The sequence below is a fragment of the Rhodococcus sp. Ni2 genome, from assembly GCF_021352185.1.
Taxonomy (GTDB): domain Bacteria; phylum Actinomycetota; class Actinomycetes; order Mycobacteriales; family Mycobacteriaceae; genus Rhodococcus_F; species Rhodococcus_F qingshengii.
On sequence record NZ_WOXZ01000001.1, the window covers coordinates 2,106,187 to 2,163,857 of the forward strand.

Annotated in this window: 49 protein-coding genes and 1 pseudogene (1 of these 50 running past the window's edge); 24 read left to right on the forward strand and 26 right to left on the reverse strand. The window is 62.4% G+C overall.

What is annotated here, in order from left to right; translation table 11 throughout:
• Together GN300_RS10330 and GN300_RS10335 are read left to right on the forward strand one after the other, a co-directional pair.
• Positions 1 to 583 carry the 3' portion of a hypothetical protein gene (locus tag GN300_RS10330; protein WP_063315384.1) on the forward strand. It extends 185 nt beyond the left edge of the window, so only the last 583 of its 768 coding nucleotides appear in the window; its start codon lies off the left edge, out of view; the stop codon is at positions 581 to 583.
• A 277-nt stretch (positions 584 to 860) separates the two neighbouring features.
• Positions 861 to 2,159, forward strand: coding sequence for a hypothetical protein (locus GN300_RS10335; RefSeq protein WP_063315383.1), 1,299 nt, complete (start codon positions 861 to 863; stop codon positions 2,157 to 2,159).
• Positions 2,160 to 2,183: 24 nt separating this feature from the next.
• Here GN300_RS10335 and GN300_RS10340 read toward each other — a convergent pair whose 3' ends face one another.
• The 6 genes from GN300_RS10340 to GN300_RS10365 all read right to left on the reverse strand — a co-directional run bounded on the left by GN300_RS10340 (position 2,184) and on the right by GN300_RS10365 (position 9,280).
• Positions 2,184 to 4,373, reverse strand: a complete 2,190-nt coding sequence (locus tag GN300_RS10340) for a transglycosylase domain-containing protein (RefSeq protein ID WP_063315382.1) — start codon at positions 4,371 to 4,373, stop codon at positions 2,184 to 2,186.
• A 112-nt stretch (positions 4,374 to 4,485) separates the two neighbouring features.
• Positions 4,486 to 4,695 (reverse strand): hypothetical protein, encoded by a 210-nt coding sequence (locus GN300_RS10345; protein WP_019746112.1) that lies wholly within the window; start codon positions 4,693 to 4,695, stop codon positions 4,486 to 4,488.
• Positions 4,696 to 4,717: 22 nt separating this feature from the next.
• The gene (locus GN300_RS10350) at positions 4,718 to 5,554 is read right to left on the reverse strand and encodes a carbohydrate ABC transporter permease (RefSeq protein WP_063315381.1); all 837 of its coding nucleotides are present in this window, start codon (positions 5,552 to 5,554) and stop codon (positions 4,718 to 4,720) included.
• On the reverse strand, positions 5,551 to 6,726 hold the full coding sequence (locus tag GN300_RS10355) for a carbohydrate ABC transporter permease (protein WP_007735224.1): 1,176 nt from the start codon (positions 6,724 to 6,726) through the stop codon (positions 5,551 to 5,553). The genes GN300_RS10350 and GN300_RS10355 overlap by 4 nt, the downstream gene beginning before the upstream one ends.
• 20 nt (positions 6,727 to 6,746) lie before the next feature.
• Positions 6,747 to 8,036 carry an ABC transporter substrate-binding protein gene (locus tag GN300_RS10360; protein WP_007735225.1) on the reverse strand — a complete coding sequence of 430 codons (1,290 nt, stop codon included), beginning with the start codon at positions 8,034 to 8,036 and terminating at the stop codon, positions 6,747 to 6,749.
• Positions 8,037 to 8,206: 170 nt separating this feature from the next.
• Positions 8,207 to 9,280 carry an ABC transporter ATP-binding protein gene (locus GN300_RS10365; RefSeq protein WP_003946073.1) on the reverse strand — a complete coding sequence of 358 codons (1,074 nt, stop codon included), beginning with the start codon at positions 9,278 to 9,280 and terminating at the stop codon, positions 8,207 to 8,209.
• Between the two features lie 114 nt (positions 9,281 to 9,394).
• Here GN300_RS10365 and GN300_RS10370 point away from each other — a divergent pair, with 114 nt between their 5' ends.
• The 3 genes from GN300_RS10370 to GN300_RS10380 are packed head-to-tail and all read left to right on the forward strand — an operon-like array spanning position 9,395 to position 11,140.
• Positions 9,395 to 10,219: a DUF2786 domain-containing protein gene (locus GN300_RS10370; protein WP_030537724.1), complete on the forward strand. Its 825-nt coding sequence runs from the start codon at positions 9,395 to 9,397 to the stop codon at positions 10,217 to 10,219.
• Positions 10,216 to 10,713 carry a TIGR04338 family metallohydrolase gene (locus GN300_RS10375; protein ID WP_063315380.1) on the forward strand — a complete coding sequence of 166 codons (498 nt, stop codon included), beginning with the start codon at positions 10,216 to 10,218 and terminating at the stop codon, positions 10,711 to 10,713. The genes GN300_RS10370 and GN300_RS10375 overlap by 4 nt, the downstream gene beginning before the upstream one ends.
• Positions 10,714 to 10,771: 58 nt before the next feature.
• Positions 10,772 to 11,140 (forward strand): helix-turn-helix domain-containing protein, encoded by a 369-nt coding sequence (locus GN300_RS10380; RefSeq protein ID WP_003946041.1) that lies wholly within the window; start codon positions 10,772 to 10,774, stop codon positions 11,138 to 11,140.
• Here GN300_RS10380 and GN300_RS10385 read toward each other — a convergent pair whose 3' ends face one another.
• Positions 11,141 to 11,728 (reverse strand): ATP-dependent Clp protease proteolytic subunit, encoded by a 588-nt coding sequence (locus GN300_RS10385; RefSeq protein ID WP_003945993.1) that lies wholly within the window; start codon positions 11,726 to 11,728, stop codon positions 11,141 to 11,143. It lies immediately after the preceding gene.
• A 4-nt stretch (positions 11,729 to 11,732) separates the two neighbouring features.
• A complete protein-coding gene (locus GN300_RS10390; RefSeq protein ID WP_007735229.1) occupies positions 11,733 to 12,341 on the reverse strand; it encodes a ClpP family protease in 609 nt (202 codons plus the stop codon).
• 300 nt (positions 12,342 to 12,641) lie between these two features.
• On the opposite strand from GN300_RS10390, the gene GN300_RS10395 reads away from it, so the two are divergent.
• A complete protein-coding gene (locus GN300_RS10395) occupies positions 12,642 to 13,436 on the forward strand; it encodes an LLM class F420-dependent oxidoreductase (RefSeq protein WP_030537640.1) in 795 nt (264 codons plus the stop codon).
• Here GN300_RS10395 and GN300_RS10400 read toward each other — a convergent pair.
• Genes GN300_RS10400 through GN300_RS10410 form a run of 3 tightly spaced genes read right to left on the reverse strand, consistent with a single transcriptional unit; the run spans position 13,358 to position 17,669 of the window.
• Positions 13,358 to 14,587, reverse strand: coding sequence for a CaiB/BaiF CoA-transferase family protein (locus GN300_RS10400; RefSeq protein WP_063315379.1), 1,230 nt, complete (start codon positions 14,585 to 14,587; stop codon positions 13,358 to 13,360). The genes GN300_RS10395 and GN300_RS10400 overlap by 79 nt on opposite strands.
• The gene (locus GN300_RS10405) at positions 14,584 to 16,299 is read right to left on the reverse strand and encodes an acyl-CoA dehydrogenase family protein (protein ID WP_063315378.1); all 1,716 of its coding nucleotides are present in this window, start codon (positions 16,297 to 16,299) and stop codon (positions 14,584 to 14,586) included. The genes GN300_RS10400 and GN300_RS10405 overlap by 4 nt, the downstream gene beginning before the upstream one ends.
• Complete coding sequence (locus GN300_RS10410) at positions 16,299 to 17,669, reverse strand: MFS transporter (protein WP_063315377.1); 1,371 nt, start codon at positions 17,667 to 17,669, stop codon at positions 16,299 to 16,301. The genes GN300_RS10405 and GN300_RS10410 overlap by 1 nt, the downstream gene beginning before the upstream one ends.
• 146 nt (positions 17,670 to 17,815) lie before the next feature.
• Between GN300_RS10410 and GN300_RS10415 the strand changes: the two genes are divergently transcribed.
• Entirely contained in the window at positions 17,816 to 18,694 is an 879-nt protein-coding gene (locus GN300_RS10415; protein ID WP_003946037.1) for a LysR family transcriptional regulator, read from the forward strand.
• Here GN300_RS10415 and GN300_RS10420 read toward each other — a convergent pair.
• Genes GN300_RS10420 through GN300_RS10430 form a run of 3 tightly spaced genes read right to left on the reverse strand, consistent with a single transcriptional unit; the run spans position 18,691 to position 22,570 of the window.
• Positions 18,691 to 20,382: an acyl-CoA dehydrogenase family protein gene (locus tag GN300_RS10420; RefSeq protein WP_063315376.1), complete on the reverse strand. Its 1,692-nt coding sequence runs from the start codon at positions 20,380 to 20,382 to the stop codon at positions 18,691 to 18,693. The genes GN300_RS10415 and GN300_RS10420 overlap by 4 nt on opposite strands.
• A gap of 10 nt (positions 20,383 to 20,392) precedes the next feature.
• Positions 20,393 to 21,898, reverse strand: coding sequence for a class I adenylate-forming enzyme family protein (locus GN300_RS10425; protein ID WP_020971425.1), 1,506 nt, complete (start codon positions 21,896 to 21,898; stop codon positions 20,393 to 20,395).
• A 36-nt stretch (positions 21,899 to 21,934) separates the two neighbouring features.
• A complete protein-coding gene (locus GN300_RS10430; protein ID WP_030537647.1) occupies positions 21,935 to 22,570 on the reverse strand; it encodes a TetR/AcrR family transcriptional regulator C-terminal domain-containing protein in 636 nt (211 codons plus the stop codon).
• Between the two features lie 176 nt (positions 22,571 to 22,746).
• Between GN300_RS10430 and GN300_RS10435 the strand changes: the two genes are divergently transcribed.
• From GN300_RS10435 to GN300_RS10485, 11 genes are all read left to right on the forward strand, one after another.
• Positions 22,747 to 23,727 (forward strand): helix-turn-helix domain-containing protein, encoded by a 981-nt coding sequence (locus GN300_RS10435; RefSeq protein WP_047270147.1) that lies wholly within the window; start codon positions 22,747 to 22,749, stop codon positions 23,725 to 23,727.
• A gap of 204 nt (positions 23,728 to 23,931) precedes the next feature.
• Positions 23,932 to 24,993, forward strand: a complete 1,062-nt coding sequence (locus GN300_RS10440) for a phenylacetaldoxime dehydratase family protein (RefSeq protein WP_007735242.1) — start codon at positions 23,932 to 23,934, stop codon at positions 24,991 to 24,993.
• A gap of 115 nt (positions 24,994 to 25,108) precedes the next feature.
• Positions 25,109 to 25,477 (forward strand): helix-turn-helix transcriptional regulator, encoded by a 369-nt coding sequence (locus GN300_RS10445; protein ID WP_007735244.1) that lies wholly within the window; start codon positions 25,109 to 25,111, stop codon positions 25,475 to 25,477.
• 44 nt (positions 25,478 to 25,521) lie between these two features.
• Positions 25,522 to 26,928, forward strand: a complete 1,407-nt coding sequence (locus tag GN300_RS10450; protein WP_042450634.1) for a substrate-binding protein — start codon at positions 25,522 to 25,524, stop codon at positions 26,926 to 26,928.
• Positions 26,929 to 27,042: 114 nt separating this feature from the next.
• Positions 27,043 to 28,608 carry an amidase gene (locus tag GN300_RS10455; RefSeq protein ID WP_063315375.1) on the forward strand — a complete coding sequence of 522 codons (1,566 nt, stop codon included), beginning with the start codon at positions 27,043 to 27,045 and terminating at the stop codon, positions 28,606 to 28,608.
• A gap of 73 nt (positions 28,609 to 28,681) precedes the next feature.
• The gene (nthA, locus tag GN300_RS10460) at positions 28,682 to 29,305 is read left to right on the forward strand and encodes a nitrile hydratase subunit alpha (RefSeq protein ID WP_042450854.1); all 624 of its coding nucleotides are present in this window, start codon (positions 28,682 to 28,684) and stop codon (positions 29,303 to 29,305) included.
• 26 nt (positions 29,306 to 29,331) lie between these two features.
• A complete protein-coding gene (gene nthB / locus GN300_RS10465; RefSeq protein WP_042450645.1) occupies positions 29,332 to 29,970 on the forward strand; it encodes a nitrile hydratase subunit beta in 639 nt (212 codons plus the stop codon).
• 98 nt (positions 29,971 to 30,068) lie between these two features.
• Entirely contained in the window at positions 30,069 to 31,268 is a 1,200-nt protein-coding gene (gene zigA / locus GN300_RS10470; RefSeq protein ID WP_050655935.1) for a zinc metallochaperone GTPase ZigA, read from the forward strand.
• Positions 31,269 to 31,299: 31 nt separating this feature from the next.
• Positions 31,300 to 32,214, forward strand: coding sequence for an SMP-30/gluconolactonase/LRE family protein (locus tag GN300_RS10475; RefSeq protein WP_063315374.1), 915 nt, complete (start codon positions 31,300 to 31,302; stop codon positions 32,212 to 32,214).
• A gap of 150 nt (positions 32,215 to 32,364) precedes the next feature.
• Positions 32,365 to 34,182: an ABC transporter substrate-binding protein/permease gene (locus GN300_RS10480; RefSeq protein WP_003946057.1), complete on the forward strand. Its 1,818-nt coding sequence runs from the start codon at positions 32,365 to 32,367 to the stop codon at positions 34,180 to 34,182.
• A gap of 4 nt (positions 34,183 to 34,186) precedes the next feature.
• Complete coding sequence (locus GN300_RS10485; protein ID WP_003946070.1) at positions 34,187 to 34,933, forward strand: amino acid ABC transporter ATP-binding protein; 747 nt, start codon at positions 34,187 to 34,189, stop codon at positions 34,931 to 34,933.
• On the opposite strand, the gene GN300_RS10490 is transcribed toward GN300_RS10485, so the two are convergent.
• The 7 genes from GN300_RS10490 to GN300_RS10520 form a co-directional block, all read right to left on the reverse strand.
• On the reverse strand, positions 34,919 to 36,103 hold the full coding sequence (locus GN300_RS10490; protein WP_063315373.1) for an RNA polymerase sigma factor: 1,185 nt from the start codon (positions 36,101 to 36,103) through the stop codon (positions 34,919 to 34,921). The two genes, GN300_RS10485 and GN300_RS10490, sit on opposite strands and share 15 nt — an antisense overlap.
• An 8-nt stretch (positions 36,104 to 36,111) precedes the next feature.
• Positions 36,112 to 36,519, reverse strand: coding sequence for a YciI family protein (locus tag GN300_RS10495; RefSeq protein WP_003945999.1), 408 nt, complete (start codon positions 36,517 to 36,519; stop codon positions 36,112 to 36,114).
• 152 nt (positions 36,520 to 36,671) lie between these two features.
• Entirely contained in the window at positions 36,672 to 37,286 is a 615-nt protein-coding gene (locus GN300_RS10500) for a DNA-binding response regulator (RefSeq protein WP_063315372.1), read from the reverse strand.
• Complete coding sequence (locus GN300_RS10505; protein ID WP_037132536.1) at positions 37,283 to 38,425, reverse strand: sensor histidine kinase; 1,143 nt, start codon at positions 38,423 to 38,425, stop codon at positions 37,283 to 37,285. The genes GN300_RS10500 and GN300_RS10505 overlap by 4 nt, the downstream gene beginning before the upstream one ends.
• 21 nt (positions 38,426 to 38,446) lie before the next feature.
• Positions 38,447 to 39,238: an ABC transporter permease gene (locus GN300_RS10510; RefSeq protein WP_063315371.1), complete on the reverse strand. Its 792-nt coding sequence runs from the start codon at positions 39,236 to 39,238 to the stop codon at positions 38,447 to 38,449.
• On the reverse strand, positions 39,235 to 40,173 hold the full coding sequence (locus tag GN300_RS10515) for an ABC transporter ATP-binding protein (RefSeq protein WP_063315370.1): 939 nt from the start codon (positions 40,171 to 40,173) through the stop codon (positions 39,235 to 39,237). Before GN300_RS10515 ends, GN300_RS10510 begins: the two co-directional genes overlap by 4 nt.
• The gene (locus GN300_RS10520; protein WP_223304396.1) at positions 40,170 to 40,406 is read right to left on the reverse strand and encodes a hypothetical protein; all 237 of its coding nucleotides are present in this window, start codon (positions 40,404 to 40,406) and stop codon (positions 40,170 to 40,172) included. The genes GN300_RS10515 and GN300_RS10520 overlap by 4 nt, the downstream gene beginning before the upstream one ends.
• Before the next feature lie 234 nt (positions 40,407 to 40,640).
• On the opposite strand from GN300_RS10520, the gene GN300_RS10525 reads away from it, so the two are divergent.
• Positions 40,641 to 42,722 carry a PhoX family phosphatase gene (locus tag GN300_RS10525; RefSeq protein ID WP_063315369.1) on the forward strand — a complete coding sequence of 694 codons (2,082 nt, stop codon included), beginning with the start codon at positions 40,641 to 40,643 and terminating at the stop codon, positions 42,720 to 42,722.
• A gap of 79 nt (positions 42,723 to 42,801) precedes the next feature.
• On the opposite strand, the gene GN300_RS10530 is transcribed toward GN300_RS10525, so the two are convergent.
• The 3 genes from GN300_RS10530 to GN300_RS10540 form a co-directional block, all read right to left on the reverse strand.
• Positions 42,802 to 47,217: an isopeptide-forming domain-containing fimbrial protein gene (locus GN300_RS10530; protein WP_233405618.1), complete on the reverse strand. Its 4,416-nt coding sequence runs from the start codon at positions 47,215 to 47,217 to the stop codon at positions 42,802 to 42,804.
• 979 nt (positions 47,218 to 48,196) lie between these two features.
• Positions 48,197 to 48,892 carry a glycoside hydrolase family 25 protein gene (locus GN300_RS10535; protein WP_371714689.1) on the reverse strand — a complete coding sequence of 232 codons (696 nt, stop codon included), beginning with the start codon at positions 48,890 to 48,892 and terminating at the stop codon, positions 48,197 to 48,199.
• Positions 48,893 to 48,999: 107 nt separating this feature from the next.
• Positions 49,000 to 50,337: an amylo-alpha-1,6-glucosidase gene (locus GN300_RS10540; RefSeq protein WP_042449890.1), complete on the reverse strand. Its 1,338-nt coding sequence runs from the start codon at positions 50,335 to 50,337 to the stop codon at positions 49,000 to 49,002.
• 110 nt (positions 50,338 to 50,447) lie between these two features.
• Here GN300_RS10540 and GN300_RS10545 point away from each other — a divergent pair, with 110 nt between their 5' ends.
• The 3 genes and pseudogenes from GN300_RS10545 (at position 50,448) to GN300_RS10555 (ending at position 53,609) form a co-directional block, all read left to right on the forward strand.
• Positions 50,448 to 51,146, forward strand: a complete 699-nt coding sequence (locus GN300_RS10545) for a haloacid dehalogenase type II (protein WP_007735269.1) — start codon at positions 50,448 to 50,450, stop codon at positions 51,144 to 51,146.
• A gap of 72 nt (positions 51,147 to 51,218) precedes the next feature.
• A pseudogene (locus GN300_RS29980) lies at positions 51,219 to 52,128 on the forward strand (cation transporter).
• Between the two features lie 119 nt (positions 52,129 to 52,247).
• Complete coding sequence (locus tag GN300_RS10555) at positions 52,248 to 53,609, forward strand: HNH endonuclease signature motif containing protein (RefSeq protein ID WP_063315368.1); 1,362 nt, start codon at positions 52,248 to 52,250, stop codon at positions 53,607 to 53,609.
• Between the two features lie 49 nt (positions 53,610 to 53,658).
• On the opposite strand, the gene GN300_RS10560 is transcribed toward GN300_RS10555, so the two are convergent.
• Positions 53,659 to 54,660 (reverse strand): PHP domain-containing protein, encoded by a 1,002-nt coding sequence (locus tag GN300_RS10560; protein WP_063315367.1) that lies wholly within the window; start codon positions 54,658 to 54,660, stop codon positions 53,659 to 53,661.
• A 60-nt stretch (positions 54,661 to 54,720) separates the two neighbouring features.
• Here GN300_RS10560 and GN300_RS10565 point away from each other — a divergent pair, with 60 nt between their 5' ends.
• Together GN300_RS10565 and GN300_RS10570 are read left to right on the forward strand one after the other, a co-directional pair.
• Positions 54,721 to 55,131 (forward strand): TIGR03668 family PPOX class F420-dependent oxidoreductase, encoded by a 411-nt coding sequence (locus GN300_RS10565; RefSeq protein ID WP_030537452.1) that lies wholly within the window; start codon positions 54,721 to 54,723, stop codon positions 55,129 to 55,131.
• 144 nt (positions 55,132 to 55,275) lie between these two features.
• On the forward strand, positions 55,276 to 56,028 hold the full coding sequence (locus GN300_RS10570) for a cyclase family protein (RefSeq protein ID WP_007729041.1): 753 nt from the start codon (positions 55,276 to 55,278) through the stop codon (positions 56,026 to 56,028).
• Here GN300_RS10570 and GN300_RS10575 read toward each other — a convergent pair.
• A complete protein-coding gene (locus GN300_RS10575; protein WP_063315366.1) occupies positions 56,017 to 57,573 on the reverse strand; it encodes a GGDEF domain-containing protein in 1,557 nt (518 codons plus the stop codon). The two genes, GN300_RS10570 and GN300_RS10575, sit on opposite strands and share 12 nt — an antisense overlap.
• Positions 57,574 to 57,671 lie beyond the last annotated feature (98 nt).

Below are 57,671 nucleotides of genomic sequence, written 5' to 3' on the forward strand. Positions count from 1 at the left end.
GAGCACCAACAAGACGATTGCGACTGCTGAGGAGCGCGAACGTCGAGCCTGGATTCGTGAGCAAACCATCGAGCGTGCGGCGACAATCATCGAAGCGGCAGACAGGCTAGACACGGCCACAAGCCAGGCAGCTGGCGACTTGCTGCAGTATTCACTGGAAGGATCTGGGGGGCACGTTGACCCTCATCGAAAGCTCTCGGTGACCACTCGCGGGATTTTGGAGTCGTTCAAATCCGCGTACGCGGAGTTTGGCCGCGCCGCCGATCTCTTTCTTTTCGTTGGTGAAGAACAGCCCAGTTACGCGGTCGAGATGTTGCGCTCGGAATACCTGCACATCGAGGTACAGGTACGTCTACTACATCAGTTCGCTGTCAAGGCTGGCGGGGACGAAGACCCGGCCAAGACAATGCGGGACGCTGACCTCGCTTGCGCCGCGGTGAAGACCTTCCAAGAAATTGCGCTCGGCCGACGTGAGTTGCTTTTACATAAGGTCCGGGAGTCGCTTGGGCTCGCTCCTATCCGACTCGATGGGTACTCAGTGAGCATTCCGGCGACCATGAGCGCAGGTCCCGTCCGACGGTGAAGTGCATTCCAACTGAACGCCAGAAGCCTAACTTCAGGGGATCTGTGGACGGCCCCGTCCGGTGTTTCAGCGGCAGAAATCGCCGGACGCTGAAATCCTCACTGTCGGAATGCGTCCTGGAGTTGATTCGTCCATTGGTACGTCCAGGTCTCCCATCCGTTGACCAACACGGTCACTGTCGGACCCCACGACTAACGTCGTAGGCGGGGTTTGAAAAGCAGGGGTTTCGGCGAGTCGTCGGTAGGGCCCCATGCGCCCCCGGACCAGAGGAGCGACGATGTCGGACAATACTTTCGATCTGGAAATCCTGAGTGCCTGGACTACTTTCGAGACTCATCTCGCTCGCTACATCTCCGTGATGGAGGACGACGACACCCTCGTGGTGGAGTCGCATTACGACAGCATGGACGAACTGGCCGACGCGCCCGCGTGCATCCAGTTCTTCGCATGGAACCAGACCTCCGTGCGCTGTGAAGTTCCTTCCAACAGGTTTCTGCATCCACTGCGGATGCTCGAACCGGAAGACCATTCAGCGCTGCTCGACATGGGGTTCAACGCTCCCGATCTGTGCGAGCACGAACCCGAGGGCAATGGGTCCATGTCCTTCTACATCGACGTCGACCGCGCTCGTCCCGAGGAGCTGGTGACAAAGGTGTTGCGCGTCTTCCGTGAAATGTGGAGCATTGCGCACCCGTCGTTCCTGCGTGCCAGCACCAGTGGGCGCGAGTCGACGCCGGCGTTCGCCACGACGCCGTCTCACGCTCCCTCGGGTTCGGGCGACATGCTGCGGATCCTGGTCGACGGGGCCGTCGAGCGCCTTCTCGGTCATCCGCCCAAGCGTGACGACGACGGCGATATCCCGCTGGTCCGCGGTGAGCAGGTCACCTATGTTCGTGTCCTCGAGGACGACGAGTACGTAGAGGTGTTCTCGCGGGTCGTGCATTCGGTGGAGAACCCCGAGAACGCTGCTGTAATTCTTGCTCAGCTCAATCGGCAATGGCCGACCATCAAGCTCATTCTCGTCGAGCAGAGTGTGCTGGGCGTGGTCCGCGTGGACGGCGCACCCTTCGTCGCCGAGCACCTGCTGCGGGCTCTGCGCTCGTTCGCCGAACTGGCCGAAGCATCCGACCAACTCGCCGAAGAACTGGGCGGGCAACCCATCCGCGCAACCGGAGACACCGCCTTCAACGACGGCATGGCCTCCGAGCACGAAGATCCCGGTGCCGAATACGAGTCACACGAGTGCCACGAATTTCCGCCGGCTCTCATGGCGCTCCTCGAACTCGACGCAGACGGAACGGGCGAGCTCAGCGCCGAAGAGGTTGCCGTGATCTGTGAGCACGACCGCGACACCATTCTCGACTACCTGCGGATCAGCCAGGAGCAGGAGACTGCCTGGCACGAGGCGTTGACCGAGTCCATCCGCCGCAAGGACGACGACACCGACCTGTGTGCGGGCGAGAAGCGCGCGTGGACGCACGCGATCCGCAACCTCAGGCGCGGACTGCGCGTCGTCGTACTGCCCGCCAAGGATGCAGCGCCCACCCAACTCGGTCTCTTCGACGATCAGGCCTGAGAACCGGAAATCGGGCGCTGCTTGTCAGCCCGGTAGTGGGATGACGATGCCCGGCAGGATCTCGATCTGACGCGGCAACTGGGGGAGCGGCGGTACTTCGATCGGCGGTAGGCCGGGCACCTCGATGGGCGCCGGGGGAGCGACCGCGCCCGTCGTGGGCGTGCCCGTCCCGTCCCCCGAGGTCACGCCGGAGTTCGCGGGAACGCCGGCCTGCCCGCCGATGGGGTCCGGCCACGGAAAGCTCTCCCAGTCGGATCCCTTCAGCGCGCCGTCCATCGTGCTCTTCCAGATGTCCGCAGGCACTCCGGAGCCGTAGATCAAACCACCGTAGGAGTTGGTGATGGCCTGAGCGTCGGAAGTTCCGATCCACACCGCGGTGGACAGCGACGGCGTGTAACCGACCATCCACGCATCCTTGTTCTGGCCCGTGTCACCCAACTGCGCGGTACCGGTCTTGGCTGCAGACGGGCGTCCACCGGCAAGCGCGTGACCGTTCGAGTACGACGCGATCGGCAGCATCGCCTGCGTGACGTTGTCGGCAACGGCAGCATCGAGACGACGCTCACCGGGAGAGACCGGGCGATCGAGCAGGACTTCACCTTCGGCCGTCACGACCTTCCGGATGAAGTGCGGCTGCTGGTACACACCGGAATTGGCGAGCGTCGCGTAAGCGGACGCCATGTCGATAACGCGAGACTGATACTGGCCGAGCACGATTCCGTTCTCCGGCGGACCACCCTCCTGTGTGAGCGTCGGGTAGTCGAGTCCGGGAATGTGCTCGGGGATGCCGGCCAGGTGGGCGGCGTCGGCGATCTTCTGGGGACCGTTCTCCATCGAGAGCATCAACCGGTAGAAGCTGGTGTTCAGCGAACGCTTGAGTGCCTCGGCGATGGTGCATCGACCACAGGATTCGCCGCCGACGTTTCCGATGGTCACGCCGTTGATCGTGAGCGGTGAACTGTCGAACCGTGCGGACAGCGGAATGTCTTCCATCAATGCTGCGACCAGACCGAAGACCTTGAACGCTGAACCGGTCTGCAGCGGCGCCTGGGCGTAGTCGAAGCCGGCTCCGTCGTCACCGCCGTAATAGGCGTCGACGCCACCGGTCTTGGGGTCGATGGACACTACTGCGGTCCGCAGGTCTTCCGGCTCGCCCTCGAGATTCCGCCTGACGGCGTTCAGCGCAGCTTCCTGCGCAACCGGGTCGATGGTCGTCGTGATCTGCAGACCAGCGGTGTTCAGCGTCTGATCGCTGATACCGGCCTCGGCCAGTTCCTTGAGTACCTGGGTCTTGATGTGGCCTTCGGGTCCTGGCGCCTGGTTCAGATCGGTCGGCCGATTGGCGGGGGCGACGACCGGGAACTGCATCGCGTCGCGATCCGTCTTGGTCAGGCTGCCCAGTTCCACCATGCCGTTGAGAACGTAGTCCCAGCGCGCTTGCAGCGCGGACAGATTGGTCTCGGGGTCCAGGAACGACGGGCTCTGGATGACGGACGCGAGAACTGCGCCTTCCTCGACACTCAGCTCACTGACCGGCTTGTCGAAGTACGCGTTCGACGCGGCGGCGATGCCGTACGCACCGCGACCGAAGTAGATGGTGTTGAGATACGCGGCAAGAATGTCGTCCTTGGACCATTCGCGCGCCATCTTGGCGGAGATGACGAGCTCACGCAGCTTCCTGTCGATACTGCGCTTGTCACCGACCAAGACGTTCTTCACGTATTGCTGAGTGATCGTCGAACCACCGCCGGCGCTTTCCTTGCCCATCACGTTGTCGCGGGCAGCGCGAGCAAATCCGGAGATCGAGAATCCGGGGTTGGTGTAGAAGTTACGATCCTCCGCCGAGAGCACCGAATCGCGGACGTGAATCGGGATGGCCGACAACGCGACCTCGGTGCGGTTTCCCTCCGCCGGCACTACCTTGCCGAGCACGGTCGTGCCGTCGGCCATGTAGATGGTGGACACCTGATTGGTCTGCATGTCAGAGGGGCGCGGGACGTCGGTCCGGCTGTACGCGACAGCAAAAACCGACGCGGGCACGATGACCATCAGGAGCACGAGAACGTAGATGGTCCGCCGGACGTACCGCCACTTCGAGCGCTGCTTTTTCGCGGGCTTGGCCGACTTGTTCGACCGGGGCGAATTAGCCGACTTGCCCGATCGAGCCGACGACTGATCGCCACCCGTCGCACTCGATCTGTTCGATGGACTCACTCAACACTCCCGGTCGTGGATCCGGACTTACCGGCACCATTCCACCAGGGTGATATCTCGATCAGATAACTCCCGGCAACTGCGATACCGAAATGTCACCCTACCGGGCTGGCTACTCGCGACGTTCTGCTCGGACCGCGTTCCGATATCCGCGGAACGCCAGCCCGAGAGCGACGACGCAACCGAGCAGCACCAAAGACGGCATCACGCCGGGGTCGCCCTTGACGATCGCGACCACAGCGCCGATCAACGCCATGAGGGCGAAGACCGAGATGAAGCCGGCAATCAGCTCCATACGCTGGGCGCGCGAAGCCCGCCTCATCGAAACCGTGCGCAAGCGCGCATCACGACTTGACGCCGCCTGCGGTCAGACCGGCGATGATGCGTCGCTGGAAGATGAGAACCATGATGACCAGCGGGACCATCACGAGGGTTCCGCCGGCCATGATCGAGGTGTACGGCGTGACGAATGGGTCCGTTCCGGAGAATTTGGCCATCGCCACGGTGACGGGTGCGGTTTTGTCACTCGAGAGTTGGAGCGAGAGCAGGTACTCGTTGACCGTTGCGATGAAGGCGAGGATCGCGGTGGTGAACAGTGCCGGCGCGGCGAGCGGCAGCATGATCAGGCGGAAAGCCTGGCCACGGGTGGCGCCGTCGATACGCGCCGCCTCCTCGAGTTCCCACGGAAGCTCGGAGAAGAACGACGTCAGCGTGTAGACCGTCAGCGGCAGCACGAACGAGATGTTCGGGATGATCAGCGCTTTGTAGCTGCCGATCCAGCCGATGTCGGTGAACAACTGGAACAACGGAGTCACGAGGGCGACAACCGGAAACATGGACGCGCCGAGGATGATTCCGGTGACGAAGTATTTGCCACGGAAATCGAAACGCGAGAGCGCGTACGCCGTGAACACGCCGATGACCAAGGCGATCAGCGTGGTCGCGCCCGCGATGATGAGGCTGTTCATCAGTGCACGAGTGAAGTTCACCTTCGCGTCGGGATCGAGCGCCGCCGTGAAGTTGGACAGCGTGAGATTGGTGGGCCACAGCGACGTCGAGAACGTGTCCGCCGGGTCGCGCAGCGCCGTCACGATCATCCAGTAGCAGGGAGCGAGTCCCCACACGATGATCAGTACGACGCCGATGTAGGTGCCGACCTTGCCGCGTAGTGCCTTGTTCATACCGGCTCCCCCTTCCGCTGCTTTTCCTGCGTGCTGACCGCATTGGCTCCGAGGAATCGGACCAGGATGAAGGCCACAGCGAAGATGATGAGGAACGTGATGGTGGACAGTGCCGACGCCGAATTAGCGCCGACGCGCATCTGATCGACCACCAGAACCGAGATGGTGGAGGTGGCGGGATTGGATCCCATCATGATCGCGGGCAGGTCGTACATGCGCAGCGCGTCCATCGTGCGGAAGAGCACCGCCACCATGAGTGCGGGCTTGACCAGCGGAAGCGTGATCATGCGGAACCGCTGCCACGCCGTCGCACCGTCGACCTTGGCGGCCTCGTAGACGTCGGCGGGAATCATCTGAAGACCCGCGAGGATCAGCAACGCCATGAACGGCGCGGTCTTCCAGACGTCGGCGACGACGATCGCGAATCGCGCCGGCCAGGGGTCCGCCGTCCACAGGATGTTGGTGCCGAGGATCTTGTTGGCAATGCCGTCGTTGGCGAAGATGAAGAACCAGAGCTTCGCGGTGACGGCGGTGGGGATGGCCCAGGGAATCAGCACGGAAGCGCGGAGCAAACCGCGTCCGCGGAACGTCTTGGCCATGATCAACGCCATCGACAGACCGATCACCGTCTCGAGCAGGACGGTGACGACGGTGAAGCCGAACGTATTTCCGATCGACTGCCAGAACTGCGATCCGAGTGTGCCGGGCGGGCAGGGAATCGAGCCGTTGGCGGTGTTGCAGGACTGGGTGATCCAGTTCTTGTAGTTGTCGAACCACGTGAACTGACCGGTGACGAACATGCCGGTCTCGGGATCGAGCTTCTTGCCGTCGCTGTGCATCGACATCCAGATCGCTCGTCCGAGCGGATACAGAATGATGACGGCGAGAACGATCAGCGACGGTGCGACGAACGCCCACACCGGAACTCGTCGACGCTTCTTCGGCTTGTCGGCCGACGCAGGCGGGGGCGAGGTCGGTGGGGGTGGAGTAGCTGCAAGGTCAGGCAGAACCTTGGTCAGGGATGTCCCTGCTGCCTCGGATGCCGACGGCTCTTCTAGCGGTTCCGGTGCACGGTGTCTCCCACCAACGCCCGAACGGTCGGGACCGGTTGAACCGGCCCCGACCGTGGGGTTGGTAGGCACAGCCGCGGAAGGATCCTGCGGTTCTGCCATTGCTTATTGCTCCTGGTAGATCAGTTACCGGCGGTTTCGATGCCGGCCTTGGTGTCCGCCAAGGCTTGCTCGACGGTCTTCTCGCCGCGAATAGCAGCGTAGGTGTTGTCGGAGATCGACTTCGACACCTGCGTGTAGTACGGCGTGACGGGGCGCGGCTGAGCGGTGGCGAGTGCTTCCTTCAGGGTCGCGAAGTACGGGAACTGAGCGAGCACTGCCGGATCGTCGTAGACAGCCGAGAGGACGGGTGCGCCGCCGACCTCGGTGAAGTACGTCTGCGACTTCTTGGTCTGCATGAACTCGAGGAAGTCACGAGCCGTGGCGGGTGCGTCCGAGTACGCGCTGATGCCGACGTTGTAGCCGCCGACGGTCGAAGCGCCCGGTCCGTCGACACCCGGAAGAACGGTGTAGCCGTACTTGCCGGCAACCGAGGTCTTCTCACCGTCGACCGAGAAGCCGGACCACGTACGCATGAAGAGTGCCTTGCCGTCGCCGAACGCGGTCTGCGACTCGCCCTCGGAGTAGGTCAGCGCTTCCTGCGGGATCGTGTTGTCGGCGAAGTTGTCGACGATCGACTGAACGCCTGCCTTCGTCTTGTCGTCGATGGCCGGGGTGAGTCCGTCCGGGCCGACCCACGGTCCGTCGAAGGCGTTGGTGATCTCGGTGGTGTTGACCGTCAGGCCCTCGTAGTTCTTGAACTGACCGATGTAGCAGGAGATGCCGGCTTCGACAGCCTTCGGGCAGTTTTCCTTGAGCTCGGCCCACGTGGTGGGGGCCTTCTCGACGAGGTCCTTGCGGTAGTACAGGAACGCTGCGTTGGTGTTCTTCGGCGCTGCGTAGAGCTTGCCGTTGTAGGTGCCCGAAGCGACGGTCGACGGCAGGAGGCCGGACTCGTCGATCGCGAGGTCACCCTCGAGCGGCAGCAGCCAACCGTTTGCGGCGAACTGGGCGGTGTTGACGACGTCGACGCCGATGAGGTCGTACTCGTCGCTCTTGGCCTGCATGCGCTGGGTGATGTCGTCGACCTGCGCGTTGGCTTCCTTCGCCAGCGGCTTGAGCGTGACCTTCTCGTCCGGATGCTCGGCATTCCAGTCGGAGATGATGTTTTCGAGCGCCTCGTTCAGGGCATCCTGCCCCTCGACGATCGTGATGGGTCCGCGGCCTTCGCTCGAGGACGATCCCCCGGATGCGGCCGTGGTGCTGGTTCCGCTGTCCTTGTCCGAATCGGACGAACAGCCTGCCAGTACCAGCATGGACGCTGCCGTGGCTGCAATTGCAGCGCGGCGCATCGCCTTCGAGTTCAGAACCATGGATTCGCTCCCCGTATGTGTATGACAAATAGACGGTCACCGAGAGCCTGCTCACGGCATGCGCCATGAGTGCCGGCTCCCGGCATCGGCCCCTACTGTGGCACGAGACACCCGTACTTGTGGGTATTACGCCGAACCTGAATCGGTCATGTGTCGTTTGACAGGTCGACCTAACCCAGGCGACGCCCGTCGGTGGTGGCAAAAATGTGCACCTTCTCGGGGTCGACGCGCAGGTTGACGCGCTCGCCCTTCTGCGGCGGATTGCGCCAGTCACCACGCGAGACGATCTGCTGCAACCGTCCGCCGATCGTGGTCCGGCCGTAGACGTAGGCGTCCGAGCCCAGTTCCTCGACGACGTCGACCTCCATCGGCAGGCCTTCGGCGGCGATCTCGAGGTGCTCGGGGCGAATACCCAGAACAACCTCGGTTTCGACGACGCCGTTCATCGTCTCGCGCGGAACCGGAACGATCCCGTCACCGAATGCGACGCCGCCGTCGACGACGGGGAGGGTGAAGAGGTTCATCGCGGGTGAACCCATGAAGCCGGCGACGAAGACGTTCTTCGGCTTGTTGTACAGCTCGCGCGGCGAGGCGCACTGCTGCAGGATTCCCTTTTCGAGGACGGCGACGCGGTCACCCATCGTCATGGCCTCGACCTGGTCGTGGGTCACGTAAACCATCGTCGTCGCGAGGCGTCGTTGCAGCTGAGCGATCTGCGTACGTGTCTGCACACGGAGTTTCGCGTCGAGGTTCGAGAGCGGCTCGTCCATCAGGAAGACCTGCGGCTGGCGGACGATGGCGCGGCCCATCGCCACTCGCTGACGCTGGCCACCGGACAGCGCTTTGGGCTTGCGATCGAGGTACGGCTCGAGATCGAGCATCTTCGCGACCTCTTCGACGCGGGCGCGGATCTCCGTCTTGTTGGTTCCGGCGAGCTTGAGCGCAAAACCCATGTTCTCGGCCACCGACATGTGCGGGTACAGCGCGTAGTTCTGGAAGACCATCGCGATGTCGCGCTCTTTCGGCTCCTGACCGGTGACGTCGCGGTCGCCGATGAGGATGCGTCCACTGTGGACGTCTTCGAGCCCGGCGAGCATGCGCAGGGTGGTCGACTTTCCGCAGCCGGAGGGTCCGACGAGGACGAGGAACTCGCCGTCCTCGATCTCGAGGTCGAGCTTGTCCACTGCCGGAGTGTTCGATCCGGGGAACAGGCAGGTGGTGCTCTCGAAAGTCACTGAAGCCATGACGGGGTTGATCCCTTCTACCGGCAGGAACGTGCCGGACGATCCAAGTCGAGGGTGAGCGTGTGCGCTAGCAGCATAAACGTCCGTGTCGGCGCGCGAGCGTAGTCTTTCACGGTGAGTTCGGAGAAGATGCTGACCCGCATCGGTGCGCTGCTTCGCCAAGCGGAGTCCACCGACAATCCACACGAAGGTGAAGCCTTCATGGCTGCCGCTCAGCGGTTGGCCACCAGTTCCGCGATCGACCTGGCGGTCGCGCGTGCGCACACCGCGTCTTCGGAAAAGCGTGCGACGCCCACTCAACGGCTCATCACCATCGGCGAACCGGGCAAGCGCGGACTGCGAACGTACGCCCAGTTGTTCATCGCCATCGCCGCTGCCAACGACGTGCAATGCGACATCGCGCAGACGTCGGCCGTCATCTACGCCTACGGCTTCGCCGGCGACATCGACGTGTGCGAGGCCCTGTATTCGAGCCTGCTCTTCCAGATGGTGCGCGACTCCGACGCGTACGTGCGTTCCGGGGCGTACCGCGGCGAAACGTCCGTGCGGACCGTCGTCGAAACTCGTGGACGACGACGCGTCAGCACGCAGGTCCGCAAGCCGGTGGCCGGAGTGACGGCACGCCTGAACTTCCAGATGGCGTACGCGTCCCGCATCGGCGCTCGGTTGGCCGAGACGAAGCAGGAGACGGAGAAGACCGCGATCGCAGAATCTGCCACGTCGTCTTCCGAAACCGCACTCGTGCTGCGTAACAAGGAAATCGAGCTGAAGGACTACTACTCGTCCAACTCCAAAGCGCGTGGGACGTGGAGGGGCGGCGGCCGCGCAAGCGCCGGGCATTCCTCGCATGCTCGACGAGCGGGTGATCGGGCTGCGCGCTCCGCACGTCTGGGGAACCTTCCGGAGATCGGCGGGGTGCGCGGGCAGCTGGACTCGTGAGGGATACGCAGCGGAGCGCCGTCTACGAGGCAGAGACGTTGGTGCGCACCATGTTCGATCGCGCCGACCAGCGTGGACTTCGGAGCGTCGAGGTCATGGGTTCCACCATCACCTTGCCGGTCGAGCGCAAATTCGGTTCCGTGGAGTCGGTCCAGGCGTACTGCGATCAGCTACTCGGGCTGAATTGGGTACTCGCGACCTGGCCTCGCGCAACCATTCCGGTGTCCGTACGCTCCCGCGCCGGCAATGCCGCCGCTCACTACTCGAACGACGTCATCGCCGTCCCGGACGACCGTGACGGCCGGTGGGCGCTACGCGAATTCGTTGTCTTGCACGAACTTGCGCACCACCTCGGCGACCCCGCCTCCGACGAGGCTTCCCACGGGCCCGAGTTCGTCGACCGCTACACGAGCCTTGTCGGCGAGATCATCGGGCCCGAGGCGGCCTTCGTTCTTCGAGCGATGTTCCTTGCCGGTGGTGTTCGAACGGACTAGATGTCAGCCCTCGGCGAACCCGGTGGTGTCCGTACCGGTCGGCTGGAATACTCGGCCTATGGATGCGCCGCGCAGACTGGTCCTGGTCAAGGGTGAGTCGGAACTCCCCGATCCGGCTGTTGCCGTGCGCAAACCCCCGCTGATTCGTGAAGCCTACGGACGAGTGCTGCGGGAGGTTCGACGCGATCAGGACCGAACTCTCGACGACGTAGCCGCAAAGGTCGGGATGTCGAAGCAATACCTCTCCGAGATCGAACGGGGCAAGAAGGAACCGTCGTCGGAAATTCTGCGCGCCATCTGCGAAGCGCTCGGGATGCCGCTCGAGCACCTGCTGTTCCGAGCGGGCAACAGGATCGTTGCGCTCAACTCCCTCACCTTCGGACATTCTCCCGCCCCGATCTCCGGTCCCGTCCTGATGGCAGCCTGATCAGTTCCCTTCGATGAGGGTGTCAGCCAGTCCGTAGGAGATAGCGTCGTCGGCAGTGAAGATCCTGTCGCGATCGGTGTCCTTACGGAGCCGCTCGACGCTCTGACCGGTGTGCTTACTCAGAATCGCCTCGGTCTGCTCCCGGATTCTCAGGATCTCGGCTGCTTGAAGCGCGAGGTCCGAGATGGTGCCGCTACCTTGCGTCGACGGTTGGTGCAGCAGCACCCGCGAATGGGCAAGAACATGCCGATGGCCTGGAGTGCCGGCAGCCAGAAGCACTGCAGCAGCCGAAGCCGCTTGACCCATGCAGTACGTGGAAATCGTCGGTTTCAAGAACTGCATGGTGTCGTAGATCGCGAGCATCGCCGTGGTGGAACCGCCGGGAGAGTTTATGTACAAACCGATTTCACGATCCGGGTTGTCGGCTTGCAGATGCAGCATCTGAGCCATCACGACGTTGGCGACGCCGTCGTCGATCTCTGTGCCGAGAAAGACGATGCGCTCGTTGAGCAGCCTGCTGAAGATGTCGAAAGATCGCTCACCCGTTGGTGTTCGCTCGATGACACTGGGAATCGTGTACTGGGACATGACGTCACAATCCGATCTTGGGGAAGGTAGCTTGCGGTGCTATCTCGGCGAAGGACGTCACGACGCGGTCGACGATTCCGTACTCACGCGCCTGCTCGGCGGTGAACCAGCGATCCCGATCGCTGTCGGTCTCGATCTCTTCGACGGTCCGGCCCGTTTCGGCGGCGAGGATTTCCTGCGATTGACGCTTCATCAGCTCGAGGCTCTCGGCCTGGATCGCAATGTCCACCGCAGTGCCACCGATACCTGCCGAAGGTTGGTGCATCATGATGCGGCTGTGCGCCAGGCTGATTCGCTTGCCGTGGGTGCCGGAGCAGAGGAGCACCTGGCCCATGCTGGCCGCGAAGCCCATCGCGACCGTCACGACGTCATTGGGGATGAGCTTCATCGTGTCGTAGATGGCCAGGCCGGCAAACACCGATCCGCCAGGTGAATTGATGTAAAGCACGACGTCGCGCTTGGGGTCGGTGGTGGCGAGGAGCACCAGTTCCGAACACACACGTTCGGCCATGGCGTCGTTGACCTCGCCGGTGAGCAGAATGGTTCGCTGTCGGAAGAGCCTGTCTGTCAACAGGTCACGGTAGCCGGTATCGGTGGGCGCTTCAGTAGTCATGAATCCATTCCTACCGGCGCGGCAGTGCCGCGGCCCCGCCTGTCTGCTGTGGGCAGACCACCCCTGTTTTTACCCGCCCCCCTGTTTGACTGCCGCCTTTTTTGCCTGCCCCCCCTTTGACTGCCCCCCTGTTTGAGCGAACGGCACGTTCAGTCGATCTAAGGCGCCGAAAGTACCGTTCGCTCGAAAAGGGGTGGGCACAAGATCGGGCAAACCCGTCACCGACGGCGGCGGTAGCGGTACCGCGCACACCCGGCCATGATGGGAGAAGACAACCATTCCTCTCGTCAGGAGCGTGGCATGACTCGTCCGGTACGCATCGGTGTTCAACTCCAACCCCAGCACGCACCCGATTACGGGTTGATACGCGACGCCGTCTTGCGGTCCGAGGACGCCGGGGTGGACATCGTCTTCAACTGGGACCACTTCTACCCGTTGACCGGCGATCCCGACGGCGCACACTTCGAATGCTGGACCATGCTCGGCGCCTGGGCCGAGCAGACCGAACGCGTCGAGATCGGCGCCCTGGTCACCGGTGGTGGCTACCGCAATCCGGATCTGCTGGCCGACATGGCGCGAACCGTCGACCACATCAGCGGCGGACGCCTGATCCTCGGCATCGGTGCCGGCTGGTTCGAGAAGGACTACGACCAGTTCGGATACGACTTCGGCACTCCCGGTTCACGGCTGAAACTGCTGGGCGAATACCTCCCCCGCATCACGGGCCGCCTGGCGAAGGGCAACCCGCCGCCGACGCGCAACATCCCGGTCCTCATCGGCGGTGGCGGCGAGAAGAAGACCCTGCGCTTGGTCGCGGAGTACGCCGACGTCTGGCACAGCTTCGGCGACCGTGAGACACACCTGCGCAAGTCAGACATCCTCTCCGACCACTGCGCCGACGTGGGCCGGAACCCGCTGGAAGTAGAGCACTCGGTTCCGTGGCCTGGGCTCGAAAATGCAGCCGACCTGGTCGCCGACGGTGTCTCACTCTTCACCGTCGGCGTCAGCGGACCGGACTACGACCTCACGACGCTTGCCGAGGCCATCGGTTGGCGCGACGACAACACGCCGCCTGCGTTGAGCGGGCTGGCCTGAGCGGTACCAAGGACTTCGTCGTTGTCGGCGCCGAGAACGGGCGGCGCCGACGTCAGACGTGGCCTCTGGCCGGAGAAGTTGACCGGAAAGGCCACTTGCTTCAACGGTCCGAGCGTCGGATGGTCGACGGTTCCGACCATGCCGAGCGCGGCGGTGTGGGGATCGGAGTAGATCTCGTCGAGATGCCGGATCGGTGAGACCGGTACGGCGCGTTCGGCGAGAAGAGCGCACCAGTGTTCGACGGTTTCCGATGTGAAGGCGCTGGTGAGTTCTCGTTCCAGACTCTCGCGGTTCTCCACCCTGTCGCGGTTGTGGGCAAAACGCGGATCGGTGACCAGTTCACTCCTTCCGATGGCCTCGCACAGCGACGCCCACATCGCGTCGTTGCCGACAGCGATGACGAAGTACCCGTCGCTGGCAGGAAATGCTTGATACGGAGCAAGATTCGGATGACCGGAGCCCAACGCAGTTGGGCGCTCACCGGTGGCGAAGTAACTGGTCGCCCAGTTGACGTGCATCGCGAGTTGGCACTCGTACAGCGACGTGGTCACGTACTGTCCGCGTCCGGTCCGGCCTCGCTCGACCAATGCGGCCAGGACACCGACCAGTCCGAAAAGTGCTGCGCCCAAGTCTCCCAACGCAAATCCGGATTTCATCGGAGCGCCGCCGGGTTCACCGGTGAGCGACATGAGCCCGCCCGCGGCCTGCGCGATCATGTCGTACCCCGGTTCGTCGCGCAGCGGTCCTTCTTCACCGAAGGCAGAGATGTGCAGGGTGATCAGATGCGGGTATCGCTCGGACAGCGCCTGGTAGTCGAAGATCTTCTGTAATCCGCTGCCCGGCTTGAAGTTCTCCACGACCACATCGGTCTCTTCGAGCATGCGGTGGATGATCTCCTGTCCTTCGGTGGACTTGAGGTCGATCGTGACCGACTTCTTGCCGCGGTTGATCGCGAGGTAGTAGGCGGCATCTACGCCGACGAAGGGAGGCCCCCACGAACGCGTGGGGTCGCCGCCTTCAGGGTGTTCGATCTTGGTGACGTCGGCTCCGAGATCGGCAAGCGACATGGTTGCGTACGGCCCGGCAAGGATCTTCGACAGATCGAGCACGCGGACACCAGCGAGGGGTGTGGGTCCTGTTGGAGAATTCACCGCTGACCTCCTGCTACGGAGAGGAACTCGGCTACGACGTCACGTGCATCATCCAGCTCGACGTCACCGCCGTCGGTGATCACGTCGAGATTGCCGAGTGCAGCCGACGGCACCTTCCCCGCAAGACCGGCCAGGTAGGAGTTAGCCACCAGCAGTGACCGGTACCCATTACCGTGTCGGATGCCGTGGTCCGCAAGATCGAAAAGCAGGGTCGCCATGACGGCACGAGCGAGCTCGTCGGCATACTTTGCGCTGGCGGCCTGGGCGGCATCGTCAGATCCGGAGATCAGACGATCTCCTTCCTCTACCAGTTCCTCCCAGCGCCGCAACAGAACTCCGGCACCGGCCTCGCAGTCCGGTCCGACGGTGGACAGGATGTCCGTCATCGCTCCCGCGACGGTGCGGTGCGAGCCGAACTTGCGCAGGCACCGAAGTACGTCCAGCGCAATGACATTGCTCGACCCTTCCCAGATCGAGCCCAAGTGGGCATCCCGGACGAGTCGCGCGTTGGCCCATTCCTCGATGTAGCCGTTTCCTCCGCGCACCTCCATGGCCTCGCCGGTGACCACCCGCGCGCGTTTGCAGACAAAGTGTTTGGCGATCGGTGTCAGTACCCTGATCAGTGCGCGCGCCTGTTCGTCGCCGCCGTCTGCTGCCTGAAGACACTGTGCGCTGTACGCGACCAGGGCCAGCGAAGCCTCGGCATCGAGTGCAAGCGGAAGAAGTGTCGCCCGCATCAGCGGCTGGTCGAAGAGCCTCTTACCGAACACGACTCGGCTCTTCGAATGTTCGACGGCTTCACGGACTGCTCGGCGCATGAGAGCGCTCGAACGCATCGCATTGGACAGGCGAGACGTGTTGACCATCTCCGCCATCTGGCGGAATCCTCGATCGAGTTCGCCGACCTGGAGTGCGTGCGCGCGGTTCAGCGTCACCTCGCCGCTCGGCATGGAACGCGTACCCAGCTTGTCCTTGAGACGATCGATCGTGAGGTTGTTGCGCTCGCCGGATCCCAAGGTCTTGGGCACCATGAACATTCCGACTCCACGCGTCGAACCATCCTGTCCGCCCGGGAATCTTGCGAGGGTGATGATCACATCGGCATCCGGGTTGGAGGCGAACCACTTCTTGCCCGTCAGAACCCATCCGTCGCCGTCGCGCTCGGCGCGTGTTTCGGTGCAGGCGATGTCGGTGCCTGCCTGAATCTCGGTCATGAACATCGCACCCGTCTTCGCCTGATCGGGGTCCGTCGACGTCAACGCTTCGATCCAGGGCGAGAACACGGCCGGATCACCGAACATACGCAGGGTCCGCGCAGCAGCATCTGTCATCGACACCGGGCAGGCCAGCCCGAACTCGGCCTGCACGAAGATGTACGACGCGAGGTACTTCGCGAGTGGCGGATGCACGGAGTCCCATCCGTGCAACCCTTTTCGGTGCGACATGGCGGACAGGCCGTACTCGTTGTACGCCGCCCGGCACAGTTCCAGGTAGGCCGGGTGATAGGAAATCCGGTCGACGCGGTCACCGGCCTTGTCGAATTGCTGCAGCACCGGCGGGTTCTTGTCTGCGATGTCGGCAAGCTCGGACAAACGGCCGGCTGCATCTCGGCCCAGTCGGTCGAGCAATCCGTTCAACGTCTCTCGGTCCGCCCCGGCGGTCCATCTGTCCACTACCGCTGTCAGAGCGGGGTCGGTGTGTGCAAAGTTCATCAGTGGTCAACGCCTTTCAGGGTGGAAGCATCGGTCATGTTCGAGGAGCTCGTCGACTCCAGCCCTTGCCCGTGCAGCGCACTCCTGCGCAACAATGCAGTCATACAGATAAGGGAGAGAACGACATACACGAGCCCTAGAGCTACGACCGGCCAGATCGAGTTGGTTCGCGTCAGCAGATACTGGCTGACCATCGGGGCCGTTCCGGCAAAAACGGCGGTCGACAATTGGTACGACAGAGAGATGCCGGTATACCGAACATTGGTGGGGAAAACCTGCGCCAGAATGCCGGCCAACGCGGCGTAATACATTGCGTGAGGCGCCGTCGCGAGGACCATCCCCAGAATCGCCAAGGGCACGGAGCCCGTCTGAACCAGCACGAACATCAGTGGTAGGAGCACGATCTCCGGAAGCAGCATCCAACGGACCGCTTTCGACGGATCGATCCGCGTGGCCAGCACAGCGCCGAAAGGCTGTACGAGCGCCTGGGCTACCAGTGCCACGGTGATCACGAGGAGGAAGTCACTGCGCTCGAAGCCGAGATCCGTTGTCGCCCATGAGAGCGCAAAAGTTGTCTTGACGTACGTGATGGCAACACCGGCAACCACAGCGCCGACGCCGAGAGCAAGTTCGACGGGATGCGACCGCAACACTTCGACCAGCGGCATCCGTGTACGCTCCTGTGCCGCAACAGCCTTCTTCATCTCGGGCGTCTCGGAGATGTGCAACCGGATGTAGAGAGCGACGATCACCAAAGCTGCGGATCCGAGGAACGGCAGACGCCAACCCCACGACTCGAACACGGAATCCGACATCAACGTCAGGCCGAGGAAGGCCAGCGTCGCGAGCAGGTTGCCGACCGGTGAACCCTGCTGCGCAAACGCGCCGTAGAGCACTTTCTTCTTCGGGGGAGCGAATTCGGTGGCGATCAACACGGCACCGCCCCATTCGCCGCCCATGGCGATGCCCTGGAGAACACGCAGTGCCACAAGCAGTATCGGTGCCCAGATCCCGATCTGGGAGTACGTAGGGAGGAGGCCGACACCGACAGTTCCCAACCCCATGAGCGCGAGGGTGATGATCACGGCGTTCTTGCGACCGAACTTGTCTCCGAAATGACCGAACACCACTCCGCCGACCGGACGAGCCACGAATCCCACGGCAAAAGTCGTGAAGGCTGCGAGTGTCCCCACCGCCGGCGACGCATCCGGGAAGAACAGCGGGCCGAGCACCAAGGCGGATGCGGTTCCGTAGATGTAGAAGTCGAACCATTCGATGGTCGTTCCGACAAACGCCGTGATTCCGGCCTTGCGTGCCTGTTTGGTGTTGTATTCAGGCGGATTGGTGTCTTGACCTGGGTGTTGATCCACGGTTCTCCCTGATTCTCGCGTCGGGCATCACCAAGGGATGCAATGTGAGGCGTGAATCACTATCGTCCGAAATCCATGTAGAGTCCAAGACTTAGTTCGACTTATTTATGTGGGAGAACCACATAATGAAACCCGGGAGGAGCGACGTGGAACTGCGTCAACTGCGCGCGTTTCTCGCAGTCGCCGACGAACTTCATTTCGGCCGGGCCGCCGAGCGACTCCACATCGGGCAGTCCCCGCTCAGCCAGACCATTCGGGCGCTCGAGCGCGAACTGGGCACCGACCTCTTCGTCCGGACCACCAGATCAGTGCAACTGACCGCAGCCGGCGAAGCCTTGGTCACGCCCGCACGAATCATCGAAGCGCAGATCGCCGTGGTACGAGAAATCGCATCGGCCGCGTCGACTGGCGAGACGGGCCGTGTCACAGTGGGTTTCGGTGGAACAGGCGGCTACACCGTCCTGTCGGCCCTCACACGGTCCTTGGCCGACTCCCATCCGGGAATCGAACTGGAACTACGGCCGCAGATGTACTCGGGTGAGGTGCTCGACGCTCTCCGACGCGGAGCACTGGACATGGGCATAGTCGGCCTGCCCATTCCGCGCGGATTCGAAACACACACTGTGCGGGAGGAAACCTTGATGGTCGCGGTTCCGGCCAGGCATCACCTCGGTGCGCATGACTCGGTGTCACCGGAAGACCTGGCAACCGAGCGATTCGTGATGTATCCCGCCGAGCACGGCTCGGTGGTGCGCGATGCAACGTTGTCCGTTTGCGCTACAGCAGGTTTCACGCCCACCGTCGCGCACGAAGCCCCCGATCCGTACAGCCTGTTGGCCATGGTCGGAGCGGGGGTCGGGATTGCCGTCGTCGTGGAGTCGACGGCGCATCTGTCCATGGACGGGGTCGTGTACCTGCCGATCGCCGGGGCCACGCCCACGCTGAAAATCGCGATGGCATGGCGACCCAACAATCCGACGCCGGCAGTACACACCGTCACCAGGGTACTGAGGGAGCAGCCTTAGGCTCTCGCGAGAATTCCCGCGAAATCTGTTCCCACAGGCAGAGTTCCGTACTCGTGACCACGGTCGGCGCCGAGGCGAGCGGCAATGAACGCATTGGACGAGGCGGCCGGGGAGTGGCGCACCATGAGCGAAGCCTGCAGCGCCAACGCCATAGCCTCGACGACGGTCCGAGCGCGGAGCTGGGCGTCGGCGGGTGCCATCGTGGCGAGCTCACCGAGTTGGCGTCGTACCCGATCGAGGTGCTGATCGAGGACCGGGTTGTTGCCGCGGGCGAGGTTGATCTCGTGGTCGAAGGCGGCAACGGAGTCGGGTTCACGGGTCATCGCGCGCAGGACGTCGAGCGCGATGACGTTGCCCGACCCCTCCCACACGGCCATGACGGGCTGCTCACGGTAGCGACGGGCAAGCGGGAAGTCCTCGGTGTAACCGTTGCCGCCCAGGCACTCGAGGGCTTCGTAGGAGTGGTGCGGGCCGCGCTTGCAGATCCAGTACTTCGCAACAGCCGTCGCGAGTCGGCGGAACGCCTTTTCCTGCTCATTCGCGTCCTCGTCCTGCGCACGAGCCAATCGCAGTGCGGTGATGGTCGCGGCTTCGGATTCGAGAGCCAGATCGGCAAGCACCGAGGTCATCGCCGGCTGATCTGCCAGGACGGCACCGAAAGCGCTGCGGTGCCGTGCGTGCCACACCGCTTCGGCGACCGACTGACGCATACCTGCCGTGCTGCCGAGGATGCAGTCGAGTCGCGTCTGGGACACCATTTCGATGATGGTCCGCACGCCACGTCCCGGTTCGCCGATCATGGTGCCGACGGTGCCGTCGAGCTCGATCTCGGACGACGCGTTGGACTTGTTGCCCAGCTTGTTCTTCAGACGCTGGATGCGGAAGACGTTGCGTGTGCCGTCGGGCAGGATGCGGGGGAGAAGGAAGCAGGAAAGTCCCTCGCCGGCAGCACCTTCGGCCTGAGCGAGAACCAGGAAGGCGTCGGACATCGGCGCGGAGCAGAACCACTTGTGTCCGGTGAGGAGGTAGTCCGCACCCGGGCCGCCACGTCCGGCCGGCTTGGCGATGGTCGTGTTGGCTCGCACGTCGGAGCCACCCTGCTTTTCCGTCATCGACATTCCGAAGATCGCGGATGCCTTTCCGGGAGCATCTAACTCGGGGGTGTAACTCCGAGAAAGGGCACGCGGGGTCCAGATGGCGGCTACATCGGGTTGCAGCTCGAGCGAGGGGATCACAGCGTGCGTCATGGAGATTGGGCACGCGTGGCCCGGTTCGACCTGGGAGAACAGCATGAATGCCGCGGCCCGAGCCACGTTGGCACCCGGCTTGGGGTCAGCCCAGGCAGAGGTGTGAGCACCGTGCGCAACGGCGGCAGAGATGATCCGGTGATACGACGGATGGTATTCGACCTCGTCGATGCGGTTTCCCCAGCGATCGAAGGTCTTCAATTCGGGGATCACCGTGTTGGCCAGCTCGGCGTCGTGCTGGAACCCGGCACTGCCGACCAGTTCACCGATATCGGTGAGTTCACTGGTGGCCCAATCGGCGTCGTGACGCGCGACGCCTTCGGCCAGGACCGTATCGAGCAGGAACTCGTTGACGTCCGTGCGCGGTACCGACTGGTTGAGCACTGCATGGGTGCGATGCGGAGCCGGGTGGGTGACGGTCTTCTCGGAAATATCAGTCATGACAGGCCTTTCAGCTCGCTGCGCGGATGAGGTGCTTCTGGATCTTGCCGGTCGGTGTACGCGGAAGAATCGTCGCGAACACCACTTCACGCGGAATCTTGTAGCGCGCCAACTTGTCCGAGAGGTAGTCCTTGATGTCGTCGGCGCTGATGACATCCGGTTCACGCCAGACGACGTGCGCGACGACGGTCTCGCCCCATTCTTCGTTGGGTTTTCCGACAACGGCGACGTCGACGACGTCCGGGTGGCCGGAGATCACGTCCTCGACCTCCTTGGAGTAGACGTTCTCGCCGCCCGTGATGATCATGTCCTTCGCGCGGTCGACGATGAAGAGGTAACCGTCCGCATCCTTGCGCGCCAGATCGCCGGTGCGATACCAACCGCCGTCGGCAAAAGCAGCCTTCGTGGCAGCGGGGTCGTCGAGGTACCCCTGCATGACGGTGTCGGCGCGCAGCCAGATCTCACCGATCTGATCGGGCTCCGCGTCGGTGCCGTCATCGGCAACCAGGCGCAGGTCGACGCCGGCCAGCGCGACGCGGCCGATCGAGCCCGCCTTGCTCAACTGCTCTTCGGGGTACAGCACGGTGCCCACTGGCCCGGTCTCGGTCATGCCGTAGACCTGCCGGAATTCGGTGGTGCCGTACGACTCCACCAGTCGCCGAGCGACATCCGCGCCGATCGGTCCCCCGCCGTACAACCACGCACGAACGCTTCCGAGGTTGTAGTCGGCAAAGTTCGGCACGAGGTTGAGTGCAGTGGTGTAGATGACCGGCGGGCCGAAGCAGAGGGTAATGCGTTGTTCCTGAACTGTTTCCAGGAATTTGACGGGATGGTACTCGCGCAGCAGCACGACGGTTCCGCCCATGTAGAGCGTGGACATGAACCAGTTGTTGAGCGGGGAAGCATGCCAGATCGGCACGGCCATGAGCAGTCGCTCGTCCCGAGTCGTCGACACGGCGAGGGCCGCGGTGACGGCAACACCGACGACGTTGCGGTGGCTGTGGACGCAGCCCTTGGGCGAGCCGGTAGTCCCCGAGGTGTAGAGGATTTCAGCCGGATCGTTCTCGTCGATGTCGATACCGTCGACGCCCTCCTGGCGGGTGATGGCGTCGTCGAAGAAGTCGAAACCGTCTGCGACAGAGTCCGTGCTGATCAGCTTGGCCGTTGTCTCCAGTCGACCGACAACCGGCGCCAACTCACCGTCGAAGACGCACACCGACACCTTCGCGTGTCCCAGCACGTAGGCAACTTCCGGAGTCTGCATCTTGTGGTTGATGGGGACCACGACGGCGCCCAAGCGCCAGGCACCGAGCATCGCGTACACGAATCCCGGAGTGTTGTAACACATCAGCGCGACGCGGTCGCCCGGCTGCACGCCCAGCGACTGCAAATAGCCTGCGGCGCGTCGACTTCCGTCCTGAACCTGGGAGTACGTGTGATCGTGACCGTCGAATATCAGGAAGGGTTTGTCCGGGGTCTTGGTGACGTTGCTGTCGAATACGCGAACGATATTCATCGAAGTCCTTGTCGGAGAATCACGCTCGAAGAGAGTTCATTCCATCGAGCTGTTGAGTACGGCGTCGGGTATCTGGAGGGTGGCGAAGATGACGGCAACCGCCTCCTCGAGGGAGTAGCCGAAGCTCTCGCCGGTGGCAGTCTTCTGGATGACGAGGCCGAAGATCGCAGACCAGAAGGCCTTGGACTCGACGTCGATGCCCGCGCGCAGCTGCCAGCCGGTGCGGATCAAGGTACGGAGGAGGGCGGTTTCGCCCGAGGAGTGCAGAGTGCGAAGCGTTTCGGAGATCAGGTCGCGGAGTTCACCACGACGACCCGTCATCATCATCGCTTCCACGAAGAGTTCGACGCTGGGAGCGCCCGAGCCCAGGAGGGATCCGACCAGCTTCTCGGTGTAATCGCCGACCGTGTCGGCGTCGGCGGCATCGACCTCGGCACGCTTGCCTGCGCGCAGAACGGCCGCGCACGCCACCTCGACGAAGAGCTTTTCTTTGGAGCCGTAGTAGTAGGTCACCTGGTTGGGATGGGCGCCGGCGGCCGTGCAGATCTGCGCGATGGAGACGCTGTCGCCGTGCTCGAGAAACAGCTCGGTTGCGGCGTTGAACAGCGCCATGCGCGTCTGCTTGCCCGACTCACGCGTCGCGCGCGCTGCGGGAACTGCCTCGGTGGCCATCACGAACTCCTACTTGTTTGTACGACAAACAATAACTCGGCGTTGTTTGTATGGCAAACAATTTCTTCCCGACGCGATGACATGTCGACTTCTATCGACATGTCTGATGTGCGGGATTACTCTCTGAACATCGAGCACCCGAGAACTTCGGCTTTTCTGCGAGGAGGCGCCCTGCAATGCTCGCGCGATCCGGCTTCTCCCTGCCCACACGCACGACTCTCACGGGCGACTGGGCAGATTTGTTGCGCGAGCATTTTGTCGCGCTCGACGTATCCGATATCGGAGACGGCGATCGATTCAGCGGGGCCGTCCACTCGGCCCAACTCGCACACGTTCGGGTATCCGCAGTTCAATCGATGGAACAACGAATAGTCCGTAGCAACAGCCTCATCAAAAGCGACGGCGCGGACTATCTGCAGATCGGGATGATCCGCCGCGGTAGCGCGGTAGTGCGCCAAGACGACCGCGAATGCGTCCTGCGACGTGGCGACTACGTCCTGTACGACACCACGCGCCCCTTCGATTGGCAGATCGAGGGACACGCACACGACGGCATCTGGGGACTCGAGGTGTTCACCTGGCCACGGTCGTACCTGTCGCTCAGCGACGCGGAGGTCACGAGCCTGACCGCCATCGCCTTCGACGGACACGCGGGCCTGAGTGGCCTGCTCGGTCGCTTTCTTCACGATCTTGCCTCCGTCCGCATGACGTCCGACGCAAGCGGAGACGAAGAGGAAGTCGTCAACGAGATCGGCAACCTGGTCAAGTCCGTTCTTCACACAACTGCGCGACCGATCACCTCGCGGCGAACCAGCCTCTACGAATCCGCCCTGTCGGTCATAGACGCCCGCATCGCAGACCCGGCCCTGTCTCCGGTGGACATCGCGGGATCGGTCAAAGTCTCCATTCGGCAGTTGCACCGAGCCTTCGCCGAACACGGCACGACGGTGTCACGGTCGATTCGCAGCCGTCGACTCGACGGTTGCCGTCGTGAGATCGTGCAACGACACGGAGTAGAGCGGTCGCTGACCCAGATTTCTCACCGCTGGGGATTCACCGACCTGGCCGCCTTCAGTCGGGCCTTCAAGGCGGAATTCGGGATCAGCCCGCGGCGGTACCGGTCGCAAGCAGCGGCCCCCACAAGTACTACCCGCTGATCTGTAACATCTTCGGACACTTACCCATTGAACATGGTGTTCAAAATTTTCTGTCGCCGAAGCGTATCCACAATTCTTGGCACGGTAGGCCAAGCATCGGGCGCTGACGGCCAAGTTTACTCGGCTGAGCGGGCGTAGATTTTCGGCACGGCGTTGCCAAGTGCCAGGCACCCGATTCGACCACCTACATCACAGGGAGCACTCATGGAATCTGCAATCGGCGAACACCTTCAATGCCCGCGCACTCTGACCAGGCGGGTCCCGGATACCTATACGCCACCGTTTCCCATGTGGGTCGGGCGCGCAGACGACACATTGCACCAGGTCGTGATGGGCTATCTCGGCGTGCAGTTCCGCGGCGAGGATCAGCGCCCGGCAGCACTGCGGGCGATGCGGGATATCGTCGCCGGCTTCGACTTGCCGGACGGACCGGCACACCACGATCTCACCCATCACATCGACAACCAGGGCTACGAGAACCTGATCGTGGTCGGTTACTGGAAAGATGTTTCTTCCCAACATCGTTGGAGCACATCACCTCCAGTGTCCTCCTGGTGGGAGTCCGAAGACCGCCTGTCGGACGGATTGGGGTTCTTCCGCGAGATCGTGGCACCGAGAGCCGAACAATTCGAAACGCTCTACGCGTTCCAAGACGACCTCCCCGGAGTGGGAGCTGTCATGGACGGTGTCAGCGGCGAAATCAACGAGCACGGCTACTGGGGTTCGATGCGCGAGCGGTTTCCGATCTCCCAAACCGACTGGATGCAGGCCTCGGGCGAACTACGGGTCGTCGCCGGTGACCCCGCCGTAGGTGGACGCGTAGTAGTGCGGGGACACGACAACATCGCACTGATCAGGTCCGGGCAGGACTGGGCCGACGCGGAAGCAGACGAGCGCAGCCTCTACCTGGACGAAATCCTGCCCACTCTTCAATCGGGCATGGACTTCCTCCGCGACAACGGCCCGGCCGTCGGGTGCTACAGCAACCGATTCGTACGCAATATCGACATCGACGGAAACTTCCTCGACTTGAGCTACAACATCGGCCACTGGGCCTCCCTCGACCAACTCGAACGGTGGTCGGAATCCCACCCGACCCATCTACGGATCTTCACGACGTTCTTCCGGGTGGCCGAGGGCCTGTCGAAATTGCGTCTCTACCATGAGGTCTCGGTATTCGATGCCGCCGATCAGCTCTACGAGTACATCAATTGCCATCCCGGGACCGGAATGCTGCGCGACGCGGTGATCACCGCCGAGCACTGACCGAAGTCGCCGGCAATCTTCGGCCACATTCTTTCCCTCGGAGGCAACTCGAGATATGTTGACGGGTGTCGACATATCTCAGTAGAGACCATCGAGGAAGCGCGGACAGCAGACAGTGACTACTCAACGAAACGAAGAGTTGGCGTTTGCTGTGCTGGCCGACCAAGTGCGTCGACAGATTCTCGACACGCTGGCTACCCACGGCGAGTGCAACGCGGGCTTCATCAGCGATCAAATTTCGACGGTCGGTCGCACCACGGTATCCACACATCTCAAGGCGCTGCGGTTGTCCGGCGTGATCGTCGAACGGCGTCAAGGACGTCATCGCCTGTTCTCGATAGATCCATCGGGGCCCGCCAACGATGCACTCCAGTTCCTGCGCGACGTCCTCGGGCGAGCGCTGGAAGCAGGTTCGAACGCCTCCGAGTTGCCGGCCACTGCGACTGAGGATTCAGACGTCGCATCGGTGCGTCGCCGAGCGTGAGGCCTTGTTGAGCCCCAGCACCTATTTCAGGCAGGAAGTAGAACGTGCCAGGTCTCTCCGTAACGGCACAGATCGTGACGACCGACCCACCAGGGTCAGCCTTCGAGCGCCTCGAAACGGGGCAACTGCTCGAACTCGAATGTGAGCAACTGACGGTCGGGGCCGCTGCCGCCATCTCCCTTCCCGTCGGCGACGGCGCACGCGCAGATCCAGTCGGAATGCCGATCACGCTGTTGGGATACGTCGCCGGCGTGAAGCGGGGCCGATCGGTCGTGATCGTGCACCACCAACCGTGGCGCGGCCGCCTGACGATCCGGTTCTTTCCCGACGGCGCCGGGACCCGGATCGTTCTCGAGTCCAGCCTCGATCAGGACGGCATTTCCTGGCTTGCCAACAAGCGCGGATTCGCTCCACCCGAACCTCCGCGTTCCGACCGACATCGGATCGGGCTGCTGGTCAGCAAATCCGGCCCGGCAGCTGTATTCGCCCAGGCGACAGAAACACTCGCAGCACTGGCCGTGGAAGAAATCAATGCCGACGGCGGCGTCGGCGGCGTTCTCGTCGACTTGGTGATCGGCGATGACGCTTCCGACTCGGCGGCCGGAGCGGCGACCGCACTGCGATTGGTGAAAAGCGGATGTCGCGCCGTTTTCGCGTGCGTGACATCGTCGACCTTCAATGCCGCTGCATCTGCATTGCAGAACACCGGTGTGCTGTTGGTGCACACAGTTCTCAACGAGGGAGGTCGATCGCGTCCGGGAGTCCTTCGATTGGGTGAGCGCCCACTCGACCAGACGCGAGCGGGTATACCCGCAATGATGTCCGAGACCGGTTCTCGCACTTGGTTCCTGGTCGGCCAGCAGTATTCGTGGTCGTTCGGTGCGCATTGGGCGGCCCGGCGTGTGATCGCCGAATCCACAGGTTCGGTGGCCGGCGAAGTCTACGTACCGTTGGGGACAACCGACTTCTCACGCATCATCGAGTCGATAGCCGACTCCGGGGCCGAACTGATTCTTTCCACCCTGGTGGGCCATGACGAGGTCTTCTTCGAACGACAATGCGCCCAGCACGGACTGCGGGCCACCACGCGGACGTTTGCATTGGTCCTCGACGAGGCCACTCAGCAGCTCATCGGCAATTCCGATGCCGACGGAGTCTGGGCGGCATTCGGCTACTTTCAATCCGCAGCCGGCGATCACGACCTCGAAAAGCGATACAGCGCGAGCTCGAACGAACTCCTGCCTCCGCTCAGTTCCCTGTCGGAGACAACGTACGAAGCGATCGTCGCTTACGCACGCGCCGTCGAACGAACGTCCGCAGGCGATCCGGAAACAGTACTTCGGCAGCTTGTCACGACGTCGAAAAGCTCTACGAACAACGGCGTTCCACTGCATCGACCGATTCTGCTCGCTGAATCACGCCGTGGGCGCCTGTACCCCCGTTCTCTCTGAGCGCGCGTAACCCGAACTTAACGAGTCAATATGTCGATACCTATTGACGCAATTATGGATCCGGCCCTAGTCTGAAAGACAAGTGAAGCCGATCACATCAGGAGCACACTTCTCATGGCGACAATCCGACCTGACGACAATGCAATAGACACCGCCGCAAAGCATTACGGCATCACTCTCGACCAATCAGCCCGGCTCGAGTGGCCGGCACTGATCGACGGAGCACTGGGCTCCTACGACGTCGTCGACCAGTTGTACGCCGACGAGGCAACCCCGCCGACCACGTCACGTGAGCACACGGTGCCAACAGCGAGCGAAAATCCTTTGAGCGCTTGGTATGTGACCACAAGCATCCCGCCGACGTCGGACGGCGTCCTGACCGGCCGACGCGTGGCGATCAAGGACAACGTGACCGTGGCCGGAGTTCCGATGATGAACGGGTCTCGGACAGTAGAGGGGTTCACTCCGTCTCGCGACGCGACTGTGGTCACTCGACTACTGGCGGCCGGTGCAACCGTCGCGGGCAAAGCTGTGTGTGAGGACCTGTGTTTCTCCGGTTCGAGCTTCACACCGGCAAGCGGACCGGTCCGCAATCCATGGGACCCACAGCGTGAAGCAGGTGGATCATCCGGTGGCAGTGCGGCTCTCGTCGCAAACGGTGACGTCGATTTTGCCATCGGCGGGGATCAGGGCGGATCGATCCGGATCCCGGCGGCATTCTGCGGCGTCGTCGGACACAAGCCGACGTTCGGGCTCGTCCCGTATACCGGTGCATTTCCCATCGAGCGAACAATCGACCATCTCGGCCCGATCACACGCACGGTCCACGATGCCGCACTGATGCTCTCGGTCATCGCCGGTCGCGACGGTAACGACCCACGCCAAGCCGACAGCGTCGAAGCAGGTGACTATCTGTCCACCCTCGACTCCGATGTGGATGGTCTGCGAATCGGGATCGTTCGAGAAGGTTTCGGGCACGCGGTCTCACAGCCCGAGGTCGACGACGCAGTCCGCGAAGCGGCACACAGTCTGGCCGAAATCGGTTGCACGGTAGAGGAAGTAAACATTCCGTGGCACCTACATGCTTTCCACATCTGGAACGTGATCGCCACGGACGGTGGTGCCTACCAAATGTTGGACGGCAACGGATACGGCATGAACGCCGAAGGTTTGTACGATCCGGAACTGATGGCACACTTTGCTTCTCGACGCCTTCAGCACGCCGACGCTCTGTCCGAAACCGTCAAACTGGTGGCCCTGACCGGCCACCACGGCATCACCACCCTCGGCGGCGCGAGCTACGGCAAAGCCCGGAACCTCGTACCGCTCGCCCGCGCCGCCTACGACACTGCCTTGAGACAATTCGACGTCCTGGTGATGCCCACACTGCCCTACGTCGCATCCGAATTGCCGGCGAACGACGTGGATCGTGCAACCTTCATCACGAAGGCTCTCGGGATGATCGCCAACACAGCACCATTCGACGTGACCGGACACCCGTCCCTGTCCGTTCCCGCCGGCCTGGTGAACGGGCTTCCGGTCGGAATGATGATCACCGGCAAGACCTTCGACGATGCGACGGTCCTCCGGGTCGGGCGCGCATTCGAAAAGCTTCGCGGCGCGTTTCCGACGCCTGCCGACCACATCTCCGACTCTGCACCACAACTCAGCCTCACCTAGTTCTGTATCCGCACTTGCACAACAAATTCCACCGATTCACACATGATCAGCCCGCATAGAAAAGGTGAACCAGATGTCAGTAACGATCGACCACACAACGGAGAACGCCGCACCGGCCCAGGCGCCGGTCTCCGACCGGGCGTGGGCACTGTTCCGCGCACTCGACGGTAAGGGATTGGTACCCGACGGTTACGTCGAAGGATGGAAGAAAACCTTCGAGGAGGACTTCAGTCCAAGGCGCGGAGCGGAATTGGTCGCGCGGGCGTGGACCGACCCCGAGTTCCGGCAACTGCTTCTCACCGACGGTACCGCCGCGGTTGCCCAGTACGGATACCTGGGCCCCCAGGGCGAGTACATCGTGGCAGTCGAAGACACCCCGACCCTCAAGAACGTGATCGTGTGCTCGTTGTGTTCATGCACCGCGTGGCCCATTCTCGGCCTGCCCCCTACCTGGTACAAGAGTTTCGAATACCGTGCGCGAGTGGTGCGTGAGCCACGGAAGGTTCTCTCCGAGATGGGAACCGAGATCGCGTCGGACGTCGAGATCCGCGTCTACGACACCACCGCCGAAACTCGCTACATGGTTCTCCCGCAACGTCCAGCAGGCACCGAAGGCTGGAGCCAGGAACAGCTTCAAGAGATCGTCACCAAGGACTGCCTGATCGGCGTCGCAGTCCCGCAGGTCCCCACCGTCTGATCACCCCGACAAGAAAGAAGCACACCATGGATGGAGTACACGATCTTGCCGGAGTTCAAGGCTTCGGCAAAGTCCCGCATACCGTCAACGCCGACATCGGCCCCACCTTCCACGCCGAGTGGGAACACCTGCCGTACAGCCTGATGTTCGCCGGTGTCGCCGAACTCGGGGCATTCAGCGTCGACGAAGTTCGATACGTCGTCGAGCGGATGGAACCACGCCACTACATGATGACCCCGTACTACGAGAGGTACGTCATCGGCGTCGCGACACTGATGGTCGAAAAGGGAATCCTGACGCAGGAGGAACTCGAAAGCCTTGCAGGGGGACCGTTCCCACTGTCGCGGCCCAGCGAATCCGAAGGGCGGCCGGCACCCGTCGAGACGACCACCTTCGAAATCGGTCAGCGAGTACGCGTGCGCGACGAGTACGTTCCGGGGCATATTCGAATGCCTGCGTACTGCCGCGGACGAGTGGGAACCATCTCTCATCGGACTAGCGAGAAGTGGCCGTTTCCCGACGCAATCGGCCACGGGCGCAACGACGCCGGCGAAGAACCGACGTACCACGTGAAGTTCGCCGCCGAGGAATTGTTCGGTAGCGACACCGACGGCGGCAGCGTCGTAGTCGACCTTTTCGAGGGTTACCTCGAGCCTGCGGCCTGATCGTCCAACATTCCGGGCGGCGGTCACGCGATCACAGCGTTTCGCGTGACCGCCGCCTGATCACAGCAATTCTCTCATTCGGAAGGACACTGGAAATCATGGTCGACACACGACTTCCGGTCACGGTGCTGTCAGGTTTCCTGGGCGCCGGGAAGACGACACTACTCAACGAGATCCTGCGAAATCGAGAGGGTCGGCGGGTCGCGGTGATCGTCAACGACATGAGCGAAATCAACATCGACAGTGCAGAAGTCGAGCGTGAGATCTCGCTCAGTCGCTCCGAAGAGAAACTGGTCGAGATGACCAACGGCTGCATCTGCTGCACCCTGCGAGAGGATCTTCTCTCCGAGATCAGTGCCTTGGCCGCCGATGGCCGATTCGACTACCTACTCATCGAATCTTCGGGCATCTCCGAACCGCTGCCCGTCGCAGAGACGTTCACATTCATCGATACCGACGGCCACGCCCTCGCCGACGTCGCCCGACTCGACACCATGGTCACCGTCGTCGACGGCCACAGTTTTCTGCGCGACTACACGGCTGGTGGCCGCGTCGAAGCCGATGCCCCGGAAGACGAACGAGACATCGCGGATCTGCTTGTCGATCAGATCGAATTTGCCGACGTCATCCTGGTTAGCAAGGCCGATCTCGTCTCGCACCAGCACCTGGTCGAATTGACCGCAGTCCTGCGCTCTTTGAACGCATCCGCTGCGATAGTTCCGATGACGCTCGGTCGCATCCCACTCGACACGATTCTCGACACCGGTTTGTTCTCGCTCGAAAAGGCTGCACAGGCCCCCGGATGGTTACAAGAACTCCAAGGTGAACACATCCCCGAAACCGAAGAGTACGGAATCAGTTCGGTGGTGTACCGCGAGCGCGCACCCTTCCACCCCCAACGGCTGCATGATTTCCTCAGCAGCGAGTGGACCAACGGAAAGTTACTTCGGGCCAAGGGCTACTACTGGAATGCCGGCCGGTTCACCGAGATCGGGAGTATTTCTCAGGCCGGTCATCTCATTCGCCACGGATACGTCGGCCGTTGGTGGAAGTTTCTACCCCGTGACGAGTGGCCGGCCGACGATTACCGTCGTGACGGAATCCTCGACAAATGGGAAGAACCCGTCGGAGACTGCCGACAAGAACTCGTCTTCATCGGCCAAGCCATCGACCCGTCTCGACTGCACCGAGAACTCGACGCGTGTCTACTCACCACAGCCGAGATCGAACTCGGGCCAGACGTGTGGACCACCTGGAGCGACCCCCTGGGCGTCGGCTATACCGACCAGACCGTTTGATATTGGTCCGGTTTGCCGTAAGTTGTGCGCAATGGGGGTATCACGCAACCGAACTCGGGCGTTGTTGATCGTCGCGGCGATCGCAGCCGGGACCGTGGCCGCAGCTACGCCGGCGGGGGCCACCTGGACAGTCGCGCCGATGTGCGGCGAGTGGCGGGTCGAAACCGTAGCGCAAGGGTTGGAACAGCTCGAAAACCTCGAGCCCGATGACAACGGCGGGTTCTACCTCTCCGGCGAGTCGAAGATCTATCACGTCGACGCCGCAGGACAGGTACGAACTGTCCTCGACGACATGGCTGCCCCTGGCGGTTTGCAACTCGACGGTTCGAGGCTGTCCTTCCTCACCAGACAGGACGGCAAGCTGTGGCACCTGGACACCTCGACGGATCAGCTGTCCGCACCCGTCGACTTCGCGGGCAACGGCCTGCTCCGGCTTCCCGACGGCGATCTGCTGACCACGTGGGTCGGAACAGAAGGAGGTCCGCCAAAGGGCGTCTCGCGCTATCTGCACGACTCCGGAGCCGTCGTGCCCAATTGGTCGACAGTGCCGCGTTCGGAGGGACTCGCGCTCAGTCCGGATCATCGAGCCGTGTACACCGATGACCTGTTCACCGGTCAGATCATTCGAGTGCCCTTGGATACCCCTGACGCGTGGACAGTTGTAGCGACGGTCCCGAGCCTGATACCCGGCCTCGACGATCTGACCATGTCGCAGGATGGAATGCTCTACGCCGCTGCTCACGTCGAAGGCTCGATCTATCGCGTACACCCTGAAACCGGCACTTCCTGCGTCGTCGCTTCGGGTCTGTCGAGTGGGTGGAACGGGCCGAGTTCAGTGCGTATAGGACAGGACGGCGACGGCTGGGCGCTCTACGTCACCGGCTTCGACGGAACGCTGCGTCGCCTGGTACCTCCGTCGGGCGTCGAACTCGCACCCGTCCGCTGACGCCGATCTCTTCGGCACGAGATTCCCGACCTGGCGATACTTAAAATCACGCTGATTTGAAGGCATGCCCGCAGCGCAACGGCCCCTTGTCCGAAAACTGTCAACAGTTCTACACGGAGAAATGGCTACCCTTAGGTTTACGCTGCACGCATGTTTTCTTCCGTCGCAGCGAAGATCCGCCTGGTGGTGGCACTGCTCCTCACTGCCCTCCTGGCGCTGACTCTGTCATCGTGCTCGAGTGGCTCGGATTCGTCGGCAGCCCCCACAGACCTGTGTGCACCTCCAGGAGTGGGAGCTGCAACCGCGGCGCCCACCAATCTGGACGCGGCAGCGGGTGCGGGCGCCGAAGACCGCTACACCACGGCCACCGTCACCCCGGTCGATCAGATCGACACCTCGAAGCTGAATCTGATCAAACCCGGGGTCATCACGGTCGGCACGCTCGGTGACGCGCCCCCGAGCATCTGCGTCAACTCCGAGAATCAGTACACCGGATACGACAACGAGCTGCTGAAGGCCGTCGCGGACAAGCTGGGCCTGAAGGTCGAGTTCGTCGGCACCGAGTTCGCCGGGCTTCTCGCCCAGGTTGCCGGTCGACGCTTCGACGTCGGCTCGTCGTCCATCACCACCACGGACGACCGTCGCAACACCGTCGGCTTCACCAACGGTTACGACTTCGGATACTTCTCCCTCGTCGTGCCTAACGGCAGCCCGATCACCGGCTTCGGAGACCTGGATGCCTCCAAGCGCATCGGCGTCGTGCAGGGAACCGTGCAGGACGACTACGTCGTGAACACGCTCAAGCTCGATCCCGTGAAGTTTCCCGACTACGCCACGGCGTACGCGAACCTCAAGTCCGGACAGATCGACGCCTGGGTAGCTCCGTCTCAGCAGGCCGAAGGTGCAATCGCTCCCGGTGACCCGACCTCGATCATCCAGAACACCTTCTCGGTCAACAACTTCGTCGGCTGGGCGGTGAACAAGGAAAACCAGCCGCTGATCGACGCCCTCAACTCCGGCCTCGACGCAGTCATCGACGACGGAACCTGGTCTCAGCTGTACGCCGACTGGGTACCGCGCCAACTCCCTGAAGGCTGGAAGCCCGGATCCAAGGCCGCGGCCACTCCGGAACTGCCCGACTTCGCAGCCATTGCCGCGGAAAACGCAGCAAACGGCGACGGTGGCGATACCGCGTCGTACCAACCGAAGTCGACGCTCGAACAGCTCAAGGACACGTTCTTCGACTGGGATCTGTACAAGAAGGCATTCCCCGATCTCCTCAAGACCGGTCTTCCCAACACCCTGATCCTTGCGCTCGCGTCCGGCATCATCGGCACGATCCTCGGCATGCTGCTCGCTGTCGCCGGTATCTCGCGCACCCGTTGGCTGCGCTGGCCGGCCCGCGTCTACACCGACATCTTCCGTGGCCTGCCCGCAGTCGTCATCATCTTGATCATCGGGCTCGGCGTCGGACCGATCGTCAAGGGAATCACCGGTAGCAATCCGTACTGGCTCGGTGTCGCGGCGCTGTCCCTGCTCGCGTCGGCATACATCGGTGAGATCTTCAGATCCGGAATCCAGAGCGTCGAGTCCGGGCAGCTCGAGGCTTCACGTGCCCTCGGTTTCAGCTACCGAAAGTCCATGTCGCTGGTCGTCATCCCGCAGGGTGTACGACGCGTTCTGCCGGCGTTGATGAACCAGTTCATCTCGCTGATCAAGGACTCGTCGCTGATCTACTTCCTCGGTCTCCTCGTCACCCAGCGGGAACTCTTTGCCGTCGGACGTGATCTCAACGCCCAGACCGGCAGCCTGTCCCCGCTCGTTGCGGCAGGCTTGTTCTACCTTGCTCTGACCATCCCGCTGACGCACCTCGTCAACTACATCGACAACCGACTCCGGACCGGACGCGCCGACACTTCAGGCACGTTGGATCCGCTCGAGCAGGCCATCGTCGTGGAAAGGGGCTGAGGACATGACCACCAGCTCTGAACTGAAGTCCGTATCGCTCACCGGCAAGGACCTGCATCTGTCCTTCGGCACCAACAAGGTGCTTCGCGGCGTCAACCTGCACGTCGACGCCGGAAACACCGTCACCGTCATCGGGCCCTCCGGTTCGGGCAAGTCGACGCTCCTGCGCGTGCTGAACCGTCTGCACGAGCCCGAGCAGGGTGACGTGCTGCTCGACGGGAAGTCCGTCCTGAAGGACAACCCCGACGAGCTACGCCAGCGGATCGGCATGGTGTTCCAGCACTTCAACCTGTTCCCACACAAGACCGTCGCCGAGAACATCGCACTCGGGCCGAACAAGCTCAAGGGTTTGTCGAAGGAGCAAGCTCGGGCGCTCGCGCTCGAGCAGCTGGATCTGGTGGGGCTCAGGGAGAAGGCCGACTCGCGGCCCGGCAACCTTTCGGGTGGTCAGCAGCAGCGCGTCGCCATTGCCCGCGCCCTGGCGATGAAGCCCGAGGTCATGTTCTTCGACGAGGCGACGTCAGCTCTCGACCCCGAACTGGTCAAGGGTGTTCTGGCATTGATGGCCGATCTCGCGAAGTCCGGCATGACCATGGTCGTCGTGACGCACGAAATGGGTTTCGCGCGTTCCGTTTCCGACAAGGTGCTGTTCATGGATCGCGGCGCCGTAGTCGAAACCGGTACTCCGGAACAGCTTTTCGACGATCCCGAAACAGATCGACTGCAGGCGTTCCTCTCACAGGTTCTCTGACTCAGGGGCGCTTGCAGGGGATCGACGGGCGTTGATCCTCGACGCCTGAAGCATCAGATGGTCACGTTCGGCGAGGTTGGATGCCTTGTGCGCTGCATCGGCATACAACCTCGCCGCCGTCTCCAGGTCTCCGTCGCGTTCACGGAGATAGGCCTCGACTGCGGCATGGCGTGGAAGTGAATCGTCGAGCGCTGCAAGAGCTGCCAAGCCGGCGCGTGGCCCGTCCGCCTCGCCGACCGCCACCGCTCGGTTGAGCCGGACGATCGGGCTGTCGGTCAGGGCTGCGAGTTCGTCGTACCACTCCACGATCTGCACCCAATCGGTCCCGTCTGCTGTGAAAGCGTCGGCATGGAGTGCGGCAATGGCGGCCTGGGCCTGGAACTCACCCAGTCGGTCGCGAGCGAGAGCTGACTGGAGGATTGCGACTCCTTCGGCAATCGAATCGGTGTCCCACCGGCTGCGATCCTGCTCGGCTAGCGGAACCAGACTGCCGTCCGCGGCAGTTCGCGCGGCTCGACGAGCGTGATGGAGCAGCATCAGTGCGAGCAACCCTGCGACTTCGGGGTGATCGATCGCGGCCGCCAACTGCCGGGTGAGCCGGATGGCCTCGGCAGCCAGGTCGACGTCGCCGGAGTACCCCTCGTTGAAGACCAGATAGAGGACACGCAGGACGGTGGCGACATCGCCGGGTTGCTCGAACCGGACGCCGGAGACCGTGCGCTTGGCTCGGCTGATGCGCTGAGCCATAGTCGCCTCGGGCACCAGGTAGGCCTGCGCAATCTGGCGGGTGGTCAGCCCGCCGACAGCGCGCAGCGTGAGTGCGACGGCGGACGACGGCGTCAACGACGGGTGCGCGCACAAAAAGTAGAGCTGGAGTGTGTCGTCCACGCCCGGCACCGACCCGCTGACCGGCCGCTCGCCTGGCTGCTCGTCAGCCAGAAACTCCCGCTTACGGCGAGCCGCATCCGACCGGATCCCGTCGAGGAATCGCCGCCAGGCCACCGTGACCAGCCAGCCCTTCGGGTCCCGCGGCGGGTTGTCCGGCCAGACCCTGACCGCCTCGAGCAGAGCGTCCTGCACGGCGTCCTCGGCCGACGCGAAATCTGCTCCGCGGCGGACGAGGATGCCGAGCACGCTCGGAGTCAGACTCCGAAGCAGGGCGTCGTCCATGACAGGTTTCAGTCCGTGATGGTCGGCGGCTCGGTCAGGAACGGGCGCAGTTCGAGCCATTCGTGAATCGGCTTCCCGCCTGCGCCGGGCGCGGCCGAGAGCTCGCCGGCCAATTGGACGGCACGGTCGTAGTTGTCGACGTCGATCACCATCCAGCCGGCAATGAGGTCCTTGGTTTCCGCGAACGGACCGTCGGTGACCGGGGGGCGACCCTCACCGTCGTATCGGACAAAGGTGCCCTCAGGAGCGAGAGCCTGACCGTCGACGAACTCGCCCGCCTTCTCGAGCCGATCCGCGAAGTCCTGCATGTACTTCACGTGGGCAGTGATCTCGTCCGGCGTCCACTGGTCCATCGGCACGTCGTTGACTGCAGCCGGAGCGCCGCGGTAGTGCTTGAGCAGCAAGTACTTGGCCATCGTGAATCTCCTCTGTGTCGGTGCCACCCATTCTGGTCGCACTTCACTACAGGGACGAAGCAAGTCGGGGATTCTCGACATCGCAGGGCCTTCGGCCCTGTGCGCCTTTTTGGTAGTGCCCGCAACCAGAAAGGCGCACGGGGCCGGAGGCCCTAAATCCACCCCTGCCGGCGGGCGATCACCGCTGCTTCGTGCCGGTTGGCAGCACCGAGTTTGGTGACAGCTGACGACAGATAGTTCCGGGTGGTTCCTGCCGAGAGGTGTGCCCGGGAAGCGATCTGCTCGATGGATGCTCCGTCGGCCGCGTACTCGAGTACGTCCGCTTCGCGCGGAGTAAGCGGTGAGTCGCCGGCGCCGATTGCCTCGGCAGCCAACGACGGATCGACGTACCGCCCGCCCGCGTGGACGCTGCGGACCACCTCGGCGAGCGTCGCCGCAGGCGTCGTCTTCGGCAGAAATCCTCGGACGCCTGCTGACAGTGCCTTCTTCAGATACCCGGGACGCCCGTGGCTCGTCACGATGATCGAGACGCACCCCGAGACCGTCTGCGCAATCTGTTGCGCCGTCTCGATGCCGTCGATACCTGCCATTTGAAGGTCGAGCACGGCTACGTCAGGTTGATGTTTTACAGCAGCGACCACGGCATCCTCGCCGGATTCGGCTTCCGCGACGACAACGATGTCGTCCTCGAGCGACAACATCATGGCCAGAGCCGAGCGGATCAGGTTCTCGTCGTCGGCCAGCAGTACCTTGATCGGCTCGGTCACCGAGACTCCTTCGTTCGGGACGGAAAGTGGGCGGTGAGGGTGAAGCGATCTTCGTCCTGCACGGTTTCGACAGTTCCTCCGACGGCGCCGACGCGCTCGCGCAATCCGTTCAGGCCGGTTCCGTTGTTCGGCTCTGCGATCCGTGCGCCGTCGTTGGCGATCACGACGCCGTCCGCGAACACTTCGATGCTGCAATTCTCGGCACTGGAGTGCCGGAGAATGTTGGTGACGCCTTCACGGACGACCCAGGCGGCAGCTTCGGCCAGTTCCACCGGCAGCTGATCTGCCGATCCACGTATCGCAGTGGAGATTCCGGCGGCCTCGAGCAGAGACTGCGCACCGGCCAGCTCCGATGCCAAGGCGATGGACCGGTATCCCCGAACCAACTCGCGCGCTTCGTCGAGTGAATCTTGCGCAAGTTCGCGTACTTCGTCCATCTGCGCGGCGGCACGATCGTCGCCGCGTCGTGAAAGAGTAGCTGCAAGTTCACTTTTCACCGCAATTGCAGACAGTGCCCGCCCGACGACATCATGGAGATCGCGTGAAAATCGCAACCGTTCCTCGGCGACGGACAGAGCGGCAGCGGCTCCGCGTGCCTCATCCAATTCGGTGACCATCCGCAGCAGCCACACCGACATGTAGACGGTCAGCCCCATGAAGGCGGCGACGATTCCGACGGACACGCCGCTTTCCGGACCCGCAAGCAGTCCCAGTACAACCCCGGCGGCCACCGAGCCCACGATCAGCCAGCGCAACGACGTCAACCCCGCAAGGGGCACGACAAGGATTGCCGCCAGCCAGAAGTACGGGCCGTTCTCGCCATTGCTTCCCAAGGCAATTCCCGCCGAGCAGAACGCCGACAACGTCATCACGGCAAGAGGAATCTGGACGGGCTTGGCCACGACTCCGCCCAGATCAGGCATCCGAGACACGGCGATGACGCACGCAACGGCACTGATTCCGAGGAAGACACCCGACAGGTACCGATCCGCAACTATCTCGGTGACCGCACCGAAGCCACCGAAAACCACTGCGACCATGATGAACGATTGCCGCGTGTAGAGGCGAACCTTGTCGACGTTCGACGCGGTTCGCCACGTCCGTCTCGGATTCCAGCGTCCGAAGTTCTGCGCGATCATGCCCACTACCTTCTCAGAGTTCTACGAACGCGGTTCCCAGCGGAAGTGGACGTTCGCGATCAGAACCGAACCGACGATCCACGCCAGCATGACCAACAGCGGTTGCGCAGCCGAACCGAAGGTGTCGACAAATCCCGCTGCCGCACCGGGCGCATCGCCCAGATCAGCCAGTTCGCCAGTGGTCCGCCCCAGCCATCCGAGATTGAGAAGGTCCACTACTGCGGCCAGCGGAGTGAAATCGAGAATGCGAGCAACGTTGTCCGGCACGACATTCCTGATCGAGGACATACCTGCCGTCGCCAGAATCAGAATCGGCATGCAGGTGATCTGCGCCGCCTCTGAATTTCGCGTGACAGCCGAAGTGATCAACGCCAGCGCCGTGAAGAGCGCGGCGCCGCCGATCACCGCGACCAGCACCAGGACCGGATTGACCGGAGCACTACCGCCCAGAACCATCACGGCGATTCCGATCACCACCGTCAACAGGCCGGTGAGAACCCACGACGGCACTGCCGGGCCCGCGAGGATCTCGGCGTCGCTGCATTCCCCGGTCCGTAGTCGCTTGAGAACCAACTCGTCACGACGCGTCGCGTACACCGACAGGAGGTTGTAGAAGACCACGAACACGAGCAGGAAGAGTGCAAACACCTCGAGGCCTGCCGACACCGACTTGTCGGACAACCCGCCATCGCGTGAGAGGTACAGCATTCCCACGGGAAAGATCAACGGGAGGACGATTGCGTTGAAGAGCAACAGTCGATTTCGTCCCAGGAGCGTGAACTCCGAACGAGACAGGGTTGCTATGCGGTTCATGCCGACGCTCCTTCGAGAGCTGCGTGATGATCGAATTGGTCTGCAATGGAGAGGAATACGGTCTCCAGGGATGCCGCGCGGGCATCCAGGCCGGTCAGCAGGATGTTGTTGTGCTGTGCCCACAGCAGCAGTTCCGTCAGCGTCTCCTGCACTGTGCGAGTGGTGATCACCACCAGATCGTTTTCGACGCGTACCTCGGCGCCGGCCAGCGCTGGGAGCGGAAGACCGGGACGGTGCAGTTTGATCTGGGCGGGATGATCCGCGACGACGTCCGCCACGGTTCCGCTGCGCACCACCGATCCTCGGTGCATGATCGCCAATTGGTCGCACAGGGACTCGGCTTCGTCGAGGTAGTGCGTCGTCAACATGATGGTGACGCCCGACGCTTTCAAGTCAGCAATCAATTGCCAAGTGTTACGCCGACTTTCGGGGTCCAATCCAGTAGTCGGTTCGTCGAGGAACAGTACGAGTGGCCGGCCGATGATCGCGCACGCCAGATCCAGTCGCCGGGCCTCACCTCCCGAGAGGAACTTCACGCGGGTATCACCACGGTCACGCATGTCCACGCGCTCGAGCACCTCGTCCACGGGCAGCGGATTCGAGCAGGTTCCGGCCCACATCGCCAAACTCTCACGAGCAGTCAGGTCTTGGGGCAAGCCACCCTTCTGGAGCATGATGCCAAGCGACGGGCGAATCTGCTTGCGGTTGCGCACCGGATCCATGCCCAGAACGCGCACCGTTCCGGCACTGGCTCGCGAAAGGCCCTGAATCACTTCGAGAGTGGATGTCTTGCCGGCACCGTTTGTTCCGAGGAGGCCGAACAGCTCGCCTTCCTGAACACTCAGATCCAGATTGCGAACAGCATCGAACGCCTCCTTGCCGGAGCCGTAACGCCGCGACATTCCGACTACGTCGATCACGGGATCGCCCTTCATCGCTGCGCCTCCGCTCGGTTCCAGCCGCGCAGTCCGATCGCGAATCGAATACCCGCATAGACAGCGAGAGCGGCAACAAGGATCCAGAACACCGGATTGGAGCCGATGATCGCGAACACCACTCCGACGATCGCGATGTTCACCACGATCACTACAAGTTCGCGGCCCATCGTGGGTGCGGGTCCGATGTCCATCAGGTCCGTCAGGAGGCTTCCCTCATGTGGTTCTCTCATGCCTCCAAGCTTCGCGGGAAGTCAGAGCCGAAAACAGTGCACAGCGTCATCACCTGCGGTGACACCGTCACGGATCAGCGATGACAAATGTCATGCGACGTCCCCGCGGGGACGCGTCGTAAACCGCGGGTAAGGGTCACCTCGTTGTTTTGCCGTTCATTTTTACGTTCCTTTACCCTTGCTTCGAGCTTCTACGGTTCCCGAAGTCCGTACATCGAATCTCGGGAGTTCACGGTGGCTATCAAGCCTTTGGCCTTGTTCGTCAAACACGACGGCGTGTCTGCACGCTCGTCGATCACCTGCCAGTACAAGTGCGGAAACGCGTGCTCTCACGAGGTCCCCAACACCTCGGGCGGCGAGTACTTCCGCGACATCGCACGCACGGCGCTGAGTCGTCGCGGCTTGCTCCGGGGCAGCGGCATGGCAGTGCTCGCGGTGGGAGCGGGCAGCGCCCTCGTCGCCTGTTCGGACGAATCCGCAAGTGCCGAACCGGGAACCGGATCGACGAGCGGCAGCAGCAGCGGATCGACACCCGCGGGGACGAACTTCGGCGCCGTCGCGCCCAACAAGGAAGACAAGGTCACCGTCCCTGACGGATACGATCAAGCCGTCGTGATTCGCTGGGGTGACGCCGTTCTCGCCGGCGCCCCGGCTTTCGACTTCGACAAGCAGACTGCGGCAGCGCAGGAACTGCAGTTCGGATTCAACAACGACTTCGCCGGATTGCTCCCGGTCGACGGGCAGCCCAACACCTACCTACTCGTGGTCAATCACGAATACTCCACCGAGCCGGCGATGTTCCGCGGCTACGATGCGGAGAACCCGACCGAGGAGCAGTTCAAGATCGGCCTGGCCAGCCACGGACTGTCGGTCGTCCAGGTCAAGGGCGAATCCGACAACGGCAAGCTCGTACCGGAGATCGGATCGAACAATCGCCGCATCACCGGAACCACGGAATTTGTCGTGACCGGCCCCGCTGCAGGCAGCGACTTCCTCAAGACGAGTGCCGATCCCACGGGAACCAAAGTGCTCGGCACCCTCAACAATTGCGCCGGCGGCGTTACCCCTTGGGGCACAGTGCTTTCCGGCGAAGAGAACTTCAACCAGTACTTCGCGAACGCCGAGGGTGTCACCGATCCCACGGTGGCAGCACGGCTGAAGCGCTACGGTCTTGCCGGTGCCGCTTCCGAGCGCAAGTGGGAACGCTTCGACAAGCGGTTCGATCTGGTCGCAGAACCCAACGAGGTCAACCGATTCGGATACGTCGTCGAGATCGATCCCTGGGATCCGTCGTCGACTCCGATCAAGCACACAGCGCTCGGACGTTTCAAGCACGAAGCCGCCACCATTTACATCACGTCGGACGGCACCGTCGTCGCCTACAGCGGCGACGACGAGCGCTTCGACTACATGTACAAGTTCGTCTCCAGCCGAAAGATGCAGGACGGCAAGAGTCAAGCAGCCATGCGCCACAACATGACTCTGCTCGACGCCGGAACACTGTACGTCGCAAAGCTCAGCGGAAACTCCGCCGGCGAGATCGACGGCAGCGGCAAACTTCCGTCGGACGGCAAGTTCGACGGAACCGGCGAGTGGGTAGCCATCCTGCGCACCGGCGAAGACGGCAAGGGCGAATCGCTGGTCGACGGCATGAGTGCTGAAGAGGTAGCCGTCTTCACCCGCCAGGCCGGCGACAAGGTCGGGGCAACGAAGATGGACCGCCCCGAGGACTTCGAGGCAAACCCGAAGAGCGGCAAGGTTTATGTCGCACTGACCAACAACACCAAGCGCGGAGTCGACGGTGGTGCCGCGGCCGACGAGGCGAACCCGCGCAACAACAACAAGAACGGCCAGGTCCTCGAAATCACCGACGACCACCCCGGCACCACGTTCGGCTGGAATCTTCTTCTCGTCTGCGGAGATCCGGCCACAGCCGATACTTACTTCGGCGGGTTCGACAAGAGCAAGGTCAGCCCCATCTCATGCCCGGACAACCTTGCCTTCGACCCGCACGGCAACCTGTGGATCTCCACCGACGGCAACGCACTCAAGTCCAACGACGGGCTGTTCAGCGTTGTCCTCGAAGGCGAAAACCGCGGTGAGACAAAGCAGTTCCTCACCGTTCCCGTCGGCGCCGAAACCTGCGGCCCCATCGTGGACGAGAAGCGCGTCATCGTCTGCGTCCAGCACCCCGGCGAGACCGACGACGCCAGCATCGAAAGCCCCGCATCCCATTGGCCAGACGGTGGTTCTTCCCAGCCTCGCCCGTCGGTAGTTGCAGCCTGGAAGAAGGACGGATCTCGGCTCGGCTCGTAACACACACGAAAACGACTGTGGGGCAGATCGCATACTCTGCGATCTGCCCCACGTCGTTTACCTCAGATTCTCAAGAGAATCAGTTGTCACCGTCCTCGCGACGCTTACGCGTCAGGAGAACAACGCCCGTTCCCAGCGCCAGCAGCAGAACCAATCCACCTGCTGCGAGCAACCCGGTGTTCACGCCACTCTCACCAGCGCCACCACCCGAGTTGATCGTCCCGCCCTGAGGAGCAGACGGCTTCGGCTGACCCGGCTGACCCGGGTTTGCTGTCGGCGGCTTCGGCTGTCCCGGAACCGTGCTCGGAACCGGCTGACCCGGAACCGTCGGCGGTACGACGATCGGAGGCACAACGACGATCGGGGGAATGATGATCGTCGGTGTAACCGGCACCGTCGTGTTCGGAACCGTCGTGGTCGGCGGAACTGTCGTGACCGGCGGCGTTGTCGTCGGCGGCGTCGTTGTCGTCACGCCACACGGATCCACAATCTCTTCCGCGACAACTTCTTCTGTCGTGGTCTCCTCTGTGGTGGTCTCCTCCGCGGTGGATTCCTCCGTACCGGTCACGTCAGCGTCACCGGCAGTGGTCGCGCTAGCCGTCGTCGTCGCAACCGTTGTCGTCGGAACCATCCGCGTGGTCGTCGTCGGAGGAACACAGGGCTCCGTCGTGACCGGCGGCGTCGTGGTGGTCGTCGGCGGCACCGTAGTGGTGGTCTCCGGCGGGTCTATCGGGTGTTCGGTGCAGAGAGCGTCGCCCGGGACACAGTCCACTGGCGGGTTCTCGCCACCAACCACCAGGTAGTTGTTCAGGACACCCGGAGTGAATCCGGGACCTGACAACGTTCCGATCTCAGGATTGACCTTGACGGTGTACGTCACGGTCGCGGTCTCGCCCTTGGCCAGCTTTCCGGTGACCGTGAAGACGTTGTCGACGACACCCGAAACAACCAGCGTGGAAGTGGTAGCCGGATCCTTCGTCATTACTGCATCGTCGAGAACATCGGTCAGATCGTCGTAGAAACTGATCTCACCATCCGCGGTGCCCACATTCTTGAACGTGAGCGTGTACGTGATCTCCTGGCCGCCAACCACACGGTTCGTGGTGGACGGAACAGAGGACTTCAGTACCTCGATCGCGGGTGTGCCATCCACCGGATGCTCGGTCGTCACCGGCGGAGGAGTGATCTCCGGACCGGTCGGCGGCTTCGCAGTACCGGTGACCTTGTTGTTGATCAACGTGCCACCGGCAACACCGGCATTGACCTTGACCTGGTAGGTCAGAACAACCGACTTACCAGCTTCCAATCCACCGGTCCAGGTGAGCGTCGTACCCGCCAGGCTCGGAGCAGCACCGTCGACACCGTCAACAGTCGCCTTCAGCGAACCGTCCACCAACGCCGCGTTGTCGAGAACCTTCGACAGATCATCGGTCAACACCACCGGATCAAGAGTCGTGTTACCCGTGTTCGCACCCGTCACCGTATACGTGATCGTCTGACCCGCAGCAACATTGGTACCCGACACCGGATCCGCAGCCTTCGCGACCGTGAACCCCGGAACCTTCACCGGATGCGTCGTGCACAGCTGCGTCGCCGGATCACACACCTCCGGAGGATCAACCGGAGGAGTCGTCCCCGGAACAACGAAGTTGAGCACCGTGTTGTCGGCATTCGCCGCAACGCGATCGGCATCAGCCTTGACCGTGACGGTGTACGTCACCGTCTTGGTCTCACCGGCCGCAAGGGATCCCGTCACCGAGAAACCATCCGTGCCGACCATCGCAGCAGTCAACGGAGCATCAGCACTCAAGCTGCCCGCAACCAGATCAGCATCATCGAGCAGACCACGCAGATCATCGAAGTGCGCCACCTCACCCGCACCGTTACCGGTGTTCGTGAACGTGAGCGTGTACTTGATGTCCTGACCGGCAACAACATTCGAACCCGACACCGGATCAGAAGACTTCACCACAGCAATCTTCGGAGACAGAACCGGATGCTCCGTCGTCACCGGCGGAGGAGTGATCTCCGGACCCGTCGGCGGCTTCGCAGTACCGGTGACCTTGTTGTTGATCAACGTGCCACCGGCAACACCATCGTTGATCTTCACCTGATAGGTCAGAACAACCGACTTACCGGCTTCCAATGCACCAGTCCACGAGAGCGTCGTACCCGCCAGGCTCGGAGCAGCACCGTCGACACCGTCAACAGTCGCCTTGAGCGAACCGTCCACCAACGCCGCGTTGTCGAGAACCTTCGACAGATCATCGGTCAACACCACCGGATCAAGAGTCGTGTTACCCGTGTTCGCACCCGTCACGGTGTACGTGATCGTCTGACCAGCAGCAACATTGGTACCCGACGCAGGATCGGCAGCCTTCGCGACCGTGAACCCCGGAACCTTCACCGGATGCTCGGTCGTCACCGGCGGAGGAGTGATCTCCGGACCGGTCGGCGGCTTCGCAGTACCGGTGACCTTGTTATTCAGAACCGTTCCCGCGGCAACGCCGGCATTGACCTTCACCTGGTATGTCAGAACAACAGACTTACCGGCCGGGAGATTCGCGGACCACGACAAAGTGCTGCCCGAAAGAGTCGGAGCAGCAACAGGAGCACCGTCGATGGTCGCCTTCAGCGAGCCCGGAACGACAGCAGCATTGTTGAGAACCGCACTCAGATCATCGGTGATCGTCGCGGGAGTCAGGGCCGTCCTGCCGGTGTTGGCACCGGTGACGGTGTACGTAATGGTGTCGCCGGCCTGAACCGTCGAACCGGAAACCGGATCAGCCGTCTTGGTCAGCGTGAAACCAGGCATGGGATGCGTCGTGCAGAGATTGGTTGCAGGATCACATGTTGTGGGGGGAGTTGTAGTCCCCGGAACCAGATAGTTGTTCAGAACTTTGTTGCCGCCGTCTTTGACAGTGACGGTGTATGTGACTGTCCCCTTGCCGCCGGCCGGCAAGGTGCCGCCGACCTTGATCTTGTCGGCGCCGTTCAATGCGGCGGTGAGTCCGCCGGTTGCAGCACCGACCGCAACTGTTCCGTCATCAATGACGTCGGCGAGGTAGTCCGTGTAGTCGATCGTTGCCGGCGCAGTGCCCGGATTCTCGAAATTCAGAGTGTAGGTGATCGATTGGCCGATATTGACCGTCTCACCGGTAGGTGGTGACGACGACTTCTTCACGAGAACCGGGGTGTTCTTGACCTTGCAATACACGTTGTCACCCGGTGTAAGTGCTGCCTGCGCAACGTCACCGACCCTGAGGGCCTGGGTCACGCCGTTTACCTGGCAATCCCACGATGTCGCATAGTTCGCGGTCTTGGTCGCCGAGGTAGTTGGCTTCTCCCAGAACGTGACGGGGGTGGGCGTGGTATCTGCGAGGAGCGTCCGCCAGCCAGTCGATGCCGTCGTATCAGTCGCACCGGTCGTGGTGCTCTTGATCTCGGTTGCTGCAGCGGCGCCTGCATCAGCGTGGTGTCCGGTGCTCATGCCGATAGTGAAATCGTCACCGGGGGTGACGCGCGTGAGGTCCTTGTCGATCTTGACCTTCGACAGCAGCACACCGAACGCCAGGCCCTGACGCGAGGTCGCCTGAACGGTATTTCCGAAAGTGGCTGCGAAACTTGTCGGAGCAGTCGATGCAACGACCAGCGTTCCGGGCGTGCGCCCCTGGCCATTGACGTTGTTCCACGAATCGCATCGGACGGTATTGGCTGGCATACCCGTCAGCCCACCGTCACAGGCCCGAATTCCGGGGTAGGCAGGATCACTGTCGTCACCGACGGTACGTGCGATCTGCCGTAGAGGCTTGTCCGAATTGAAAGTGAGGAATTCACGGTCGTTCGTAGTATTGATATTCGCGTCTGTCGACTCGGCGTCGGCTGCTACGAGCCCGTAGTTGTTGACGGCGCCATTCGGCCCCGTCATCACGATGTTCTTCAGCGAGACTGTTCCACCGGACTGACCAGCGGTGGCTGAGGTTTGGTAGATCGCCGGCTTGATCGTCGTCGGCACACCCGTGTACGCGGAAGTTCCCAACGCTGCATAGTGCAACGTGGGAAATGCCTTCGTTTCGATCCCCTGGTGTGTCTTTCCCGCTACCGAGTCGGTGAGGAAAGCCTTGAAGTTGATCTTGTAACCGTCGGTGAGCTGGATTTCCATCGACTGCCCGGCCGCAGAAGCAGCCGTTGCCGCATCGAGCGTCGACATATCGATCCAGCAGATGTTCTGCGAGAACGGACCGGTGCCGGGGGCGCTGAATGCGCAGCCTTTTGCAGGCTGTTCATCCGGAAGAACAGCGGCGCGAGCCGGCGCCTGAGCCTGAACGGGGCCGCCGAGCGTCGCGGCCGGCTGCGCTGACGCAACCACTGCCGTCGCGCCGGAGATACCGAGAATCATCGCGATGGCGGTCCATACCACCGTCCACGCTCGCACCCAGGGCGGGAGCCCTGCGGTGAATATGGCCGACCTTGTCGGCGGTATGTCGTTAGGCATTTCTTACTCCCCAGGATGTGCCTGATCGATGTTCGATGGACGGAGATGCGAGAGCGCTGGCGCGAACTCCCGGTTGATCGGTTGGTTCGGGTCGATGCGCCTGTTTTCGGCTGATCGACCTCACACCGGACGCTGTTGCCGGTCCTGTCATTCGAGCTCCTCTTCGGAAACACCTGCGTGTTGGAAGAGCCGTCCTGAACAGGACCTTGGCCCTCGAAATCCGCGCAAATCGAGAGCAACCTTCCAGTTATCAGAAACAAGATAACAGATAACCGGGAGCTTGCCCATCGAAAGTCGGACAAAGCAGACCGATCGACGTTTTTGTTCGTAGATCGGACAAGCTTCGAGGAGCAGTGTTGTCCGAGCGGACAATTCAGCCCTCGGAGTGCGGCACCGCGGCGAACGCGATGACATTCAACGTTTCCGCTGACCAGATCGGGTGACGACCAATCTCAAGGAAGGTACGGAATCTGGACAAATGCCCAATATGGATAAGGCCTGTTGGATGCGCCACAGACCCTCGAACGACGGTCGGAAACCCCGTCCTGAATGGAGTCCGATCACCCGTGCGAGCACGTCGAAATTGATCGAATTGATCCAGACCACACTCAGCGACGGCTGCCGGTAACGAAGCATCCCGAGGCTCCGATAATTGGATTGCGAGGCACCAACTTCGCCCGAAACCGGGCGGCCGCCTTCGATTCAAACCCAACTTCAAGTCCGTTTTGTAGCTTTTCAGGCAGAGCAGTTCTGCTCATTTTCTGCCATAGCTATTTTCTGATCCTGCTCAGCTAGTCGAAAGTTCAGCGACCGTGGCTACCGCCCGGCAGAATTCTCGTAACTGACGAGCAACAACCGGACTAACCAGCCAAGCGTCACGAGAGTGCCAAAAAGGGCCCTTCCGCGTGCCTCGAGGCAAATGCATCGAGGGCGAAAGGGCCCGAACCGGGCACCACGGAGCCAAAGGCCCCGCCGCAACCTAGCTGCTGCCGAACCCCACACTGTTGGCGTAGCGATCGAAATCGCCCTGGGCTCCGCTGTAGACGTTGATATCTGTGTTTCCGGTGATTCCGGGGATGCGTCCGGTGCTGGTGTACTGCCAGAAAGTCCAGTTGGACCAACCGCCGGGTAGCGGCCCCGGTGCGTTCTGCCCGTTGTAATCGGCGATCCACAGCGGGTAGTGGTTGAACTCGGTGGTGTTGGCCATCTGAGTACGCCAGAAGTTGGGATACGTGTAAATGATGGGCTGCCGCCCGGTGAGTGTCTGGACTGTATTCAAGTAGCGATGAGTCCAGTCGATGACCTGCCCGGCGGGCAGTCCCTTCGCGTCCTCGAGATCCAGAACGGGCGGGAGGTCACCAGGTCCGTTGATACCCAGGACGATCGCCGAATAGAAGGCGGCCTGGGCTTCGGGGGACTGGCGAACGTCTGCGTAGTGGTAGGCCCCGCGCGAGACGCCGGCAGCACGCATGACCAGGCAATCCTGGATGAAGTACGGATTGACGTAGTTGAGCGACTCGGTGGCCTTGACCATCGCGAACTCGTGCCCTGACGCCTTGACCTGGAACCAGTCGATTCCGGTTCCGTCCACGTGTTGCCACGAAGAGACGTCCGGGCCACGGGGAGCGTCGGCAGCGGCGAGGCCAGGTGCCGTGATCGCGATGGCAGCTGCCATCGCGATCGGGGTGAGCTTGCCCAGTGTCCTGACGATCCGTCGCTCGACCATTTCCCGAGACTAAGGTCGACTAGTCCGTTTTGTCCCCTAATTCAGGGAATGTTCACTCAACCGAGCCAATCGAGAACAGCCGCAGCGGTCCACGACTGTTGCATACTGCCCAGCGGCTCACCGGTGAAAGGCTCGTAGTATTCGGCAAAACTGCCATCGCTGGCCTGCCGCAACCCCTCCGAACGTAAGACGTGCGATCTCTCGGCCCACCCCCGACGCGCGAACGCCCACGAGAACAACCACGTGATCACCGGCCACACCGGGCCACGCCAATACTCCCGAGGACGGAAATCGCCGGAAACCGGAGACGTCGACGGTGGGACAGCAAACCGCATGTCCGGGTGACCACAGAATTTGGGCCCCTCGAAAGTGCGCAACAGAGCGCGCTCGGCATCGCGGCTCAGGCCGCCGCACAGCAACGGCGCAAACATCGCGATGGTCTCGGTATGAACCCATCGCCCGGTGCGAAGATCGAAATCCTTTGCTGCACCTGATCGTTCATCGGTGGTGGCAATCACGCCCTGCCGGAATCGATCTGCCCAACCGCGCAGATCACGGACGTCGGAGTTCGGCCGCGAATGCTCCTCACCGATAGTTGCCAAGACGTCGCATGCCATCGAGAAAACCGCACTGACAAACACGTCCTCGACGGCAAAACTCATGGCAGTGGCGAGTTGAGAATCCTCGTACCGCACGGCCTTCATCTCTTCGAGAAGCCAAAGGTAGCGGTCGTATTCGTTATCCGTGGGCCGCTGAGACAGGTCCGTCACCACAGCGAGATCAGCACGCTGATACGCAGGAACTTGTCCCGCAACAACATTCGCGTACGCCAGATCCCACCGCGGAGAGTTGTCCATCCCAGATTCCCACCCGTGATAGAGCGCGATACGGCCGTTGCCGTCGAGATCGCGGGCCTCCGCCAACCACCGGTGCCACCGAACCAGATCGCTCCAGCGTCGGTCGAGGAACTCTTCCGCGACCGCACGCGTCGTACGTCCGTGCCGACGCGAATGATCGAGAATCCGCTGCACCGCGATCGCGTGAACGGGGGGTTGGGTGATTCCCGATGTAGCGGTACCCAGAGGAGCATGCGCTGCCAACGCATTGACATCCCACCGCGTCGGGCCGGGGAAGTAGCCGTCGACACCGTTCGCGAACACGATGTGCGGAATCATTCCGTTCTTCCACTGAGCCGAGAGCAAGGTATCGAGCTCTACTACCGCCCGTTCGACGCTGAGCGGCGCCAGACCTACCGCCACGAACGCGGCGTCCCAGCTCCACATGTGGGGATACAGCTTCGGGGCAGCGCTGGTCATCGTGCCCAGGTCGTTTCCGCGCAGCAAGTAGGCAGCTCGGGCGGCGAGCTGAGTCGGGGTAAATCCGCGGTCTGCCATAGATGTCTATTTTGCGACGCGTCGAGCCTTTGCGCTCACCGAGCACGAATCCGGCGCCGCAGCCGCAATAATGAAGGAAGTCCGTCAGGTGATCTCGGAGTGGAGGCCTAGTGCGCGAGAAGATCAAAGCACTGCTGTTCGACGTCCAGGGCACAGCGACCGATTTTCACAGCACACTGTGCCGAGAGGCCCGTCGAATCACCGACGCCGACGTGGACTGGCCAAGATTCGTCAATCTCTGGCGCGCTGAGTACTTCGCGAACACCTCCGAGGCCGACGACTCCACAGGCGAATGGGTGACAGTACATTCGGTGTACCGCGAGGCTCTGCGCAAGCTGTTGGCCCGCGAGAGCATCGAACTTTCCGATGCCGAACAGGAAGAACTCACCACCGCCTGGAAATTCCTGGACCCGTGGCCCGACACTGTCGCCGGCCTGACAACCCTGCGCCAGCAGTACACAATCGCTGCCTTGTCCAACGCCGACGTGAATGCCGCAGTCAGCATCTCCCGGCACGGAAATCTGCCATGGCATGCCGTCTTCACTGCCGAAATGGCCGGCGTCTTCAAACCAGATCCGAAGATCTACCACCTGGCCGCTCGATATCTCGGGTACGACCCGGCCGAGATCATGATGGTTGCCAGTCACAAATATGACATCCGGGCGGCCAAAGCTCTCGGATTCCGCACAGCCTTCATAGCTCGACCACTCGAATTCGGAGCCAGGGGCAATCCCGATGTGTCCTTCTCCGACGAGTTCGACATCAACGCCGAAGACTTTCTCGATCTGGCAGCGCAATTGGTCCACTGATCCCGTGCCTGCGCGTCGTTGCTGGTATTCCTACGTGAAGGAATATCGAAACGGACAGGCGGTTTGGAATTCATGGGCACCAAGGAAGACAGCGCTACCCGCGAACGCAAGGCCCTGCGGTACTCGCTCGTGGTCGCAACGGCGTTGGCTGTGCTCGCCGCATTCTGGGGCTGGATCTCGCAGTCCCAGGTGATCCTGCTCGACGGTGTGTACGCCCTCATCGGAATGGTGTTGACGGCGATCTCACTGCGGGTCTCGCGGATAGCCGACTCGGGCCCCACCGCACGCTTCCCGTTCGGCAAGGAGGCATTGATCCCGGTCGTCATCGCTGTCCAGGGCATGGCACTACTGGCGACGCTCGCCTACGCCGCAGTCGAGGCAGTTCGTGTCATCCTCGCGGGCGGAGCCGACGTCACCGCGGGGTCTGGTGGCATACGGCGCTGTCAGCGCGGTGGTGTCGATCATCATCTGGCGCTACGTCCGACAAGTCGACCGCACATCTGATCTGCTCGTCGCCGAAGCCAGGCAATGGGGAGCGTCGGCTGCCTTCAGCGCGCTGGTCGCAGTCGGTGCTGTCGTCGCAATGATCCTGGGCCGCACCGATTTCTCCGACGCCGACCGATATGTCGACTCCGTCTTGGTCCTCCTCGGCTGCGCGATGCTGGTCCCGCAACCGTACGCACTTCTGCGAACCGCACTGATCGAACTCCTCGAAGGTGCTCCCGGCGAAAACGTTCAGGCCCGCGTGCACGAAGCCATCGCCGTCGTCCGCGACGAATTCGGCTTGGACGAACCGACTCTCACCATGAGCAAGGTGGGTCGCAAGCTGTATGTCGAAGCGACGTTCATGGTCGCGCCACACAGCTGGGACATCGACGGTGAAGACGCAGTACGACGCTCGTTCGCCACCAGCCTCGCCGATCTCCCCTACGAACCGTGGCTGAACATCGAACTGACTACAGATCCGGCGCTGATGCTCTAGCGACGGAATCTGCTCTCGAACAACAGAATCACGACGGCCGGGCCCACCTCACCTTCTCGAAAAAGCCCTTGACTCGAAAGTATGTTCGAGTATGATGGGAGGTGGAACGGGGGGTTCTCATGACGATCAACATCACCGACGATGCCGTCACCGACGTGGTCAACAACTCCGCCGTGGGTGTGCGCGGACGATTGTGGCGGCTTCACCCCAGCGACGTCCGCGAGATCGCCATCACCGCGTCAGCGGAAATCCTTCGCCTGGAAGCCATTCGAGTGGCCGCCGTCGACACCCTGACGTTGAACCCGGACGAACAAGTACTCTGCTACCGCGGCACCGGACAATGGCTCGCGAACCACACCATGCTGCAGATCTCCACCGGCAGAAGAATCGCAGCCCTGGGCAAAGCGCTACGGTCGTTTCCCGAGATCGAAGACCAATTCGATGCCGGTGACCTCACTTTCGAGCACGCAGCACTGATCGTGGCGTTCTGCGAATCCCCACCCAAAACAATGCCCGACGCCGCACTACCGTACTGCCGCGACACACTCCTCGCCGCAGCATCCGGAACCGAAGCAACCACCGTCAAACTGCGCTACGCCATCAGCGTCCTCGAGCACATGTTCGAATCCGACGACCCACCACCAAGCGAAGACACCGACCGCAACGAACTGCGCATCTCCCCCACCCTCAACGGAAGAATCGCCGTCCGAGGCGATTTCGACGGAGTGACCGGCGAAATGCTTCTCTCCGCCCTCTCCAACCTCTCCATGCCCACCCCCGCCGAAGACGGCACACCCGACAAACGACCCGCCGCCACACGCAACGCAGACGCCATGGCAGAACTCATCCGACGCTACCTCGACAACGCTGCCACCGGCATCGACGGCGGCCAACGCCCACACCTGAACGTGCACATCAACGCCAAAGACCTGGCCCACCACCGTGAATGCGCCACAACGGGTGATGGCTCAACACCTGCCCCGTCCGAGGACGACGATCCCGGCATGCTCGATCTCGACTTCCACGATCTCGACAAACAAGATCTCGATGTCGGCCACATGCCCTGGATGGGACCACTGAGCGTCGGCCGCACCCGCATGATCGCCTGCGACTGCATGCTCTCCAGCGTCCTCCTCGACGGAAACGGTGCCCCACTCGATGTCACCCCACTCAAAAGGCTTGTCACCGCGGCACAACGAACCGCACTGATCGCCCGCGACAAAGGATGCGCCTTCCCCGGCTGCGACTGCGTCCCCGCCTGGACCGACGCCCACCACATCAAACACTGGGCCAAAGGAGGACCAACCGTCATGGACAACCTGGTCCTACTCTGCCGAACCCACCACACCCTGATGCACCGAAAACCCGGATTCACCGGCAAATGGGAAATCCGAATGGGCACCGATCACCTGCCCTGGTTCATCCCACCACCAGGCATCGACCCCGACCAGAAACCCCGCCGCTCCACCACACGACTCTGAACCCGGAGGTCACCGAGCAAACGCCTCGGTGACCCATTCCGGCATGCTCTCAATTGCCTGCCCACTCCAAAAGATCTTCGGCGGTCCAGGTATTGATCACCCGATCGGCTTCGACACCGCACGTTTCGGCCCGGTCACAGCCGTAGCCCTGCCAAGCCAGCTGACCGGGGGCATGGGCGTCAGTGTCGATGGAGAAAAGACAATCGAGATCGCGGGCCAACTCGATCAAACGCGAAGGCGGGTCACGACGCTCCGGTCGGGAATTGATCTCAACGGCTGTGCCTGATTCGCGGCAGGCCTCGAACACTTTCTCCGCGTCGAACTGCGACTCGGGCCGGGTTCCGCGAGCACCCTCGACAAGACGCCCGGTGCAGTGCCCGAGAATATCGACACGCGGATTTCGCACTGCAGCAAGCATTCTGCGGGTCATCGCCTCGCGTTCGGACCGCAGCTTGGAGTGGACGCTCGCCACCACGATGTCGAGTTCGTCGAGCAGATCGGGATCCTGGTCGAGTGAACCGTCCTCGAGGATGTCCACCTCGATTCCCGTGAGAATGCGGAAGGGAGCCAGTTCGGCATTCAACCCGGCTATCACGTCGAGTTGAGACCGTAGGCGCTCCGCGGACAGCCCGTTTGCAACTGTGAGGCGAGGCGAATGGTCGGTGAGGGCGCAGTAGTCATGGCCGAGTGCTGCTGCGCGTCGCATCATCTCTTCGATGGGGCTTCCACCATCGGACCAGTCGGAGTGGGTGTGGAGGTCGCCGCGCAGCGCTTGTCGCAATGGGCTGTCGCCGATGGGCTCAGCCTGCCCCCGCAGTTCCTCGAGATACTCGGGGATGCCGTCGTACGACTGAGCGATAATCGTGGCAGTCTTCGGCCCGATGCCGGTGAGGGCCTTCCAACTGTCGGCTTTCCGGCGAGACTCCTTCTGCTCGTCGGACAATCCTGAAAAGACCTCCGCAGCTCGGCGATAGGCCTTGACGCGGTGCGTTTCAGCGCGTGATCGTTCGAGCCAGTAGGCGATCTCCCGAAGCGCTTCATCCGGTTCCATGAGACCACTGTTCCGTCAGCAGCGGCTCGCGGCAACCCTTGATCCCCTTACGCTGTGAATATGGACGACCCGAGAGCACGATTTGAAGCCGCGCGGGTGGCTCACCTGGCAACGGCAGATGCGGCCGGCGTTCCGCACATCGTGCCGCTGGTATTCGTCTTGGTGGGCGGCACCGTCTATTCCTGTGTCGACCACAAACCGAAAACCACGACCGCTCTTCGCAGGCTCCGGAACATCACCGAGACGGGGCGCGCAAGCCTGCTGGTCGATCATTACGACGACGACTGGTCCGCGCTCTGGTGGGTCCGCGTCGACGGACATGCGGAGGTTCTCGACCCCGGCACCAAGGAGTCCGAGAGCGCGATCGATGCTTTGGCCGCAAAGTATCCGCAGTACGTAGATCACCGACCGCACGGACAGGTGATAGCTGTCCGCGATGTGGAGTGGTCGTCATGGTCCGCAGCAGCCTAAGGTTCTGTCCTAGTGTTCAAGGAGCGAAAGTGATTGCAACACTCTCAATTCGGACAAATTGGCGGGGGATCGATGAAACGACGGCAGTTACTTCAGCGCGCAGCCACAGGTCTGGCGCTGGTAGCGGGACCTCAGGTGATCGACATGGGTAGCAGTTCCGGAAGCAGTCAAGACGCAACAAGTCCGTTGAACGAACAGTTGTCGGTTGTTTCGCTCTCACACGTGAACGACCCGGCGACGACGCCGGTTTTTCCCGGCGACCCCGAGTTCACTCTCGACACAGCGGCCACCATCGCAGACGACGGCTACTACCTCCAGTACGTCAAGGAAGGTGAGCACACGGGCACGCATTGGGGCGCACCCGCACACTTCCAGGAAGGCGGCCTCACAGCCGACCAACTCGATCCGGCGGACCTCTTCCTCCCCGCAGTGAAGATCGACATCCGGGACAAGGCTGCCGCCGATTCGGACTATGCGCTCACGGTCGCGGACCTGCAGGAATGGGAAACGCGCAACGGCAAGATCCCCGATGGAGCGGCCGTAGTTCTCTGGACCGGGTGGGAATCGCGCTGGGGTAGCGAAGAATATGCCAACTCCGATGCCGAGGGCGTCACCCACCAGCCCGGCTTCTCGGTGGACGCGGCGCGGTGGCTGATAGACACCGGCCGTTTGGGCACCCGCGGAGCATTGGGAACCGACACGTTCGGTCCCGACCTCGGAAACGACGAAACCTACCCCGTCTCGACAATCCTGTACGACAAGCATCGAATCAGCCTGGAGAACTTGAACAATCTTGCCGCCCTGCCAACCACCGGGGCTAGCATCCTTGTCGGTGGTGCGATCAACAAGGCCGGATCGGGTTCACCGGCAACGATTTTCGCACTACTACGGCGATAACCATTTGCGACGGTCGCCGTAGACAACGACCGCGCCCTTCCCACTTCTCTTCGCCTCGTACATCGCCGCATCGGCCTGGCGAAGAAGAGTGTGCGCGCTGAGCGGTTCGTCCCCAAACTCGAACTGCGCGGACTCGAAATGCGCGACACCAACGCTCGCACCCACCGACACCGATGTGTCTGCAGTCTGATCGGACCTGAGCGCGTCGACGATCCGGCGAGCCACGACGACGGCGTCGTCGATCGTGCCCTGCAGGAGCACTGTGAACTCGTCGCCACCGAATCGGGCGACAAACGCACCCTCGGGAACCGCTTCGCGCAGACGTGCTGTGAGAGCAACCAGTAACCGGTCGCCGGCCGGGTGCCCGTATCGATCGTTGATCTGTTTGAAGTCGTCCAGATCGACAAGCATCAGCACCCAATCGGAGTTCGTCTGGCGATAGTCGTCGATGGCGCTCGCAAAGTGTTCGTCGAACGCGGCCCGGTTTGCAAGCTCGGTGAGTGGGTCGTGATGTGCTCGGTACCTCAGCTCGTCCTGGGCAGCGGAGATCTGTTGAAGGAGCGCGTCGTTCTCGAGGAGCGTGAGTATTTGGCGCACCAGCGCGAGAACCAACACGCCGACGCCGAGTATCACGACCACGGCATCGAGGTTGCCGACGATCAGCGCCTGAACAGTCACGATCGTCGCGATCACCGCGATCAACAGATACGGCAGCAGCAACTGAGTCCGATCGCTTCGCCACTGCTGCGGCGCGTTGCGGTTCCGAGGCTCGGTTCGCTTCGTCAGCGCCGCCAAGGCGATCAACGGCGGCCCCGCGATGAACCCGGCATCGGCGATGGTCGGCATACTCTCGGCGCCGATCGCCACCAAGTACGCGTACAGGCTGTCCGAAAGGGAGAGCATCACCAACCCGCACCCGAGGAACGTCAGCGGTTCACGGATCTCTGCTACGGCCTTCGGTCCGATGACCATCAGCAAGACCATGGCGATCAGAACGAAGTCGGTGATCGGATACATCACCGCGACAAGAAACCCGAGAGATCCCGTCGGACCGGTATGAACGACGGCGCCCAGGGCTGTTGTCCACGTGAGGATGAACAATCCACCGACAACGACAAGACCGTCGAGCGTCAGCACGAGCCAGAGATGGATCGGACCGATCGCCTCACGCCGGGGCGACTGACGCACCAACGACAGAAGCGCCGGCACGGCGAACACCGGGAACATGAAGAAACCGATATCCGCGATCGACGGCGACGGAAGTGGAACGTGGAGAACCGAGCGGTAGAACGCCCAGAAGAACATCCCGAGAGTCCAGCCGGCCATACCCAGAGCCATCAGAGTTCGCCAACGACGCTCGACGCCGTGATAGCGCCGCGATGTCCACCAACAGACCGCAGTTGCGGTGGCTCCGCCGACGAGCTGGGCGATATCGTCCACCAGAACCGAAGTTCGTGGGCTGAGCAGCCCGGATCCGGCGAGAGCGATGACCGCGACAACGACGCCGAGAACCAGCCACGTGCGTCGCGCTCGGAACTGCGTCATCGAAGAACCCATCGGTGTTCAAGGCGTCACCACCGATCGTCTTGCAGCCGGCATCGTTGCGGCCGGAATGTTCGTGGTGACGAATGCCCGTACGAACC

Coding starts and splice junctions, on each gene's coding strand:
- GN300_RS10560 (WP_063315367.1), bottom strand. CDS start 54,660: ATGGAACCGGATGAAGCGCTTCGGGAGATCGCCTACTGGCTCGAACGA.
- GN300_RS10530 (WP_233405618.1), bottom strand. CDS start 47,217: ATGCCTAACGACATACCGCCGACAAGGTCGGCCATATTCACCGCAGGG.
- GN300_RS10505 (WP_037132536.1), bottom strand. CDS start 38,425: ATGATCGCGCAGAACTTCGGACGCTGGAATCCGAGACGGACGTGGCGA.
- nthA (WP_042450854.1), top strand. CDS start 28,682: ATGTCAGTAACGATCGACCACACAACGGAGAACGCCGCACCGGCCCAG.
- GN300_RS10495 (WP_003945999.1), bottom strand. CDS start 36,519: ATGGCCAAGTACTTGCTGCTCAAGCACTACCGCGGCGCTCCGGCTGCA.
- GN300_RS10425 (WP_020971425.1), bottom strand. CDS start 21,898: ATGAATATCGTTCGCGTATTCGACAGCAACGTCACCAAGACCCCGGAC.
- nthB (WP_042450645.1), top strand. CDS start 29,332: ATGGATGGAGTACACGATCTTGCCGGAGTTCAAGGCTTCGGCAAAGTC.
- GN300_RS10335 (WP_063315383.1), top strand. CDS start 861: ATGTCGGACAATACTTTCGATCTGGAAATCCTGAGTGCCTGGACTACT.
- GN300_RS10345 (WP_019746112.1), bottom strand. CDS start 4,695: ATGAGGCGGGCTTCGCGCGCCCAGCGTATGGAGCTGATTGCCGGCTTC.
- GN300_RS10565 (WP_030537452.1), top strand. CDS start 54,721: ATGGACGACCCGAGAGCACGATTTGAAGCCGCGCGGGTGGCTCACCTG.
- GN300_RS10535 (WP_371714689.1), bottom strand. CDS start 48,892: ATGGCAGCTGCCATCGCGATCACGGCACCTGGCCTCGCCGCTGCCGAC.
- GN300_RS10380 (WP_003946041.1), top strand. CDS start 10,772: ATGGATGCGCCGCGCAGACTGGTCCTGGTCAAGGGTGAGTCGGAACTC.
- GN300_RS10355 (WP_007735224.1), bottom strand. CDS start 6,726: ATGGCAGAACCGCAGGATCCTTCCGCGGCTGTGCCTACCAACCCCACG.
- GN300_RS10430 (WP_030537647.1), bottom strand. CDS start 22,570: ATGGCCACCGAGGCAGTTCCCGCAGCGCGCGCGACGCGTGAGTCGGGC.
- GN300_RS10540 (WP_042449890.1), bottom strand. CDS start 50,337: ATGGCAGACCGCGGATTTACCCCGACTCAGCTCGCCGCCCGAGCTGCC.
- GN300_RS10350 (WP_063315381.1), bottom strand. CDS start 5,554: ATGAACAAGGCACTACGCGGCAAGGTCGGCACCTACATCGGCGTCGTA.
- GN300_RS10515 (WP_063315370.1), bottom strand. CDS start 40,173: ATGAAGGGCGATCCCGTGATCGACGTAGTCGGAATGTCGCGGCGTTAC.
- GN300_RS10360 (WP_007735225.1), bottom strand. CDS start 8,036: ATGGTTCTGAACTCGAAGGCGATGCGCCGCGCTGCAATTGCAGCCACG.
- GN300_RS10485 (WP_003946070.1), top strand. CDS start 34,187: ATGACCACCAGCTCTGAACTGAAGTCCGTATCGCTCACCGGCAAGGAC.
- GN300_RS10555 (WP_063315368.1), top strand. CDS start 52,248: ATGACGATCAACATCACCGACGATGCCGTCACCGACGTGGTCAACAAC.
- GN300_RS10520 (WP_223304396.1), bottom strand. CDS start 40,406: ATGAGAGAACCACATGAGGGAAGCCTCCTGACGGACCTGATGGACATC.
- GN300_RS10420 (WP_063315376.1), bottom strand. CDS start 20,382: ATGACTGATATTTCCGAGAAGACCGTCACCCACCCGGCTCCGCATCGC.
- GN300_RS10365 (WP_003946073.1), bottom strand. CDS start 9,280: ATGGCTTCAGTGACTTTCGAGAGCACCACCTGCCTGTTCCCCGGATCG.
- GN300_RS10570 (WP_007729041.1), top strand. CDS start 55,276: ATGGGTAGCAGTTCCGGAAGCAGTCAAGACGCAACAAGTCCGTTGAAC.
- GN300_RS10395 (WP_030537640.1), top strand. CDS start 12,642: ATGACTCGTCCGGTACGCATCGGTGTTCAACTCCAACCCCAGCACGCA.
- GN300_RS10385 (WP_003945993.1), bottom strand. CDS start 11,728: ATGTCCCAGTACACGATTCCCAGTGTCATCGAGCGAACACCAACGGGT.
- GN300_RS10455 (WP_063315375.1), top strand. CDS start 27,043: ATGGCGACAATCCGACCTGACGACAATGCAATAGACACCGCCGCAAAG.
- GN300_RS10405 (WP_063315378.1), bottom strand. CDS start 16,299: ATGAACTTTGCACACACCGACCCCGCTCTGACAGCGGTAGTGGACAGA.
- GN300_RS10490 (WP_063315373.1), bottom strand. CDS start 36,103: ATGGACGACGCCCTGCTTCGGAGTCTGACTCCGAGCGTGCTCGGCATC.
- GN300_RS10435 (WP_047270147.1), top strand. CDS start 22,747: ATGCTCGCGCGATCCGGCTTCTCCCTGCCCACACGCACGACTCTCACG.
- GN300_RS10575 (WP_063315366.1), bottom strand. CDS start 57,573: ATGACGCAGTTCCGAGCGCGACGCACGTGGCTGGTTCTCGGCGTCGTT.
- GN300_RS10440 (WP_007735242.1), top strand. CDS start 23,932: ATGGAATCTGCAATCGGCGAACACCTTCAATGCCCGCGCACTCTGACC.
- GN300_RS10480 (WP_003946057.1), top strand. CDS start 32,365: ATGTTTTCTTCCGTCGCAGCGAAGATCCGCCTGGTGGTGGCACTGCTC.
- GN300_RS10475 (WP_063315374.1), top strand. CDS start 31,300: ATGGGGGTATCACGCAACCGAACTCGGGCGTTGTTGATCGTCGCGGCG.
- GN300_RS10390 (WP_007735229.1), bottom strand. CDS start 12,341: ATGACTACTGAAGCGCCCACCGATACCGGCTACCGTGACCTGTTGACA.
- GN300_RS10510 (WP_063315371.1), bottom strand. CDS start 39,238: ATGAACCGCATAGCAACCCTGTCTCGTTCGGAGTTCACGCTCCTGGGA.
- zigA (WP_050655935.1), top strand. CDS start 30,069: ATGGTCGACACACGACTTCCGGTCACGGTGCTGTCAGGTTTCCTGGGC.